At 39.3% G+C, this 57671-nt stretch carries 59 protein-coding genes (2 of these 59 cut by a window edge); 9 read left to right on the forward strand and 50 right to left on the reverse strand.

The annotated features are described in order from the left end of the window. The 8 genes from ftsH to OFN67_RS02605 form a co-directional block, all read right to left on the reverse strand. A protein-coding gene (ftsH, locus tag OFN67_RS02570; RefSeq protein WP_270868053.1) for an ATP-dependent zinc metalloprotease FtsH crosses the window boundary here: on the reverse strand, window positions 1-195 show its start. 1743 nt of this gene lie to the left of the window's left edge; only the first 195 of its 1938 coding nucleotides appear in the window; its start codon is at window positions 193-195; its stop codon lies beyond the left edge, outside the window. Beyond that, window positions 188-1024 carry a 50S ribosomal protein L11 methyltransferase gene (locus OFN67_RS02575; RefSeq protein ID WP_270868054.1) on the reverse strand — a complete coding sequence of 279 codons (837 nt, stop codon included), beginning with the start codon at window positions 1022-1024 and terminating at the stop codon, window positions 188-190. Before OFN67_RS02575 ends, ftsH begins: the two co-directional genes overlap by 8 nt. Before the next feature lie 27 nt (window positions 1025-1051). Continuing rightward, a complete protein-coding gene (hisA, locus tag OFN67_RS02580; protein WP_270864579.1) occupies window positions 1052-1759 on the reverse strand; it encodes a 1-(5-phosphoribosyl)-5-[(5-phosphoribosylamino)methylideneamino]imidazole-4-carboxamide isomerase in 708 nt (235 codons plus the stop codon). Continuing rightward, the gene (gene hisH / locus OFN67_RS02585) at window positions 1759-2370 is read right to left on the reverse strand and encodes an imidazole glycerol phosphate synthase subunit HisH (protein WP_270868055.1); all 612 of its coding nucleotides are present in this window, start codon (window positions 2368-2370) and stop codon (window positions 1759-1761) included. Before hisH ends, hisA begins: the two co-directional genes overlap by 1 nt. 2 nt (window positions 2371-2372) lie before the next feature. Continuing rightward, window positions 2373-4163: a polysaccharide biosynthesis protein gene (locus OFN67_RS02590; RefSeq protein ID WP_270868056.1), complete on the reverse strand. Its 1791-nt coding sequence runs from the start codon at window positions 4161-4163 to the stop codon at window positions 2373-2375. Beyond that, complete coding sequence (gene pglE / locus OFN67_RS02595) at window positions 4160-5254, reverse strand: UDP-N-acetylbacillosamine transaminase (RefSeq protein WP_270868057.1); 1095 nt, start codon at window positions 5252-5254, stop codon at window positions 4160-4162. The genes OFN67_RS02590 and pglE overlap by 4 nt, the downstream gene beginning before the upstream one ends. Window positions 5255-5590: 336 nt before the next feature. After that, window positions 5591-7729: a hypothetical protein gene (locus OFN67_RS02600; RefSeq protein WP_270868058.1), complete on the reverse strand. Its 2139-nt coding sequence runs from the start codon at window positions 7727-7729 to the stop codon at window positions 5591-5593. Next, on the reverse strand, window positions 7726-8388 hold the full coding sequence (locus tag OFN67_RS02605; RefSeq protein ID WP_270868059.1) for a hypothetical protein: 663 nt from the start codon (window positions 8386-8388) through the stop codon (window positions 7726-7728). The genes OFN67_RS02600 and OFN67_RS02605 overlap by 4 nt, the downstream gene beginning before the upstream one ends. A 153-nt stretch (window positions 8389-8541) precedes the next feature. On the opposite strand from OFN67_RS02605, the gene OFN67_RS02610 reads away from it, so the two are divergent. Then, window positions 8542-8730 carry a hypothetical protein gene (locus OFN67_RS02610; protein WP_270868060.1) on the forward strand — a complete coding sequence of 63 codons (189 nt, stop codon included), beginning with the start codon at window positions 8542-8544 and terminating at the stop codon, window positions 8728-8730. A gap of 206 nt (window positions 8731-8936) precedes the next feature. Here OFN67_RS02610 and OFN67_RS02615 read toward each other — a convergent pair whose 3' ends face one another. The 27 genes from OFN67_RS02615 to OFN67_RS02745 all read right to left on the reverse strand — a co-directional run bounded on the left by OFN67_RS02615 (window position 8937) and on the right by OFN67_RS02745 (window position 33740). Beyond that, window positions 8937-9524 (reverse strand): acetyltransferase, encoded by a 588-nt coding sequence (locus OFN67_RS02615; protein WP_270868061.1) that lies wholly within the window; start codon window positions 9522-9524, stop codon window positions 8937-8939. Next, on the reverse strand, window positions 9511-10116 hold the full coding sequence (gene pglC, locus OFN67_RS02620) for an undecaprenyl phosphate N,N'-diacetylbacillosamine 1-phosphate transferase (protein ID WP_270868062.1): 606 nt from the start codon (window positions 10114-10116) through the stop codon (window positions 9511-9513). The genes OFN67_RS02615 and pglC overlap by 14 nt, the downstream gene beginning before the upstream one ends. Then, on the reverse strand, window positions 10109-11236 hold the full coding sequence (locus OFN67_RS02625; protein WP_270868063.1) for a glycosyltransferase family 4 protein: 1128 nt from the start codon (window positions 11234-11236) through the stop codon (window positions 10109-10111). Before OFN67_RS02625 ends, pglC begins: the two co-directional genes overlap by 8 nt. Next, window positions 11237-11488, reverse strand: a complete 252-nt coding sequence (locus OFN67_RS02630; RefSeq protein ID WP_270866106.1) for a hypothetical protein — start codon at window positions 11486-11488, stop codon at window positions 11237-11239. It lies immediately after the preceding gene. 1 nt (window position 11489) lies between these two features. After that, on the reverse strand, window positions 11490-13661 hold the full coding sequence (locus OFN67_RS02635) for an STT3 domain-containing protein (protein WP_270868064.1): 2172 nt from the start codon (window positions 13659-13661) through the stop codon (window positions 11490-11492). After that, on the reverse strand, window positions 13654-14781 hold the full coding sequence (pglJ, locus tag OFN67_RS02640) for an N-acetylgalactosamine-N,N'-diacetylbacillosaminyl-diphospho-undecaprenol 4-alpha-N-acetylgalactosaminyltransferase (protein ID WP_270868065.1): 1128 nt from the start codon (window positions 14779-14781) through the stop codon (window positions 13654-13656). Before pglJ ends, OFN67_RS02635 begins: the two co-directional genes overlap by 8 nt. 9 nt (window positions 14782-14790) lie before the next feature. Then, the gene (locus OFN67_RS02645; RefSeq protein WP_270868066.1) at window positions 14791-15756 is read right to left on the reverse strand and encodes a glycosyltransferase family 2 protein; all 966 of its coding nucleotides are present in this window, start codon (window positions 15754-15756) and stop codon (window positions 14791-14793) included. After that, window positions 15753-16742, reverse strand: coding sequence for a glycosyltransferase (locus OFN67_RS02650; RefSeq protein ID WP_270868067.1), 990 nt, complete (start codon window positions 16740-16742; stop codon window positions 15753-15755). Before OFN67_RS02650 ends, OFN67_RS02645 begins: the two co-directional genes overlap by 4 nt. Continuing rightward, entirely contained in the window at window positions 16739-17806 is a 1068-nt protein-coding gene (locus OFN67_RS02655) for a glycosyltransferase family 4 protein (RefSeq protein WP_270868068.1), read from the reverse strand. The genes OFN67_RS02650 and OFN67_RS02655 overlap by 4 nt, the downstream gene beginning before the upstream one ends. Then, on the reverse strand, window positions 17803-18759 hold the full coding sequence (locus OFN67_RS02660; RefSeq protein WP_270868069.1) for a glycosyltransferase family 2 protein: 957 nt from the start codon (window positions 18757-18759) through the stop codon (window positions 17803-17805). The genes OFN67_RS02655 and OFN67_RS02660 overlap by 4 nt, the downstream gene beginning before the upstream one ends. After that, window positions 18759-19808, reverse strand: coding sequence for a polysaccharide pyruvyl transferase family protein (locus tag OFN67_RS02665; RefSeq protein WP_270868070.1), 1050 nt, complete (start codon window positions 19806-19808; stop codon window positions 18759-18761). Before OFN67_RS02665 ends, OFN67_RS02660 begins: the two co-directional genes overlap by 1 nt. Beyond that, complete coding sequence (locus tag OFN67_RS02670) at window positions 19805-21073, reverse strand: Coenzyme F420 hydrogenase/dehydrogenase, beta subunit C-terminal domain (RefSeq protein ID WP_270868071.1); 1269 nt, start codon at window positions 21071-21073, stop codon at window positions 19805-19807. The genes OFN67_RS02665 and OFN67_RS02670 overlap by 4 nt, the downstream gene beginning before the upstream one ends. After that, a complete protein-coding gene (locus tag OFN67_RS02675) occupies window positions 21070-22608 on the reverse strand; it encodes an oligosaccharide flippase family protein (protein WP_270868072.1) in 1539 nt (512 codons plus the stop codon). Before OFN67_RS02675 ends, OFN67_RS02670 begins: the two co-directional genes overlap by 4 nt. Then, complete coding sequence (locus tag OFN67_RS02680; RefSeq protein WP_270868073.1) at window positions 22602-23048, reverse strand: acyltransferase; 447 nt, start codon at window positions 23046-23048, stop codon at window positions 22602-22604. Before OFN67_RS02680 ends, OFN67_RS02675 begins: the two co-directional genes overlap by 7 nt. A 1-nt stretch (window position 23049) precedes the next feature. Next, the gene (galE, locus tag OFN67_RS02685) at window positions 23050-24039 is read right to left on the reverse strand and encodes a UDP-glucose 4-epimerase GalE (protein WP_270868074.1); all 990 of its coding nucleotides are present in this window, start codon (window positions 24037-24039) and stop codon (window positions 23050-23052) included. A 44-nt stretch (window positions 24040-24083) separates the two neighbouring features. Next, a complete protein-coding gene (locus tag OFN67_RS02690; RefSeq protein WP_270868075.1) occupies window positions 24084-24920 on the reverse strand; it encodes a DNA ligase in 837 nt (278 codons plus the stop codon). Then, window positions 24913-25893 (reverse strand): 3'-5' exonuclease, encoded by a 981-nt coding sequence (locus OFN67_RS02695; protein ID WP_270868076.1) that lies wholly within the window; start codon window positions 25891-25893, stop codon window positions 24913-24915. The genes OFN67_RS02690 and OFN67_RS02695 overlap by 8 nt, the downstream gene beginning before the upstream one ends. Window positions 25894-25946: 53 nt before the next feature. Next, window positions 25947-26765: an enoyl-ACP reductase FabI gene (gene fabI / locus OFN67_RS02700; protein WP_270859372.1), complete on the reverse strand. Its 819-nt coding sequence runs from the start codon at window positions 26763-26765 to the stop codon at window positions 25947-25949. Next, window positions 26762-27454, reverse strand: a complete 693-nt coding sequence (locus OFN67_RS02705) for a triose-phosphate isomerase (protein WP_270868077.1) — start codon at window positions 27452-27454, stop codon at window positions 26762-26764. Before OFN67_RS02705 ends, fabI begins: the two co-directional genes overlap by 4 nt. Continuing rightward, window positions 27451-28662 (reverse strand): phosphoglycerate kinase, encoded by a 1212-nt coding sequence (locus tag OFN67_RS02710; RefSeq protein WP_270864601.1) that lies wholly within the window; start codon window positions 28660-28662, stop codon window positions 27451-27453. The genes OFN67_RS02705 and OFN67_RS02710 overlap by 4 nt, the downstream gene beginning before the upstream one ends. 1 nt (window position 28663) lies before the next feature. Continuing rightward, window positions 28664-29668, reverse strand: a complete 1005-nt coding sequence (gene gap / locus OFN67_RS02715) for a type I glyceraldehyde-3-phosphate dehydrogenase (RefSeq protein WP_270859369.1) — start codon at window positions 29666-29668, stop codon at window positions 28664-28666. Between the two features lie 81 nt (window positions 29669-29749). Next, window positions 29750-30007, reverse strand: a complete 258-nt coding sequence (locus OFN67_RS02720; RefSeq protein ID WP_270861939.1) for a barstar family protein — start codon at window positions 30005-30007, stop codon at window positions 29750-29752. Continuing rightward, the gene (locus tag OFN67_RS02725; RefSeq protein ID WP_270868078.1) at window positions 30007-30456 is read right to left on the reverse strand and encodes a ribonuclease domain-containing protein; all 450 of its coding nucleotides are present in this window, start codon (window positions 30454-30456) and stop codon (window positions 30007-30009) included. The genes OFN67_RS02720 and OFN67_RS02725 overlap by 1 nt, the downstream gene beginning before the upstream one ends. Continuing rightward, window positions 30449-31021, reverse strand: coding sequence for a DedA family protein (locus tag OFN67_RS02730; protein WP_270859366.1), 573 nt, complete (start codon window positions 31019-31021; stop codon window positions 30449-30451). Before OFN67_RS02730 ends, OFN67_RS02725 begins: the two co-directional genes overlap by 8 nt. A 23-nt stretch (window positions 31022-31044) precedes the next feature. Beyond that, window positions 31045-31617: a lipid-binding SYLF domain-containing protein gene (locus tag OFN67_RS02735; protein WP_270873950.1), complete on the reverse strand. Its 573-nt coding sequence runs from the start codon at window positions 31615-31617 to the stop codon at window positions 31045-31047. Window positions 31618-31636: 19 nt separating this feature from the next. Continuing rightward, window positions 31637-33190, reverse strand: coding sequence for a ribonuclease Y (rny, locus tag OFN67_RS02740; RefSeq protein WP_270859364.1), 1554 nt, complete (start codon window positions 33188-33190; stop codon window positions 31637-31639). Beyond that, window positions 33123-33740: a 5-formyltetrahydrofolate cyclo-ligase gene (locus tag OFN67_RS02745; RefSeq protein ID WP_270873951.1), complete on the reverse strand. Its 618-nt coding sequence runs from the start codon at window positions 33738-33740 to the stop codon at window positions 33123-33125. The genes rny and OFN67_RS02745 overlap by 68 nt, the downstream gene beginning before the upstream one ends. An 81-nt stretch (window positions 33741-33821) precedes the next feature. Between OFN67_RS02745 and OFN67_RS02750 the strand changes: the two genes are divergently transcribed. From OFN67_RS02750 to OFN67_RS02760, 3 genes are all read left to right on the forward strand, one after another. Next, window positions 33822-34409, forward strand: a complete 588-nt coding sequence (locus OFN67_RS02750) for a TlpA family protein disulfide reductase (protein WP_270873952.1) — start codon at window positions 33822-33824, stop codon at window positions 34407-34409. Further along, window positions 34409-35272 carry a signal recognition particle-docking protein FtsY gene (gene ftsY / locus OFN67_RS02755; RefSeq protein WP_270868081.1) on the forward strand — a complete coding sequence of 288 codons (864 nt, stop codon included), beginning with the start codon at window positions 34409-34411 and terminating at the stop codon, window positions 35270-35272. Before OFN67_RS02750 ends, ftsY begins: the two co-directional genes overlap by 1 nt. A gap of 203 nt (window positions 35273-35475) precedes the next feature. Next, window positions 35476-36012, forward strand: a complete 537-nt coding sequence (locus OFN67_RS02760) for a hypothetical protein (RefSeq protein ID WP_270873953.1) — start codon at window positions 35476-35478, stop codon at window positions 36010-36012. A 159-nt stretch (window positions 36013-36171) separates the two neighbouring features. On the opposite strand, the gene rho is transcribed toward OFN67_RS02760, so the two are convergent. The 4 genes from rho to acpP all read right to left on the reverse strand — a co-directional run bounded on the left by rho (window position 36172) and on the right by acpP (window position 40004). Next, window positions 36172-37527 carry a transcription termination factor Rho gene (rho, locus tag OFN67_RS02765; RefSeq protein ID WP_270859359.1) on the reverse strand — a complete coding sequence of 452 codons (1356 nt, stop codon included), beginning with the start codon at window positions 37525-37527 and terminating at the stop codon, window positions 36172-36174. A gap of 64 nt (window positions 37528-37591) precedes the next feature. Beyond that, window positions 37592-38527: an acetyl-CoA carboxylase carboxyl transferase subunit alpha gene (gene accA / locus OFN67_RS02770; RefSeq protein ID WP_270870577.1), complete on the reverse strand. Its 936-nt coding sequence runs from the start codon at window positions 38525-38527 to the stop codon at window positions 37592-37594. Next, window positions 38527-39741, reverse strand: coding sequence for a beta-ketoacyl-ACP synthase II (locus tag OFN67_RS02775; protein WP_270864609.1), 1215 nt, complete (start codon window positions 39739-39741; stop codon window positions 38527-38529). The genes accA and OFN67_RS02775 overlap by 1 nt, the downstream gene beginning before the upstream one ends. A 29-nt stretch (window positions 39742-39770) precedes the next feature. Next, window positions 39771-40004: an acyl carrier protein gene (gene acpP, locus OFN67_RS02780; RefSeq protein ID WP_270859356.1), complete on the reverse strand. Its 234-nt coding sequence runs from the start codon at window positions 40002-40004 to the stop codon at window positions 39771-39773. A 117-nt stretch (window positions 40005-40121) separates the two neighbouring features. On the opposite strand from acpP, the gene OFN67_RS02785 reads away from it, so the two are divergent. Beyond that, complete coding sequence (locus OFN67_RS02785; protein ID WP_270873954.1) at window positions 40122-41102, forward strand: helix-turn-helix transcriptional regulator; 981 nt, start codon at window positions 40122-40124, stop codon at window positions 41100-41102. A gap of 474 nt (window positions 41103-41576) precedes the next feature. Here the strand turns inward: OFN67_RS02785 and OFN67_RS02790 are convergent, their stop codons facing one another. The 3 genes from OFN67_RS02790 to gpmI form a co-directional block, all read right to left on the reverse strand. Next, window positions 41577-42191, reverse strand: coding sequence for a hypothetical protein (locus tag OFN67_RS02790; RefSeq protein WP_270868087.1), 615 nt, complete (start codon window positions 42189-42191; stop codon window positions 41577-41579). 127 nt (window positions 42192-42318) lie between these two features. Further along, window positions 42319-43062 (reverse strand): 3-oxoacyl-ACP reductase FabG, encoded by a 744-nt coding sequence (fabG, locus tag OFN67_RS02795; protein WP_270868088.1) that lies wholly within the window; start codon window positions 43060-43062, stop codon window positions 42319-42321. A gap of 28 nt (window positions 43063-43090) precedes the next feature. Continuing rightward, window positions 43091-44557 (reverse strand): 2,3-bisphosphoglycerate-independent phosphoglycerate mutase, encoded by a 1467-nt coding sequence (gpmI, locus tag OFN67_RS02800; protein ID WP_270868089.1) that lies wholly within the window; start codon window positions 44555-44557, stop codon window positions 43091-43093. 147 nt (window positions 44558-44704) lie between these two features. Between gpmI and mraY the strand changes: the two genes are divergently transcribed. From mraY to OFN67_RS02815, 3 genes are all read left to right on the forward strand, one after another. Beyond that, entirely contained in the window at window positions 44705-45766 is a 1062-nt protein-coding gene (gene mraY, locus OFN67_RS02805; RefSeq protein WP_270868090.1) for a phospho-N-acetylmuramoyl-pentapeptide-transferase, read from the forward strand. A gap of 9 nt (window positions 45767-45775) precedes the next feature. After that, window positions 45776-46996 (forward strand): UDP-N-acetylmuramoyl-L-alanine--D-glutamate ligase, encoded by a 1221-nt coding sequence (murD, locus tag OFN67_RS02810; protein ID WP_270868091.1) that lies wholly within the window; start codon window positions 45776-45778, stop codon window positions 46994-46996. A 436-nt stretch (window positions 46997-47432) separates the two neighbouring features. Next, window positions 47433-48203: a hypothetical protein gene (locus tag OFN67_RS02815; protein WP_270868092.1), complete on the forward strand. Its 771-nt coding sequence runs from the start codon at window positions 47433-47435 to the stop codon at window positions 48201-48203. 112 nt (window positions 48204-48315) lie between these two features. Here OFN67_RS02815 and OFN67_RS02820 read toward each other — a convergent pair whose 3' ends face one another. Genes OFN67_RS02820 through OFN67_RS02845 form a run of 6 tightly spaced genes read right to left on the reverse strand, consistent with a single transcriptional unit; the run spans window position 48316 to window position 53980 of the window. Further along, on the reverse strand, window positions 48316-49701 hold the full coding sequence (locus tag OFN67_RS02820) for a murein hydrolase activator EnvC family protein (RefSeq protein WP_270868093.1): 1386 nt from the start codon (window positions 49699-49701) through the stop codon (window positions 48316-48318). Then, on the reverse strand, window positions 49698-50522 hold the full coding sequence (locus tag OFN67_RS02825; protein WP_270868094.1) for a hypothetical protein: 825 nt from the start codon (window positions 50520-50522) through the stop codon (window positions 49698-49700). Before OFN67_RS02825 ends, OFN67_RS02820 begins: the two co-directional genes overlap by 4 nt. Beyond that, a complete protein-coding gene (locus OFN67_RS02830) occupies window positions 50503-51189 on the reverse strand; it encodes a cell division ATP-binding protein FtsE (protein ID WP_270859346.1) in 687 nt (228 codons plus the stop codon). The genes OFN67_RS02825 and OFN67_RS02830 overlap by 20 nt, the downstream gene beginning before the upstream one ends. Beyond that, window positions 51177-52361, reverse strand: coding sequence for a tRNA (guanosine(46)-N7)-methyltransferase TrmB (gene trmB / locus OFN67_RS02835; protein ID WP_270868095.1), 1185 nt, complete (start codon window positions 52359-52361; stop codon window positions 51177-51179). Before trmB ends, OFN67_RS02830 begins: the two co-directional genes overlap by 13 nt. A 1-nt stretch (window position 52362) precedes the next feature. Continuing rightward, window positions 52363-53028 (reverse strand): hypothetical protein, encoded by a 666-nt coding sequence (locus tag OFN67_RS02840; protein ID WP_270861959.1) that lies wholly within the window; start codon window positions 53026-53028, stop codon window positions 52363-52365. Beyond that, window positions 52958-53980 (reverse strand): RluA family pseudouridine synthase, encoded by a 1023-nt coding sequence (locus OFN67_RS02845; protein WP_270868096.1) that lies wholly within the window; start codon window positions 53978-53980, stop codon window positions 52958-52960. The genes OFN67_RS02840 and OFN67_RS02845 overlap by 71 nt, the downstream gene beginning before the upstream one ends. Before the next feature lie 49 nt (window positions 53981-54029). On the opposite strand from OFN67_RS02845, the gene OFN67_RS02850 reads away from it, so the two are divergent. Continuing rightward, entirely contained in the window at window positions 54030-55133 is a 1104-nt protein-coding gene (locus tag OFN67_RS02850) for an FtsW/RodA/SpoVE family cell cycle protein (RefSeq protein WP_270861961.1), read from the forward strand. A 49-nt stretch (window positions 55134-55182) separates the two neighbouring features. Here the strand turns inward: OFN67_RS02850 and OFN67_RS02855 are convergent, their stop codons facing one another. Further along, the gene (locus OFN67_RS02855; protein WP_270868097.1) at window positions 55183-57264 is read right to left on the reverse strand and encodes an RNA degradosome polyphosphate kinase; all 2082 of its coding nucleotides are present in this window, start codon (window positions 57262-57264) and stop codon (window positions 55183-55185) included. Between the two features lie 76 nt (window positions 57265-57340). Beyond that, window positions 57341-57671, reverse strand: partial view of a YihY family inner membrane protein gene (locus tag OFN67_RS02860; protein WP_270861963.1) — the 3' end only. The gene runs 494 nt beyond the window's last position; the window shows 331 of its 825 coding nt (coding positions 495-825); its start codon lies off the right edge, out of view; it ends in the stop codon at window positions 57341-57343.

Genomic DNA, 57671 nt, shown 5'->3' on the forward strand with positions numbered 1-57671 from the left:
GTAGCTGACATTTCTAGTCTGTCCCACGCCCAAATTTCCAAGGGTCGCACCATCGCCAAAACCGCCACCATTTGGGCTAATTGCCCTAAAAATTACAATTAAAATCAGCGCAAAAACCACAAACATACCAATAGGATTTTTGTTGAAAAAATTTCCTCCGCCGTTTTGTTGATTTTTGTTATTTTGATTATTCATTTTCACCTTTCTCATAAACAAAGCTACACCACTCGTTTTTTTGCTCCATTTTCACGAAGCGCAAATCCGAAAATGCAGATTTTATTCTATCTTTGTAATTTTCTAAAATTCCAGAAAGCACGAGGTGTGCGCCCGGATTTAGTGCGTTTTTCAAATCGCTAGCTAGTATCAAAATCACATCAGCGATTATGTTTGCTACGACTAAATCGTATTTTTCACCCGCTCCTGCGATACTTCCTGTCCAAATTTTATCCAAGCTCACGCCGTTTTTTTGCGCATTTTGCACGCTAGCATCAGTGGCTTGCTCGTCAGTATCGCACGCGCTGACATTTGCGCCAAGCTTTTTCATCGCGATACTCAAAATTCCGCTTCCACAGCCCACATCAAGGGCTTTTGCGCCCTCTTTGGTAATCTCGCTTAAAATTTGCAAACACATATTTGTGCTCTCGTGGTGCCCTGAGCCAAAGGCAAGTGCCGGGTCAATTAAAATATCGATTAGCCCTGCTCTGCTCTCGCACCAACTAGGGCGGACATAAAATTTACCCACCTCAATCGGCTCAACGCCCTTTTTATACTCGTTTATCCAATCTTGATTTTTCTTTTGCGAAATTTCGATTTCTAGCGAAATTTGCGCCCCTGTGGATTTTTGCAAGGCTTCTTTAAATTCGATTAACGCGAATTTCACCATTTCTAGGCTATCCTCATCGCGCACGATAAACTCGCCCTCGCGCTCTTCAACGCACGAAATCCCAAGCTCAAAGACAAAATCTTTGAAAAATTCCAAGCCGTTTTGGCTCTTTACACTCATTTCATTATAAAATTCTTTCATCTCAAAACCTTAAAAGCCATTACGATATCACAAAATTTTAAACGCTTTTTCTAAATCTATACTGCCCTCGTAATATGCCTTGCCGACAATCACGCCCGCGATTTTGCCGCTGTTTTTGCACGCTAAAATATCGCTAATGTCCTTCACACCGCCACTTGCGATTGTATCAATCCCGCTAGCTTCGGCGATTGCTTCGGTAAATCCCACATTTACGCCACATAGCATACCATCTTTGCCGATATCCGTGCAGATTATCGCGCCCACTCCCGCTCCTGCGTAAAGCTTAGCCAAATCAGTCGCCTTGATGCTACTCACATCTGCCCAGCCCTCGGTTGCGACCATGCCACCAAGCGCGTCGATTCCTACGACGATATTGTATTTTGGCGACATTTCTTTGACAAAATTTGGATTTTTTAGCGCAACTGAGCCTAAAATAAATCTATAAACGCCCAAATTTTGGTAGTCTTTTATGCGCTTTTCATCGCGGATTCCACCGCCCACTTCGACCTTTAAATTTGTCGAATTTACGATTTTCTCAATCGTTTTGAAATTTATCGGCTCTCCTGCAAACGCTCCGTCTAAATCTACCAAATGCAGGTATTTCGCCCCCATGTCTTCGAATTTTTTAGCTAATTCCCAAGGGGTTTTTGAATAAATTTTAGCACTCCCCATTTCGCCCTTGCTAAGGCGCACAGCAAGGCCTTCTTTTAAATCAATCGCAGGTAAAATTTCCATTATAACTCCGTGAAATTTTTAATTATTTTTATACCATTTTCGTGGCTTTTTTCGGGGTGTGGCTGAAAGCCAAAGACATTTTCCTTGCAAACCGCGCTAGGAAATTCATACCCATACGCCGTCTTTGCTAGGATAAACTCTTCATCGCAAAGCGCGTGATAAGAATGCACGAAATACGCATAAACAGAGCTTTCAAGCCCCGAATTTATGGGCGTCTCGCGCGTAAATTCTAGTGTATTCCAGCCCATGTGCGGGATCTTTAAACTCTCGCTAAATTTGCTCTCATCAAATTTCACCACTTCGCCACTAATTATCCCAAGCCCAGCGCTTGAACCAAATTCTTCGCTTTTGTCAAAGAGAAGTTGCATACCAAGGCAAATTCCTAAAAAATACCGCCCACTTGCGACAAATTCTCTTATCGCTTCGTCTAAATTTGCGCTTTTTAGTTTAGCCATTGCTTCGCCAAACGCCCCAACGCCAGGAAGTAAAATTTTATCACATTTTAAAAGGTTTTCTGGCTCGCTCACTAGCTCAAATTTCGCCCCACAAAAGCTAAGGGCGTTTTTCACGCTTCGTATATTTCCAGCACCATAATCAACAATCCCTATCAAAATCAATCCTTATTCAATTTATGGTCAAATTCCGGCACAATCTCTTTGAGTTTGCTTGCAACTTCGCAGTTTTGCGCATTTACAAGCTCTGAAATTTGCAAATTTAGCTTTTCTAAATCGTATTTTGTAAAGCTTGAAACAAAGATTGATTGATACTTCGTGCTTTTGTCGTTTTCGTTGATCAAAAGCTCCTCGTAAAGCTTCTCGCCGGGACGAAGTCCTACAAATTTAATCCCAAGCTCCTCTTTTCCGGCTAACTGCAACATGCGTTTGGCAAGGTCTGCGATTTTGACAGGTTCGCCCATATCAAGCACGAAAAGCTCCCCACCTTTGGCGATTGAGGCTGCTTGAAGCACTAGCTGACAAGCTTCGCTCACTAGCATAAAATACCGCACGATATCAGGGTGTGTAACGGTGAGTGGCTCGTTTGCTTCGATTTGGCGTTTAAATTTCGGGATTACGCTTCCGCTACTTCCTAGCACATTTCCAAATCTCACAGCCACGATTTGAGTGGCTTCATCACTCGAATTTAGGCTATAAAGCTCGCAAATTCGCTTTGTCGTACCCATGATATTTGTAGGGCGCACGGCCTTATCAGTGGAGATCAAAACGACCTTTTTAACACCATGTTTTTTGGATAAATCCACGACATTTTTCGTGCCAAGGACATTGTTTTTCACCGCTAGATGCGGATTAAATTCGCAAAGTGGCACATGTTTATACGCTGCTGCATGCACCACGACATCAGGCTTAAATTCGGCAAAAATTTCATCGAATTCATCGCGATAAACGATATTTATCATTTTTAACTCGTTGCGAGAATCTGCGTTCGTGGCTTCGTTGATTTGATAAAGGTTAAATTCGCTATGCTCGACCATAATCAGCCGTTTTGCACCGAAATTCAAGCATTGTTTGCAAATCTCGCTTCCTATCGTGCCACCTGCGCCAGTTACTAAAACAACCTTGCCGTCGATGAAATTTTTAATCGCCTCTTTGTCCAAATCCTTTGGTTTGCGCGCGAGCAGGTCTTCGATCGAAATGTCGCGGATTTTTTTCTGCTCGTTTTCTAATAGCGAAAATAGCTTGATATCTTTTAGCCCATACGCGACTAGCTCGTCGTAGAGCTCTTTGAGATCTTCTGGGTGCAGCGAAAGTGCCACGATAGCGGTTTTGGCGCCACTTTCTTTTATCATTTCTGGGATTGTGCTTTTTGCACGCACGACGAAATTTTCACAATATGTGCCAACTAGCTCTTTTCTGCCATCGACAACGCCCACAGGATAGTAGTTTATGTGGTGTTGGCGCATACCTTTTAGCACATGCACAGTTTTGCTAGTCGCGCCCACGACGACGCATGGTTCATTGGCGTTAAAATTTGACTTTTCGTGGAGCAAAAACATGCGTTTTGCGATTCTTACGCCACTGATTAAAATAAAGCAAATCGCCGCATCTATGGCAATCACAGAGCGCGGGAAGGGGTTGAAAATATTCTCCATTAAAAAGAAAACCGCCAAAAATGTCAAAGCCGTGAAAATGTGCGTGTAGAAAATTTTGCGCGCTTCGTAAAGCCCGAAAAATCGCCACGGCACAAGGTAAATTTTCATAAACCACAAATACGCAATGCGAATAGCGGTAATTAGGGTCGCGCTTAGTAATAAGCCTTTGTAAAATTCATTTGGGATATCGCCACTAAAACGCAAAACAAAGGCGATTGCGACGCTAAAAATTGAGATTAAAATATCTAAAATCAGAAAAAATGCGAAGCGTTTGAGCTTGGTCGGTCTAAAAATCATAAGCTTTTCTTTACAATTTCGGCGACTTTTGCGACCTGCTCGTCGCTCATATCGCTTCCGCTTGGCAGACAAATTCCGCGACTAAATAGATCCTCGCTCGTGCCATCAACCACGCTTAATGCGCCTTTGAAAACTGGCTGCATGTGCATTGGCTTCCATAGCGGACGGCTTTCGATATCGGCTTTATTGAGTGCGTCGATTACGCGTAAGTGAGCATTTTTTTCTTTGAAAACTAAGGTTGTAAGCCACCTGTTTCCGCGTGAATTTTCGATTTCTGGCATAAACTCGGCGCAGTCTTTTAAAAGCTCACTATAAAGTGCGAAAATTTCTCTTTTTCGCTCTACGCGTTTTTCCAAAACTTCCATTTGTCCCACGCCAATCGCGCCTAAAACATTGCTTAATCGGTAGTTATAGCCATAATCCAAATGCTCATAATGCAAAAGTGGCTCTCTGGCTTGCGTGCTATAATACCTTGCTTTGGCGATTAAGGCTTCGTCGTTCGAAATTAGCATTCCGCCACCACTTGTGGTGATGATTTTGTTGCCATTAAAGCTTAGCGCGCCACACGCGCCAATCGTGCCAAGCGCCCTGCCCTTGTAAAATCCGCCAAGTGCCTCAGCTGCGTCTTCAATAACGGCGATATTTTCATTTTCGCAAATCTCCATTATCTCGTCCATTTTCGCAGCCTGTCCGTAAAGGTGGGTCGGGATTAGGGCTTTTGGTTTTTTGGGCGCTAGTTTGATTGCCTTTTTTAGAAGCTCGGGGCTTAGATTCCAGCCTTCGTCGCTGTCGATTAGCACAGGGACGCAACGCTCATAAAAGATTGGATTAAGGCTCGCCATAAAGGTAAAAGTCGATCCCAGCACCACATCGCCGTCTTTTATGCCTAGCGTTCGTAGGGCTAGATGAAGTGCGGCTGAGCCGGCATTTAGCGCGAGGGCTGATTTCGCGCCAGTGTAATCGCAAACTGATTTTTCAAATCTATTAACATACTCGCCAAGTGGCGCGATGTAGTTGCTTTCAAAAACTTTTTTTATGTATTCTAATTCGTTTCCGCCCATATTTGGGGGGCTTAAAAATATTCTTGCCATTTTCTCTCTTTCGATGAAATTTATAAATTTAGCCTAATTTTTAGGCAATTTGCAACCAAAAAATTGCAAATTTAAAAATTTAAAAGCCGTTATTTTACCACTTTTAAATAAATTTATGATTTTTATTTTTGCTGTTTTGTAAAATTTGCAAATTTATAAATTTTGCTTTTTTTAAACCGGCAATTTGTAAAAATTCTCTAAGAGTTAGCCGTATAGTGAGCCCTCGCCCACCAAATTTTTGCATTTATTAAATTTTAAATTTAATGAATAAAATAAGGATTAAATTTTACTTGTTTAACCATTAGGCGGGTAAGGATACCCAGCCTACGATACTTCTTAAAAATTAAATTGCCATGCAGGACCGTTTAATGATTCGTAAAATTCTCCTTGCGATAAAAACGAATTTATACTTTCGTCTTTATAAATTTGTTTGCAAATTTTCTCCTCATAATCTTTACCAAAATTTATAACCATAATCAAACCATCATATTCTGCTGTTACTACTTCAAAACAATCTTTACCATTTGTAAGAATTGAACCCAGCAAATTCCCATTCATAGTGTAACCAGTATAAGAAAATTTAAAATTTGTCATTTTATCTAACGAGTCGGCAAGTTCTTTATGCGTGTCATAATAAGCCTTAATATCGTTAAAAATTTTTTGAAACGAAACAACTATATCGTTTTCATTTATTTTTTTATTAGCTTTCATTGTTTTATTATTATTTCCCAAAATTTTTTGAATTTTATTATCTTCGTAATCACCTATTTTAGTAAAAGTAACTTTTTTTGTTTCATAACGCTTGTATCTATCACTATATTTAAATTCATCTTTCATTGAAAAATATCCACCCCATTCGTAATTTAAAACTTTATCTCCACCATGAGATAATGATGTCAAACCCATTCTCCAATCATTGCTATTTGGGGTTTTATATCTAATTGAAGTGCAAGTATATTCATCATCATAAAACTCACATTTTGTCGGCACAAATCTAATATTTTCTAGATTGTATTGCGTATTAGACTTATTAGCTTTAATCATACTAGTATCTTGCATAAAATAACAGTAATCATCGACACTTTTTGCTTTTGGAAATATGTCAAATTCATAAAATATAGATTCTTTTACTGGTTTTTCAAAATCAAAATTTGAAAAATTTAAGTCAGCTCTTAAATTTCCCCATATATCATAAACTTTACAATTAACAACATTATCTTCCAAAGAACATGTATAATTAGATAAACCACCATTTGCACCGTTATAGTAACATCCACGACTGCTAGAAGCAACTGGAAAAAGCATATTTATTAATTCAAACATTTTTTCATCATCTACCCAATCTTGTTGTTTGTAAATAATTTGTTCATTTTCATCAAATTTAGTTTTTGCCTTTTCTTTGTCTTTTTTAAAATTACTAAACGATCTATTTCTCGAGTCATAAACATTGATTTCTTTTATTTTTCCATCTTCAAATTTATTTTCCGATAAATAATCTCTATTCTCGTATCCATAATACGCATTTACATACTTTAAAACAGACACTTCTTTAACTCGTTTTGCTATATCTGTAAAATAAATTTCTCCATTATTTTTTCTTAAAAAATTACCCAATTCATCAAAATTTGTTTTATAAAATATTGTTCCTGCTATTTGATACCTATCTTTTGTAAAATAGCAAAGTATTTCATTGTTTTTCTCATAATCAAAACATTGCCATTCATCTGAATAAAATTTCTCTATCATTTCACTTTTATTATATTCTATGCAAAAAAATTTATCGCATCTTTTATGTATCTTTCCGTCCTCTTCATATAATTCATCTAGAATTATTACTTCATTTTCTGTTTTTTTAATACTCATTAAATTTCCATTTAAATAATAATTTTTATCTTCGGTTGAAGCACCTTGTTTAATCAATTCGCTTTGCAAATTTTTATTGTCATACCAATGTGTTTCTTTATACAAATCTTTACTGGTTATTTTTTCAAGCATTTTATTACCATTTTTGAAAAATTCCGTATCTGTTTTTTGTTCTAATGTTTTTTCGATATTTCTAGCCAATATTCCATTATCATAATATTCTTTATAAATAAATTCATCTTTTTCATTGGCAATACCCTCATATCTTATTGTTCCATCTAAAAAATATGCAATTTCATAACAAGGCTTGTCTATATCTCCGCTAAATTTACAACCTGTATATTTTTTGTGTTCTAAAATTTTTCCATTCAAATATATTATAGTTTCAACAGGGCTACCATGTTCAGCAATCATTTTCATGACTAACTCTCCATCTTCATCGTATGATTTTGAAATACCATGAGGTTTTCCATTTTTATCAACAGGCAATTCCATTTTTAACTTACCATTTTTGTGATATGATTTTACATAATCAGCCACATCGCTTGGTTGCCCGTCATCTCCGCAACCTATAAATATAAAAATTGTCAAAAAAATAAATATATTTCTCATTTTTCCAACTCCCTAATGAACTCTTTGTTATCTTTTAGAAAATTTTCAGTATTAGGATCTTTATAAAGCAATTTTAGAAAACCATAAACGGCATTATCTGGGATTTTAATCCACATTTTTATATTTTTTGTTTTGCATTTATCACAGAGCTTATTAGGATAACCAACAGTTGTATCATAAAGTCCTCTGGTATCCAAATCCCAACGAACCGCAATGATAAAATCTTCTTTTTCGGCAAAACTATTTTTTCCAAAAGCAACAACAAAATGGTTCAAATCAAAAATTTTTACAAATTTATTTTCTAAAAACAGCTCATGCTCATCGTCATCTTGCTTTACACTTTTGTATTTGTCAATAAGAATATTTTTTATATCTTCCCAATTATCATCATTTTCCAATAGTTTTAAAAAATCTTCGGCGAATTTATTTGATGGAAATTTAACCCATAGCCTACTAGGATTTTCGTAGCATGTGCAAGATTTACTAGGTGTTCCTATTTTTGCAGCTAAGTCATTTTTGCTTGTGTTTATTTTTTTCCAACACATAGCGTAAATTTCATTTTCACTAATATCGTCTATACCACTAGCGACTACAAATTGCCCATTATCAAACAATTTTGTTTTCTTATTATTTTTAAAAGGCCAATCTCTTACTCTCATCGTTCAATCCTTTTGTTTTTTTCATGTATTATACTAAATTTTTACTAAAAAACCTAATATTTATGCTTTTTAAAATAAAAATAGCTAAATGTTATGCTGTTAGATTTTAAAAACATTTTTTATAAGCTTTTTCACAAAAAAAGTAGGTGAAAAATGACGAAACGAGATATTGCAGGGTTTCTTGGTGTAAATGTGCAAACTTTGCGAAACTGGAAAAAGACTAGACCGAATTTATATCGCGTGATAATGCAAGGTTTGGCGATTGATGATATTATCGCTAAAAGCAAACAAAACCACGATGAACTCTGCAAAATAGCGAAAAAATTCGATAAAGAAAACTAAAATCTCACAAAATTTTACACTCGTTTGTATTTTTAAAATTGTCCTTTTTTGATAGAAAGTGTTTACGGTCATTAAGCCTTTGGTGCTTACTTAATCTCATTTCGTCCGCAATAAACTTCTCGCACAATTTATCCAAGTTATCACTATGAAATTTTTTGAAATAATAAATAGCAAATTTCACTTAATTTCATACGAAATTAAATTTATTAAATTCTTTTAATTATTCTCGCTGGGCTGCCGTAAGCTAGGCTAAATGGGGCGATATCTGAGATGATGACGCTTCCAGCCCCTATGTATGAGCCCTCGCCGATATTTATACCCTGAATCGCGCACGAGCCGATCCCAAGCCACACGCCACGCCCGATTTTGGTATTTCCAGCCACGCTCACGCGCGGGCAAATGTGGCTAAACTCGCCCACTACGCAATCATGCTCGATTACACAAGCTGAATTTAAAATCGCCCCGTCGCCGATAATCGCATCTGCATTTACCACGACATTTGGCATGATAACCACGCCACGCCCGATTTTAGCTGTGGGCGAAATCACGGCAGTTTCATGGATAAGTGTGGCTAGCTCAAATCCTGCTTCACTAACTTTTTTTTGCAAATTTGCTCTAATTTTATTATCGCCGATTGCGATTATAACGGGAAATTTCGGTAAATCAGGACTAAATTTTAACTCGCCGTTATCATCTAAAAAAATGATTTCTTTATAACCTGCGCTTTTTGCGACATCTGCTACGACCTTGCCATGACCGCTTGCGCCGTAAATATAAATTTTAGTTTTTTCCATTAAATTTCTCCGTTGTCGCCATGCCGTCTTTATTAACGCCGTCTTTTTTGATAACTTTTTTTATGGTTAAAAGTGCGATTTTCAAATCTAGCGCGAAACTTAAATTTTTAGCGTAAAAGCTGTCGAATTCAAACTTTTTCGCCCAGCTAATGGCATTTCGCCCATTTACTTGCGCCAACCCCGTTATGCCCGGTCGCACGCTGTGGCGAAGTTTTTGCTCTTCGTTGTAAAGCGGCAGGTATTCTACAAGCAAAGGTCTAGGTCCGATAAAACTCATATCGCCTTTTAGGACATTGAAAAGTTGTGGTAGTTCGTCCAAACTTAAAGCACGGATTTTTTTGCCGTATTCATTTAGGCGTAGTTCATCGCTTAAAAGTTTGCCGTTTGCGTCTCGCTCATCGCTCATAGTTTTAAATTTGTAAATTTTAAAAATTTTTTCGTCAAGCCCCGGCCTGGATTGCGTGAAAATCGCGCTTTTGCTTATGTTTTTGCGGATTAGACAATATGTTACAACCATAAGTGGCGAAGTCAAAATTATCAAAAAAAGTGCGCCAAAAAAGTCCAAAAATCGTTTGAAAAATGCCCTATACATCGATAAATTTCCTGTAAATTTCAATATATTTTTTCGCTATGATTTTCTCATCGTAGTTTTCGACCACCATTTTGCGCCCAGCTTGCCCCATTTTGCGCGCCAAACTCTCATTATCAAGTAGCATTTCAATCTTTCTAGCCAAGTCGCTCGCGTTTCTGGCCTTGCAGATTAGCCCATTTACGCCATCGCTCACAGCCTCGATACAGCCACTCACATCGCTTACCACGCAAGGCCTACTCATACTCATAGCCTCCAAAACGGTGCGCGGAAAGCCCTCTTTGTAGCTTGGAAGCACGAAAATATCGCACGCCTTATAAAGCGCCGCCACATCATCTCTCCACCCTAGCCAAACGACATTTCCAGAGCGCAAAAACGCCTCATCAGCCGAGCTTTTATTTCCCGCAAAAACATCGCCTGCGAAGACAAAACAAGCGTCTTTTCGCTCTTTTAAAATTTCAGCGGCTTTGTAAAATTCGGCAATTCCTTTATGCCACAGCGCACGACCGCTCATTAGCACGATTTTTTTGCCCTTTGTAATCTCAGGCAGGCTCGCGCGCTCGTGAGCGTTTTCGTCGAAAATTTCGCTATTTACGCCGACACTTTTAATGCGAAAAATTTTATTCTCGCTAATAAGTCCGTGAGAGAGCATATAATCAGGATCGGCGTCATTTACAAAAATACACCCATCACTTAACGCAAATGCCCTTTTATAGAGCATTTCAATGCTAAATTTGACCATGCGAGATTTAAGGTCAGTGTCGATATAAAAGCTTCCTAGCCCCTCGACTAAATTTAACACACGCGAAATTCCAGCCTTTTTGGCTGCAAATGTGCCAAAAACATTTGATTTGTGCGCCGAAGTTTGCAAAAAATCCAAATTTAACTCTTTTAAAATTCTAGCTAAATTTGCCGTATTTTGCGATACTTTGAGCGGATTTAGACTTGCTTTGTCTAAATCATAATTAACGCTAATAAATTCTTTTTCCAAATCCGCCGTATAATTTCCGCGTGGCGCTATCGCAAAAACCTCGTGACCAAGACGCTGTAACTCCCGCATAATGGGCGCTCTGAAAAAATAAATGCTCATATCAGAGTGTGAAAGGAAACCGAATTTCGCCATTTAATACGCCTTTAAATTTAAAGATAAATTTGCAAAACGATATGAGCCGTTGGCGAAGTTTGCAATTTCATAATTTTTAAAGAATTTTGCAATAGCGTAAAATTTAGTTACCAAAAACTTCGCCAACCCCCGCCTTGTCGCTGTGGCTACACCACAACGCGACTGCGGCGTTCGCTGCGGCTCGTCGCAAAGCAGTTTGCGACTTTTCGCCTTGCTCATATCAGAGTGTGATAAAAAACCAAATTTCGCCATTTTATTTCTTTAATCTATAAACTTTCACAGCTGGGCTTATGACCACAGGCTCGAAAAGATCGCTTTTATAGCGTTCGAGCACAAAAAGCTGAATATAGGTCGAATTTAGCATTTCTCTATCAAGCAACAAAAATCTACCATAATCCTTCATATAAATTATCGAAAATTGCGCCGAACTATCGACTTTGATCTCTTTGACTTCGAGTTTGCCACTAGCGTTGTGGCTGGTTTCAAAAAATGTATTTATCGGAAATTTATTGCCCTCAGCCTCTATGCTAAGCAAGTTATTTGCGATTTTGATACCATTATCCATAGTTATACCGCTCTCATCTTGCCAAAACCTCTCACTAGCAATGAAAATTTTATCTTTTTTCATTTTGCCTGTGGTTATGTCGATGTTTGAAAACTGCGACACGGTCGAGAGTATGCTCATCATGCGATCTGGTAAGACATAATAAATATCGCGCGTTTTGGCTGGTGTTTTGAAATCTGGCAGGCTTAAATTTAGCAAAAACGCATTGAAATCATCGAGCTTGTAATCAGCTAAAATTTGCTTTATTTTATTTGGAAATTTCTCGGTGAAATTTCGCTCTGTATATTCGACATCTACGCGCGCCATGTGCGCTGAGCTGTATTGATCAGCCAAAAGCGCGAAGCTTACCGGGTAGTTGTCGTTGCCTAGGTGCTTACCTCCGTCGATTAGGGTTTTGACATCGGAATAATACCTTATGACATAGCCATAATCCCACCACGCAAGCGCGTAATCCTCGCGATCGGCGATAGTTTTGAGCTTGTCTAAAACCTCAACCTCGCTTTTGAAAAAGACAGTTTCGACGGTGTATGCTTTGATGTGTTGCCACGCCGGATAAAGTGCCAAAATAGTTAAGGCTAGCAAGATAATACGACCGGCAAATTTTGGCAAATTTAGCCGTTTTACCGAAAAATACAAAATATACCCAAAGCTTAGCCCCATTACGCCCACAGCATAAATGGTAAATCTAAGCCCAGCTTTGTTTGCTGCAAAGCCCAAAAGCAAAAGTGGCAGTGAGAGCAAAAACTCTTTGTGCCTAAAACACAGCACCGCGTATCCCACGCACGCCACCACGAAGACAATCACGCTCGAACTGATTCGGCGCATGAAGACCTCTTTTGGCACCAGACCGCTTTCTTGGATAGTTTGATTGACATTAAAAAAGTGAAAAACCGTGTCAGGATTGTCCGCGAGTGAGCGGAAAATATAAAATTTAGCCTGGAAAATAATCGGATTTAATCCGCCGCAATAAACAAAAATCGCAAAAACTAAAATTCCCACGCCAAGCAAAATTCTAAAATTTACAAGCTCTTTTTTGTATGCAAAAAGATAAAAAATCGCCAAAAAAAGCAAAATTTTAGCATATAAATTGAACATACAAATCGCTAGCAAAAATATAATTATTGCTTCGTAATTCACCAAATTTTTGCGCGCAAAAATCAGCGTATAAAGCACTAGCGCGCCTAACATCATCGCATTTAGCGAAAAGCTAGATGGATACCACCACAGATAAAAAATCCCAAATGCGCCTGTAAAAAACAGCGCCCTAGCATCGCCTTTGGTGCAGACCCTAATAAACGCCCACAAGATAAACATCGGCAAGACGATATTTAGCATATCGGTATCATAATACCCAGCCATTGTGCGGTTGTAGTAGCTGTTTGCCACGCAAGCAACTAGCGCGCCGATAAATCCAGCCCTAAGGGCGCGGAATTCAGCCGAAATGAGCAAAATCGGCACGACGATAAGCGATGAAAAAACAACCGGCATATACAAAAATAGGCTTTCTAGCGAAAATGGCGTAATCTGCGCTAATAATGCAGTTAGCTTGGCTAAGGGAAAATCAATGTAGCTTAAATCATTTTGTTGATGAAATCCAGCCAAATAATCCCTTGTCCCCTCAGCAAACGCATATCCGTCGTTTGTGTTGATCATGATTTGATTATTCCACGAAAGTATGTGAGAGTATTCACTCGCCCAATACACCCAATACAGCCTAAAAATCACGCTCACGCCGTAAGCTAAAACAATCAAAATTAACAAATGTTTGGAGAGTTCAAAATTTTTAATAAATTTAAAAACGCCACCTTTTTGTTGTGGCAAATTTCCCCCGTTTTGCGTGTTTTGCGCGCTATTATTCACCCCTATATCCTTTGTCGATTTCTTCAATTTTTAAGATTAAATCTTTGCTTATCTTTTTTTTGTCAAAAAAAGCGGCTCTTATTTTAGCCTTTTTTTCATAAATTTTTACAAATTCAGGCTCATCGATCGCTTTTTGCATAGCTTTTATCGTGCCCTCTTCATCATTTACGCCGACTAAAACGCCCCACTCATCATCACCCAAAAGCTCTCTTGCGCCACTTTGATGATCGCTTGAAATAACGAGTTTTCCACACGCCAAAGCTTCGATTAGCGCATTTGAAAAGCCCTCAAAAAGGCTAACGAAAACGAAAGCATAGCATTTTGACATATATTTATAAGGATTGTTATCAAAACCGAGCAATTTTACGCGACTAGCTAAATTTAGCTCGTTTATTAAATTTTGTAAATGCTCTCTTAAAACGCCATCTCCTAAAATCAGCAAATCTTTATCACAATTTTTAAGCTTTGCATAAGCACGAATCAAAAGCTCGTGATTTTTTCCAGCATCAAGTCTGCCAACACTTAGGAAAAACGGCTTTTTTTGTTCTACCTGCTCACAGGCTTTTTGCGCGATTTCGTCTAAATTTAGCGCATTGTATAAAACACCCATTTTAGCGGGATTTATACCAAAATTATCACGCAAATCACACAAATTCCCAAACGAATTTGGATAGATAAAATCTGCTTTCGGATAGAGCCATTTAAGCAAAAATTTGCTGATTTTCGATTTGAAATTCGGCTCCTTATAAAGCATGCTTGGCGTAGAACACTCGTTAATGATGAGTGGTTTTTTATCCCCAAAAATTCGCGCAAAACCAGCCACATAACAAGGGCGATTCATCCAGACAAAGTGAATATCAATGCCTAATCTTTTGCATAAATTTTTATATTTTAGCCCTAAAAATGGTAGTTTGATTAGCTTTTTTAAGCCATTTTCAAAAGGGGCTGATTTTTCTATGAAATGCACCTGCACCGAATTTGGAATTTCATAAAAAATCCTATCGTTCATCAAAATCAAATGCACTTCGTAAGCCTTGCAAAGTTCTGGCAGAAGATTACTCACAACCCGCTCAGCCCCACCACCGGCCATAGAATAAATAAATACGCTTAGTTTTTTCATCGCTTCACCTTAAATCTTTTTATAAATTTTATAAACCACTTCAAACAGTTTTGGGTGAATATAGTATAAAATCAGTTTTTTCCCAAAATTGCCTTGTTTGAGTGCAAATTTAAGATTTAAATTTTGCCTTATAAATTTATAAAATTCTGCTATTTTAAATCTATATTTTTCATTTTCTGGTTGAAAAATTTTCTCTGTTGCAACTAACATTGTTAAACACATTTTATATTTTGCAAATCCTTTTAAATTTGGATATTTTTTTTCGAGTAAATCTGTAAATTTGGCTGTATTTTTGATAATAGAAAAAAATCTATCATTTAAAATTTGCGTTGTCGAATTTACATTTTTTCTATAAAAATAAATGCTTTTATTGCTTGTTGCTATTTTTTGCGTGTTATTAAAAATTTCAAACCAAATCGCCACATCTTCATGAATTTCACCAGCCGGAAAACGCAAATTTGCAAAAATATCTCTATGAAACAAACATCGCCAAACAGCAGTTATAAAATAACTATCCCCAATACAGCTTCCCATAAAAATATCTTCTTTATTTAAAATTTTCTCATTTTTATTTTCATCTTTGAAAGTTGAAATTTCAGCAATTTGAGTAAATTCTTTGTAATTAGCCATTGAAATTTTTGTATTGAATTTTTGTATCAAATCAAATAGCGAACTAATGTAATCGTCGATAATCAAATCATCACTATCTGCAAATGCAATATATTCGCCACTAGCAATATTTAGGGCGTTATTTCTAGCCACAGCTTGACCTGAGTTTTTTTGGTGCATTACCTTTATGCGACTATCACGCAGTGAGAATTCGTCGCAAATTTCGCCACTTTTATCTGTGCTTCCGTCATCGACTAAAATAATTTCTAAATTTGTATAAGTTTGCGAAATTACAGAATTTAAGCAATCATGCAAAAAATTTTCGACATTATAAACGGGGATTATTACTGAAATTAGTGGTTTCATCGCACAGCCTTGACTGCTTTATAAAACGCTTTTAAAAGCTTTGGCGAGATATAAAAAAGTATCATCATAACGATTTTATAAGCTTTATTTGGTATCAAAAAATATGTTAAATTTAAATTTTTTCGCACGAATTTATGAAGCTCGTCAATTTCGTTTTTAAATTCATCTGCTTTGTTTGCCCTAATGATATTAAAGGCTGTATTTAGGGCATTGTTGCACTGCGAAGCAATTGCTTTTTTAGCTAATTTTGGATAAGCCCTGGCTACACTATTTGTGTATTTTCTGACATTTTCAACTATGACTAAATGTTTTTTCGAAAAAGAATTAACAATAGAACCTTCTCTAACTCTATAAAAATATAAATTTTTATAAGTTACTGCCGTTGGCGAATAGTTAAAAATATCAAACCAAATTGCCACATCTTCGTAAATTTTTCCCATAGGAAAACGCAAATTCGCCCAAATTTCTTTTGAATACAGTGCTTTCCAAATTCCTATACCAAAAAATAAGTCTCTATTTAAATTTTTTTCAAAAATACTTTCTTGATTTAACTTTTCATCTTTTGAAATTTTTAAATTTGATTGCAAAATTTCTTCTATTTGTTCTTTTTTTGTAAAATTCTTATATCCACACATTGCAATAGCCGTATTATATTTATTTACTAAATCAAAAAGTATTTTTATAAAATCTTGATCAATAATATCATCGCTATCAACAAAACTTACATATCTACCTCTTGCTATATCAAGCCCAGCATTTCTAGCACTACTCAAACCTCCATTTTGTTTATGAATAACTTTTATACGATTATCTTGCGTGGCAAATTCATCGCAAATTTCGCCGCTTTTATCCGTGCTTCCGTCATCGACTAAAATAATTTCTAAATTTGTATAAGTTTGCGAAATTACAGAATTTAAGCAATCATGCAAAAAATTTTCGACATTATAAACGGGGATTATTACTGAAATTAATAGATTTTCGTTCATTTTTTCTCCAAAGTTAAATTAATAAAATCTACCCATTTTTTACAAATATTTTCAGCCAAAAAATCATTTCGTCTTAAATTCGCATTTTTTATAAATTCTTCTTGCAAATTTTCATCACGCATTAAAATTTCTAATTTTTCCGCCACGCCCTTTTCATCGCCCACTTCGCATAAAAAGCCGTCTTTGCCACTTTCTATAAGTTCGCTAGGACCCGCTATGCAGTCTGTGGAAATCCTAGCAATATCAAAATAAATGCTTTCCATTAAGATATTGCAAAATCCCTCTTGTGTGCTGGTTACCGCTATAATCTTTGCTTTTGCGTAGTATTCGTGCAGGTTGCTTACAAAGCCCACAAAATCGATATTTAAATTTAGCTCATTAGCTAAATTTTGTAAATTTTCTCTCTCACTTCCGTCCCCTGCAATGACGATTTTCCAGCCTTTTAAAAGCTTACTATCCACCAAATTTAGGGCTTTTAAAAATGTTTTAAAATCTTTATGCGGTATCAACCTGCCTGCACTTAAAATTAAATTTTCTTTTTTAAACCCAGAAATTTCTGGTATTTCAAACATAGGATTTGGCATAATGGTGCGATTTTTGACATAAGGGTATCGCTCATAATCATACTTCGTAAGCACCGTTAAGCCGTCCGCAAAAGGGTAAGTTAGTCGTCTTAGCACTCGCCAAAACCCTTGCAAAAAATTATAATTTATGTGTTCTGTTATGATGATTTTTTTACCAACGCCAAAATTTGCAAGTAGTGTTAAAATATTTGTATTATCCAAAAATGATATTACGATGTCTGCATCGCTGTTTTTAAGCTCATTTCTTAGGGCGAAAATTTTGCCAAATCGTTTTTTTATGTTGCCAAAAAATCCTAAATTTCCAACGCCTAGATTTAAATTTTTTATTTCGATTTTTTGCGAAAATTCATAAAACGGCTCATCGCTATCAAATTTTAAAATTTTAATTTCATAGTCTTTTACAAAATGATTTGCCAAAACCTGTAAAACTCGCTCAGCTCCGCCCTTACCAAGAGCCGAGATTACAAATAGTATTTTCATTTTTTGAATTTTTCCTTTATTTTGCTTCTTAAAGTCAAAAGACAACTTAAATTTGAGTGTAAAAATACAATAAGTTTAAACTTAAATGGTAGGCTTTTTTCTTTATAAACCAAGCTTTGCAGTTTTCTGAGCTCTCTTATATAAAGCTTGTTAAATTCTGCATTTTTTTTGTCGCTTCTAGAATAATAAATCAAATCTATAAGTCTTGCTGCCTTTGCTAACTGTGCATTTTGCACCAAATTTGGATTATTTTTTTTAACATAATCTATAAATCTATCGCAAACAAGCAAAAGCGAGTGATGTTTTTGGTTGAAATTGGAATGTATTACAGATGTGGTTGAAACGCGGTAATTGTAGCTGGCGTTTCCACCAAATACAACCTCTTTTGAGTTTAAAAACGCTTTCCACATAAAGCTAAAATCCTCTCCTACTTTCTCATCTGCTAAAAATCTAATATTTTTCACTATGTCGGTTTTAAAAATTTTATTCCAAATAGACCAACTAAAATAGCCACTTTTTGGAGTTCTGCGCTCCGTTAGGATATATTTTAGGGCATATTCGCCATTAAATTTAAATTCAGCCATTTTGCCGTTCATTGGCACACAAACAATATCGGTGTTGTCATTAAGTAAATTTACCATATTTGAAATATGATTTTTTTCGATAGTATCATCACTATCTACAAAGGCTATAAATTCACCACTTACAATGTTAAGAGCATTATTTCGTGCTACGCTTACGCCACCGTTTTTTTGATGAAGCACTTTGATACGACTATCTTGTGCGGCAAATTCGTCGCAAATTTCGCCACTTTTATCCGTGCTTCCGTCATCGACCAAGATGATTTCTAAATTTTTATAATTTTGATTTATAACTGAATTTAGACACTCATCTAAATACTGTTCGACATTATAAATGGGGATTATGACCGAGATTAATGGATTTTGGCTCATCATTTCTCCAAATTCGAAATTATAAAATTTTTAGAAAATTCTTTTTGTTCGAGTAAAATTTGATTTACTCGTTCATAGTCGATTTTTTTATCCAAATTTATATCTTCGCTCGAATTTATAATTCTATCTTTTAACTCAAACATTTCAAAAAGCGATTCAAGTCTAGCATTTCCACGCGCTTCATTAACAAAAGCAAAAAATGGTTTATTGAAAATTATCGAAAAAACGCACCCATGAAAGCTATCTGTGATGACAAATTTCGCTTTTGCGATAGAGCTTATCCACTTTTCTATACTTATGCGATTAGCCTTATCATTTACCTCACAAACACCCAAATTTTCACGCTCCGAAACTTCTCGTAAAATTTGGCTAGTTTTTTCATTACTATCTAAAATATAGGCAAAAATTTTATTTTCAGCTTCTGTTTGGCTAAGAAATTTTTCATAAATTTTTTTGTCTGCTAGAAGCGTGGGGTCTAACACCCATTTTGCTTCTACGCCAAAATGCTTTTTGCAAAGCTCCACACCACTTTTTTCACGCACAGATACGACCTTAAATTTATCAAAAACGCTTTTTAATTTTTCTAAATTTTCAGCTTGTTTTGAACCAAAACTTCCTGCGTAGATGATTTTTTTAAATTTATCATCGCATTGCAAAAGGCAGGTTTCGTAATCGTCAAAAGCCCAGTATCTAGGACGCAAAACCTGATCGCTACCTAGCACAATTGCGTCAAATTGCTCTTTTTCCAAGACATTGTTAAAATTTGAAAGCTCCAAAATATCGTCTGTAAGATTTAGATTGTTGCTGATAAATTTGGCGGTATCGGCTAGATAAACAGGTTGAAATTTGATATTTTTATATTTTTTAAATTTAATTATTTTTGCGGCTAAAAATTTACAAAATGCCATAGAAATGTATTTTCTACGATTTTTTAATCTAAAAATTTTCGCCTCATACCCAAAGCTTTTAAGTGCTTCTTGCATAGCATAGGCTTGCAAAATTCCACCGTAATTATTTATCAAAGGCAAAGTAAAAATCGCTATTTTCATTTGATTACCCCTAAAATTCGCAAAATTTTGCCCTTAATTCTACCAGGCAAACTAAAAATTTTAATTAACTTGCTGATTTTTTTCATTTTTGCTACGATGAATTCTTCGCAGTCATAATTTTCATTGCTGTATCGTTGAATTTCAAGTTTTGTGTTTAAAATTGTCTTTTTTATTGGATTTTGTGCGCCAAAATAGACTTCGTTTTTTGAATTTACTTGTGAAATTTGAGATTTATGAACCAAATTCGGTTCAATAAATTTACAAAATTCGCTAGAACTCTTAAAAATTTCATCAAGTTCTTCATTGCGAGTAATCACAAGCGAAGTGCCACGAAAATCTTTCATTTTATCACCAAGCCACGCATCCATTAGCACAGCGTCTGCACATTTTGCAAAAACATCAGTGCAAGCATTGCAAGCAAATGGCGTAAAAGCCCTACTGCCCCAATAATAAAATGGGCTTGTGCTTCTATCATCGTAAGCTACTGCGCCGTTTTCGTCTGTAAATTTGAAGCTAAATTGTATTGCATTTTTTCCTTCGATTTTTTCCCTGAAATTAACTCTTTTTAATTTTACATTTTTTCGTTCAAAGCTTAAATCAGCTAATTTTTTTGCGAAATTTGCGCTTTTACCCTGACCGCAAACAAGTCCGATTATAAATTTAACTCGTTTGCGAAGTTTTGGATTTTTTGCCATTGCAAGTCGCAGAGCCTTGGCAAAACACGGCAAAGCACTAATGGCAAATCTAGCGTCATTTTGCAAAATAAATTTAATCATACTTTCCAAATTTAGCGGATAATACGCACTGGATTTTGTCTTTTCTAGCTCATCGGCATTTTTTATAACTTCAAATTTAAAAAGTTCGTAATCCACGCTCACAGCGCAAATTGCGTAATCAATCAAATCTTTTTCAAATAGGTTTTTAAATATAAAATGTCCAGCACCGCCACTAGCTGAGCTTATGCGTTCTTTTTCATCAAGTTTATAAAATTCATACGAATTTAAAAATCTACCAAAATCTTGTTTAACGCTAGGCAAATTTGCAAAAATTTGTGAATTCAGCTCATTTTCGCCCAAATCCTTTTCATAAAAGGGGCAAACTTTCATACAAATATCGCATTTTGGATTACAGCCGTCTTTTTCAAAAGCTTGGTAATGTGCATTTGTGCCAAAATCCATATAAAGCACATTGCTTGGGCAAAGTCCAGCACAAACACCACAACCGATACAACGATCTTTTGCGACAACACCACTTATGATATTCAAAATTTACTCCTTATTTTTGCAAAAGCGTTCGAAAAAATAGCCTTTTCGTAATCGTTCATATTTAACTTAAATGCTACAATGGCGTAAATCGCCGTGTAAATTCCACCACAAACTAGCAAATACGCTACTCCATTTAAATTTAACTTCCAAATCAAAGGCAAAATTATAATCACAGGAATTAAAAATATCACAAACATTTTTAAAATATTTTTCCAAAATTTAACCATATTTAGACCGATTTTAAAATGATAGTAAAAATTCATTATAATTATATTTAAAACAATTAGCGAAAATGCCGTTCCTATCGCACTTCCGATACCCCCATACATTTTAGCTAACGGAATAGAAATGGCAATATTTACAAAAGTCATCAAAAATGCCACAACGGCACGAAATTTAAATTTATTTTTTGCTTGCAAAATCGCAAGACCTAAATTTTGCACCAAAGGCACACTAACTGGAATTACCAAAATAATAGCTATATAATACGAAATTTCATACTCACGCCCAGCCCAAAGCATAATAAATTCACGCCCAAAAAGAATTGTTAACGAACAGATAAAAAATATTATATAAAATTGAAGTCGCCCGACTTTTATAAATTCATTTGTAAGTTCATCGTTACTAGAATTTGCCGAAACCATTTTTGAAATTTTTGGAAGCATTACACCACTAATCGTGCCTGAAAGCGTTAAAAACATAGTATTTACTGAATTTGCCACAGCATAAAGTGATACTGCCGTCGTCCCTGCAACCACGCCTAAAATAAAATTATCCACATGCCAATTTACTTGATCTACAATCATCCCTAAAAATATAAAAAATGAGTATGCAAAAATCTCTTTTAGCGTGATTTTATCGAAATTTGCCACGCTAATTTCTGGATTTATTTTTTTCTTGCAAAAAATATAAATACTCAAAATAGCAAATAAATTTATAAGTGATAAAATCACCACAATTGAGATGGATTTATAGCCCAAAAGTAAAATAGGAATAGCTAAAATAGGTAACAAAAGCGTTTTTAAAATTCTCAAAATTTTTAAAAATATAAAATTTTCATAAGCTGTCAAAATAGATGAGTAAATACTAAAAGGAAAGCTTAAAACCAAATTAAAAGTAAGCAAGGCGAACATAATTTTAAGCTTTTTAATTTCTTCTAAATTTAACTTTTCGCCAAAAATTTGCGAAGCGAAAAATATCAAAACTAGCCCTACTATGAGGCTAATCGCACTCATCGCCAAATATATGCTAAAAATCGTTCCGTGAAGTTTTTTCTCTTTTTCTGTTTCGCCACTTGCGATATATTTTGCGGTATAAACCACAATCGCATTTCCAAAACCAAGATCCAATATCGCTAAATACCCAATCACGCTACTTGCAAGTGAAAAAAGTCCATATTCGCCCTGTCCTAACGCTCGTAAAAAAAACGGCGTATAGACAAACATTAAAATAGTTGAAATAAAAATATCGATATATGATAGCCCGACAGCAACTTTGCGTTGCGTAGCAGGAGGAGCATTAAAAAAATTTACCATTTATTTTTAATTTTAACTTTTTCCAAATACTCATCCAGCGTGCTCACCACACAAGCAGGACTACCAAATGCTAGCGAGTTTGAAGGGATATCTTTTGTTACAAGAGAACCAGCACCGATAACAACATTATCGCCAATGCTAACGCCTGGCATTATTAGACTTCTAGCGCCAATAAAAACTCTATTTCCAATCTTAACAGGTGCAGTTTTGGTTCGCCCTAAAAACATCTGTGTGCTAGCATCGTGAGCTAAAATATAAACCTGTGGAGCCAAAGTCACATTATCGCCAATCTCAATTAAATGGCAATGATGCGGATCTAAAACAACATTTGTTTGCCTGGCAAAATTTTTACCAACTTTCATACCACGAGAGATAAGCCAATCTGTGCTTACCTCACCACGCAAACGATTTATAAAATTTCTAATCTTTTTTAATATCAATTTAAATCTTCTTTTCCCAATTTAGCGCACTTTGGATTATCTCATCTAAATCCTCGTGGCATGGAACCCATGTTGTTTGGAAGCGAATTTTTGAAGCATTTGAGATTAGACAAGCTGGATCGCCCTCGCGGCGTGGCGCGATTTCAACCGCAAAATCCACTCCACTTACCTTTTTAGCCTCGCTGATGACCTCTTTGACGCTAAATCCAGTGCCATAGCCCACATTAAAGACATTGCTATCGTTGGTTTGCAAGTATTCTAGCACCGCTAAATGCGCACTCGCGAGATCCTCGACATGGATATAGTCCCTGATACAAGTGCCGTCTTTGGTGTCGTAATCATCGCCGAAAATATACATTTTATCGCGTTTGCCAGTGATTGTTTGGGTTGCAATTTTGATTAAGTGAGTGGCGTTTGGATAGTTTTGACCGATTAGTCCGTCGCTTGACGCGCCCGCGACATTGAAATAGCGCAAAATTCCAAATTTAAAATCCTTGTTCGCAGTGGCTGTATCTTTTAGTATCCACTCGACCATAAGCTTGCTTTTGCCATACGGATTTATCGGAGCTTGCGGGCTTTCCTCGGTTACTTTGCCGTTTTCTGGCTCGCCATAAGTCGCCGCTGTGGAGCTGAAAATGAAGTTTTTCACGCCGTATTTTTGGCAAAGCGCAATTAAATTTATCGCGTTTGCAGTGTTGTTTAGATAGTATTTTATCGGGTTTTTCACACTCTCGGCAACCTCGATAAATGCTGCGAAATGGATAATCGCGTCAAATTTTCCTTTTTTAAAAATTTCCTCGATTACCGGCAAATTTTCCAAATTTTCTTTGATAAATTCAAACTCACCCACGCTTTTAAGCGCGTCGATTGCCTTCATTGAGCCTTTGCAAAGATTATCGACAACCACGATTTCATGGCGATTTGATTCTAAAAGTTGCTTTAAAACATGTGAGCCGATGTATCCAGCGCCACCTGTAACTAAAATTTTCATATCATTTTCCTTTTAAAAAAATTTTTTGATTATACCCTAATTTGTTAAATTGCGGGTTTAAGGCGCAAAAATGTAGGAAATCTAGGCTTTTTTTCACTTGTTAAATTTTGGTATTGATAAGTGATGATAGTGCCTATTTTAGGGGGTTTTGCGCGCCACTCATCGCTCCAACCAGACCCTATTTTAAACTTCACTCCACTTTTTATATCCACGCAAGTTACCGAGCCCATTTTGCCCTTGTTTTTGCCATATCCTGGGTTTATGTGCGTGATTTTGCACTCGCTATCGCGCATTTTTTTGTATTTTAGGATATTTGCACTGCGCCCGCTCTCATACAGCGCGTATGGATTTCGGATCACCAGCCCCTCACCGCCACTATCAACGACCAAATTTAGCATTTCTTCGATTTGTTCGTGCGAACTAACCGGAGTTTGCGGGATTACGACTAAATTTTGCACGCCGTTTTTTTCGATGAAATTTGATAAAATTTTCATCTTTTCAAACAAATTTTTTCTCTCGTTTGGCAAATCAAAAATATAAAATTTAATCTCACTCCAACGCTCATCTGGCGTGGCTTTGCTCACAATCGAAGCGATTTTTTCAAACTCCCCTCGCCTGCTCCAAAGCTCGCCTTCTATCATAAAATCCGGAAATCCTTTTGTCCAAGATTCGGGGGCGTTTATGATTTTGCCCTTGCGTGATCGAAGCGTCTTGCCGTCCCATACGGCGCGGATTCCGTCGAGTTTTTCGCTTACGACCCAGCCTGAGATATCCATACCTTTTTTGTATTCTTTCAGTAGCATTGGGCGAAATTCATCGCCAAAAGCCAAATTTGCAAAAAATAAAAAAATACAAAAAAGCGTTTTTGCAAATTTATTCATTTTTAAATTTCTCAATCTCGCGCGCGATAAATTCGCAAAAAATCTCGCTATACCCCATATCGGCGCAGTGTTTTTGCAGATACTCGCTCATCAAATTTAGATTATCCAAATAATCATTTAGCAAAATTTTACCACGCAAAAGCTCATATTTTAGGAAAAGCCAGTATGTATTTAGCGTGTCGCTCTGGCAGTATTCGTCGATTTTATCGCCCTTTTCGTCATAAAACAGCTCCAAAACCTGATCGCCATGCACATCGTATTTGCCAGGCAGTCCCAAAGACGCGCACAAAAAGTCGAGTTTGAGCCCCCTAACAGAGCCAAAATCGCAAATATGATCGAGTAAATCTAGGTGAAAAACCCCGTCATATCGCGAGCGATAATTCGTCCATTTATCCTTGTTTGCAAGCTTATCATCGGTGCAAAAATACTCGCTGGCGCTGATATTATGCACCATTGCGCGCACCATAATCATCGGCAGATCAAAGCCACGCCCATTGAAGCTTACAAGGCGCGGATTGTGAGAGTTGATAAAATCAATAAATTTTTTGATTTTGCCCTTTTCATCGTCTGCTTGCAGGGTGCTTACACGCACAAATTTGCCAAATTCATCAGCCAAAACCGCGCTGATACTTACGACTTTGTGGAAATTTATGGGCAAAAACTCGCTTCCTGTTTTTTCCTTGAAATACGCCATTGCCGCGATTGAGAGTTTTTTGTAGTTTAAAATTTTGCTTTTATCATCATTAAAAATCGGCTCATCGCCGTAAATTTTAGGCAGAGTGTTTGAGACGCTATCGTTTTTGCTCTGAATTTTCGCATCAATTCCAGCAAGCAAAATTTTGGCATATTTTTTTTTGTCAAATTCATCATAGCACTCATCAATGATTTCTTTGTCTAAAATTCGAAGCAAAGCCGCAGTATCAGGCACAGTTTCGCAGTCAAAAACGCAAATATAAGATTGTTTTTTATTCATAAATTTTCCATAAAATCAAGCTAGTTTATCCGCCAAAACGGCGGATAAAAGGATTAGTTTTTATCAATCGCTAGGATTGTGTTGCCCTCATCATCGGTAGCGATGTCGCCCATGCCCATTATGTTATAACCACAATCGACATAGTGGATCTCGCCTGTAACTGCGCTGGCAAAGTCGCTAAGCAAATACGCGCCAGATTTGCCGACTTCAAAAATATCCACATTTCGTTTGAGTGGCGCATTTTTTTCGTTGTATTTTAGGATTAGGCGAAAATCACCGATACCACTAGCTGCGAGAGTTTTTATCGGACCCGCTGAAATCGCATTTACGCGAATTCCACGCTCACCCAAATCGTGCGCTAGGTAGCGAACTGAGCTCTCTAACGCTGCTTTTGCTACGCCCATGACATTGTAATGTGGGACAAATTTCACGCCACCAAGATAGCTTAATGTCAAAATCGCTCCGCCGTCATTTAATAGCGGTTCGACTGCGTTTGTAAGCGCAATCAGCGAATAAACCGAGGTTTGCATAGCAATATTAAAAGCTTCTTTTGTAGTGTCGATAAATTTTCCATCAAGTGCCTCGCGTGGGGCAAACGCCACAGCGTGGAGCACGAAGTCAAATTTGCCAAAATCTTTTTCTAAACTCGCGCGCAAATTCGCCAAATGCTCGTCGTTGTTGATATCTAGCTCATAAATTTTATCGCTTCCAAGCTCCGCTGCAATCGGCTCGACGCGCTTTTTAAGAGCGTCATTTAAAAATGTAAAAGCTAGCTCCGCCCCTTGCTCGTGGCAAATTTTCGCAATTCCATAAGCGATAGATTTGTTGTTTGCAACGCCGACGATTAGCCCTTTTTTGCCTTTTAGTATCATTTTGCTTCCTTGATTAGATTTATGAAATTTTCTGCTTCCCAACTAGCCGTTCCCACTAAAACGCCGTTGCAACTTGGAATTTGCGAAATTTCGGCGATATTTTTGAGATTTACGCTTCCGCCATAAAGCAAAGGCGCCTTTGTTTTATGGCGCAAAAAGCTTAAAATTTCATCAATTATCGCGCTCGTGGCTGTATTTCCCGTGCCAATCGCCCAAATCGGCTCGTAAGCGATAACCAAATTTTGGTAATCTAAATCGATTTTTTCTAGTTGCGAATTTAGAAATTCCTTGGTTTTGGCCTCTTTATACACAGCCTCGTTTTCGCCGATACAAAAGATGATTTTGTAGCCCTCTGCCTTTGCGAATTCAAATTTTCGCGCGATTAATTCGTCTGTTTCACCCAAAATTTCGCGCCTTTCGCTATGTCCGATTAAAACGCAGTTTATACCAAATTCGCCCAGCATTTCCTTGCCGATTTCGCCTGTGAAACTGCCGTTTTGGCATGGATAGAAATTTTGTGCGCCTTGGATAAATTTGTGATTTCCCAAATTTAAAGCCACACTTGGCGGAAATACCAAAATTTCGTGTTTTGATAAAATTTTATCGCCTAAATTTGCATTTAAAATTTCGCAATAGCGCTCGAAACTAGCCCTAGTGTGATTGCATTTTAAATTTGCGGCTAGTATCATTGCTCGCTATCCTCGATAGTTAGGACTTTCACGCCAGGAAGCTCTTTACCCTCGATTAGCTCCAAGCTAGCCCCACCACCTGTGGAGATAAATGTCATATCATCGGCGTTTCCGGCTCTTTCGACCACATCGGCTGTATCGCCACCGCCCACGACGGTCGTAGCGTCGCTATCGGCGATGAAGTGCGATATACGCATACTTCCGCGCGCAAATTTATCGATCTCAAACACGCCCATAGGGCCGTTCCACCAGATAGTTTGCGCATCATCAAGTGCCTCTTTGAAAAGCGCCACAGTCGCAGGTCCGATATCTAGCCCCATCCAGCCAGCTGGGATTTCTTGAACCGTTACACGCTTCATGACAGAATCTTGCGAGCAAGCAGGGGCTGCGATAGTATCGACTGGGATATAAATTTTAACGCCTAATTCCTTGCCTTTGCGCAAGATATTTTTGGCCTCTTCGATCAAATCCTCTTCTAAAAGCGAATTTCCGATATCGTATCCAACGGCCTTTAAAAATGTAAAAGCCATACCGCCACCGATGATGAGTTTATCGACTTTTGGAAGCAGATTATGCAAGGCTTGGAGCTTGCCACTGACCTTGCTACCGCCAGTTACAGCGACGAAAGGACGAGCTGGGCGTTTGATTAAATCGGCGGCAAATTTAATCTCTTTTTGTAGCAAAAATCCAGCCGCTTTGTGCTCGTTGTCGAAAAACTTCGTCACCGCCTCGACGCTTGCATGCGCTCTGTGGCATACGCCAAATGCGTCATTGACATAAAATTCAGCGTAGCTAGCTAATTTTTTGGCTAATTCAGTATCGTTTTTGGTTTCGCCCTTTTCGAAACGCAAATTATCTAGTAATAAAAGCTCACCTTTTTTTAGCTCGCTAACTGCCTTGCTAGCGCGCTCTCCTACGATATCATCGACAAATTTGACCTCGCGATCAAGCAATCTGCCAAGTCTTTTTGCCACAGGACGAAGGCTAAATTTCTCCTCGTAGCCGTTTTTTGGACGGCCAAGGTGACTTGCTAAAATCACGCAACCACCATTATCCAAACAATAGCGAATCGTAGGGATTGATGAGCGGATTCTGCGATCGTCTGTGATATTGCCAAACTCGTCCATAGGCACATTAAAATCGCATCTGATAAAAACTTTCGCGCCGTCTGTGAAATTCAAATCCTTAATATCTAAAATTTGGCTCATTTTAACCCCTTTTTGACGCTGCGAAAACCGCTAAATCAACCAATCTGTTACTATAACCCCACTCGTTATCATACCAGCTTAGCACTTTGATTAAATTTCCGCCAATCACCTGCGTGCAATCGCTCGCCACGGCTGTCGAAAATGTCGAAGTGCAAAAATCGCTTGATACGCGTTTGTCATCATCGACGACCAAAATTCCCTTCATTGCGCCATTAGCGTATTTTCTAAAAATTTCATTTAGCTCGTCAGCTGTGGTCTCTTTTTTGGTCGATACGGTCAAATCTACCATTGAAACATTTGCTACTGGCACGCGCACAGCTTGTCCGTGCATTTTGCCTTTAAGATGAGGCAAAATCAGGCTGATCGCCTTGGCTGCACCTGTCGTAGTCGGTATGATATTGCACGCTGCCGCACGGCTTCTGCGGAAATCACGGCTTTTGACATCGACTAGGCTTTGGCCGTTTGTATAAGCGTGGATTGTAGTCATCAAGCCCTTTTCGATACCTAGCTCATCGTCTAAAATTTTAGCCACAGGGCCAAGTCCGTTTGTGGTGCAACTAGCGTTTGAAATCACGCTCTCGCCTGCGTAGCTTTCGTGATTTACGCCGATTACATAAGTCGGGGTGTCGTCCTTAGCAGGGGCGCTCATAACGACAAGTTTAATGCCGTTATCCAAAAATGGTTTGCATTTTTCTGTGGTTAAAAATGCTCCCGTGCATTCTAGCACGACCTCGGCGCCAAGCCCCGCGAAATCGAGCTCGCTAGCGTCTCTGGTGCTATAAACTCTGATTTTTTTGCCATCTACTGCGATGTAATCATCGTTTATGATTTCAACTTTTTTATTAAATTCCCCATGAACTGTGTCGTATTGAAGCAAGTATCTAGTAAGGTCGCGTTTAGCGGTATCGTTGATAGCCACTAGCTCTACATCATCGCGATTTAGCGCGATTCTGGCTGCACATCTGCCGATGCGTCCAAAGCCGTTAATTGCAATTTTTGTTGCCATATTTTTTCCTTAAAATGAAATTTTAAAAATCTTATAATATTACAAAAATTTGGGTTAATTAACGGTAAAATGGATTAAAATTTAGCTGTTTTTGACGCTAAATTTCACGCCACTATCAATAAAAACACTTAGCAAAATTTCATAAAATTCGCCAAATTTATCTTTTAAAATTTGGCCGTTTTCTATGATAAATTCAGCGTCGTTTCTCTCGGTTAGCGCGTCATAAAGTGCGTCTAGGTTTGTAATGTAATCAGGCTCGAATTTTAGGCGTTTGGCGATAAATTTATAAAGCCCGGCTTTGCTTTTTACTTTGGCTGCGTCGATTGTGATTTGCTTCATTATTGCACCCTCTCAAAGCTCTTGTAATGGTCTTTTGTGTAAAAAATCAAGCCGTCGTTTGAAAATACTAGCCGTTTTTTGCCCCTAGCACCACCCTTATAATCAATATCAGCCTCTGTGTAAATTCTGCCCTTTTTAGCAGGAAGCGCGCGCTCGTAATTTCCAAACCTATCGCCACCGATCGATTTATCCTTCGCGTATGCGTGCAAATCGCCACCGCTCCAACCAAGGGTGTTTGCCTGCTTTTTAGTGATGAAATTTGAAGGCAGTTTTCCGTGCGCTTTGATATGCTCGCTCACGCACTCTTTGCTAATGCAAAGCTCACTTACTGGCGTTTGCGCGCCATTATCTTGCGCGCTTTGCGAAATAGAATTTTTGCCATAAAATAAAAATAAAGCAAGCGCTAAAACCCCGAAAATCAGGGCAAAATTTAGAAATTTTTTACTCACTTTTGATTCTTTTTTTGGTTGCAAATTTAAAATAGCAAATTATCGCTGCTACAACCAAAGCGAGGATTAGTGGCGCGATATAAGGTTTTTCTTTGATATGAGAGTAGATTTCTTGGACGAAATCCCCAGCATAAAAGCTCAAAAGTCCGATGATAAGTGCCCACACAAGCGAACTAACCGCGTTTAAAATGCTAAATTTCAAAAACGAGTATTTTGTGATACCAATGGCGATTGGCACGAGAGTTTTTAGCCCATAGATGAATTTTTGGATTAAAATTATCCTATCGCCGTATCGTTTGAATAAAATTTGCGACAAAGCCAAATTTCGGCGCTGTTTTTTTAGGTATGGCATGATATCTTTTTTGTTGTAGCGACTGACCCAAAACAGCCCCGTATCGCCCAAGAAATTCGACACGCAGGCTACGGCTATACAAACCCAAATATTAAGTTCGCCTGTAAAGCTTAAAATTCCAGCAGCCACCAAAGCGATAAATCCACCGCCCAAAGTGTATAAAAAAAGTAGTAAATATCCCCAAGTATGGAGGTTTTCAAACATAGAATCCATGAAATTTACCTGCTTAATCTAGCCTAAAAATTTCGCCCTAAAACCTGCATTAAAAGCCTGTATTCTTGTGTGGAAGTATCGAAAGCCACGCTATTTTTGGTCTCTATGACAGAGCCGCCTAGGCTAACACCAGCGAAAAATCCACCCTTGCTTGTGAAAACATACATATCTTTATTTATCATATCAAGTCTGCCAGAATCCGCGCTGTAATTGCCAACCACGGCTGTCGCGTCGCCTGAGAGGGTGATTTGAGATTTTCGCATTTTATTTATCATAGCCTCACTCATCACGAAAATTACCAAATAATTATCCTCATAGCCTATTTGTAGCCCGATACTAGCGTTTGAAATATCCACAGCGCTTACCTGACCGCCCTTATAGACGATGACGCCCTCGCCATACATTCCGCCTATGATAAAGCCTAGCTTTTTTACACTTGGGAAAATCAGCACAGCCTCGGCCTCATTAGCTAGATATTTATACGCAGAGTTGCTTTTCATCACAGACGAATATGCGCCCGCGCTATTTATCAAAAGCTCGTCCTCTCCAAAAAGTGCGCCCACAAAAAGCATAAGTGAAAGTATGATTTTTTTCATTTTTTATCCTTAGTCAAATTTATTTAGCGATTTCGACCGCGCGCAATTCGCGTATGACATTTACCTTGATTTCGCCCGGGAATTGCACCTTGTCTTGGATTTCTTCGGCGATCTCTTTTGCGATTAGCACAGCCTCATCATCATTGATTAATTTTGCATTGGCAATGACGCGAATTTCGCGTCCAGCGTTGATTGCATAAGCTTGTTTTACGCCGTTTTTACCAAGTGCGATTGTTTCTATATCATTAACCCTTTTTAAGAAACTCTCCAATACTTCGCGCCTTGCCCCAGGTCTAGCCGCACTTAATGCGTCAGCTGCGCACACAGCGGCACTTTCTACGCTTGTAGCTTCCTCGTGTCCGTGGTGAGCGAAAATCGCATTAATCACGACTGGGTGCTCTTTATATCTGCGACAAACCTCTGCGCCCAAATCCACATGCGAGCCCTCGTATTCGTGCGTAAGAGCCTTGCCGATATCGTGCAAAAGTCCGGCCCTTTTGGCTAGTTTTGGATCGCCACCTGTCTCAGCTGCGATAATTCCTGCTAAATGTGCCACTTCAAGCGAGTGCGCAAGGGCGTTTTGACCATAGCTTGCACGGAATTTTAACTTTCCAATAAGTTTTAAAATTTCTGGGTGCAGTTTGCCAATGCCTAGATCCATAACGATATTTTCGCCCTCTTCTAAAATGCTTGATTCAAACTCATCGCAAACTCTTTTATAAATATCCTCGATTCTAGCTGGCTGAATTCTGCCATCTTCAATCAAAAGCTCGATTACGCGCACAGCGATAGCCCTGCGGTAAAGATTGTGCGAGCTAACGATAATCGCATTTGGCGTATCATCGATGATGACATCTACGCCCAGCGTCATTTCTAAGCTTTTGATATTGCGACCCTCTTTACCGATAATTCGGCCTTTTAGCTCATCGTTTTTGATATTTACGACATTTATTAGGCGCTCAGCCGCAAACTCGCCAGCAAAACGCGAAGTCGCCTGAGCGATGATATAATTTGCCTTTTTTCTAGCCTCTTTTTTCGCCTCTTCCTCGTGTTTGCGCACGATATGAGCGATATCTATGCGTGATTGTTCTTCTACCTTACGCAAAATTTCATCTCTTGCCTCACTTTGCGTAAATCCAGCCACGCGCTCTAAAACTTTCAGTGATTCGGCTAGTTTTTCCTCGTAATTTTTCTTTAAATTTACACCCTCATCGTAGAGAAATTTAGCTTCATTTCTCGCATTTTCTACATCTGCTTTGCTGTTTTTAAGCACCTCTTGTTCGGTTAAAAGAGCCTGTTCTTTTTTGTTTAGTTCGTTGAATTTTTGGTTGTAATCTTTTTGGAGATGATTTGACTTTTCCTCGTATTTCTTTTTAGCCTCTAATTCAGCCTCTTGAACTGAAATTTTAGAATCCCTAAGCACGCCCTCGGCTTCGAATTCTATGGCTTTTGCCTTTGCTTTTGCTTGTTCAATCAATACATCGTAATTTGCGTTATTGATTTTTCTAGCTACCCCATACCCTATGCCAGCGCCCACCGCAAGAGCGCACAAGGCGATTAAGATCTCTATCATATTTTCCTCTTTTAAAGTAATTTTTGCTCGGAGTAATGTAAAAATCACCTACCACATCGTGGCTCAAAGATAAAATTTCATCTGTGAAACAATCCTCTAAGCTCACAAAAACCACGGCAGGTTTGTGTTTTAGACCTGAAAAAAACATATCATAATATCCTTTACCATGTCCTATTCTAGCGAGCCTTCCATCTACTCCAACCACTGGAATAACCGCTAGATCCACCTTGCCAAAATAGCCGTTTTGGGGCAGTGTTTCACGCAACCCAAAATGCGATTTGACAAAAGGAAGTCGCAATTTTACCATTTTTAAATTAATATCCGTTATACGCGGAAGATAAAATTCGCATTTTTTACCCATTAAATTTTTCAAAAACAAAATTTCGGGCTCGTATTTTAGTGGCAAAAAAATCAAAATTTTGCGCGCACCAAGAGCGCGGATTAAATTCGCAATGCGCCTAGAAATGATATACGAAGTGCATTTTGCTGAAATTTTGGCACGAAATTTAAGCCTAGATTTGCAAATTTTCCTAAATTCATTTTTTTCCACGATTTTAACTTTGTATTAAATTTTAACGGCTATTTTAGCAAGTTTAAGTATAATTCCACATCAAAATTTACAAGGCAACAAATGAAATTTAAAATTTTACTAGCTCTGCTTATGGGTTTTTTCGTCCTTGCTGGGTGCGAGAAAAAGGACGAGCAAAGCGCAAATAGCGAGCCAGAGATAACCCAAAGCGCCGAAAATGAAAATATCCCCACAGAAAGCACCATTGGCACCAATTACACTGCGCCGTTTTCGCTCACATTTACAAATAATCAAATTTTAAATATGCAAAAAAACAAAAATGGTTTTAGCATAGAAAATGGTGGCAAAACCACGCTTTTTGCCTTTTTTGCTTCGTGGTGCGATGCCTGCACGATTCAGGCAAGTGCGCTTAATGCACTCGTGGAAAAATACGGCGATAAGCTCGATGTAGTGGCTGTTTTGATAGCTGATGAGATTTCATTAGACGAGCTAAAAGAGTATGAAAAAAAGGTAAAAGCCAAATTTAAAATAGCCTACGGCGAGGCAAATGACTTTTTCACAGGCACGCTTGGAGGCATTTCAGAAATCCCGTATTTGGTGGTTTATGACAAAAAAGGCAAGTTTAGCGCTCAATATTTCGGCTTGATTCCCGAAGAAATTTTAACACTCGAAATGGAGAAAATTTTATAATGTTTAATTTTTTTAAAAAAGGTCTTAGCAAGACGATCGAGGCTATGAAGGAGGCCCGCGGCAAAAGCAAAATTTCAAAAGAAGTGCTTGAAGAAATGCTTTTAGAAGCCGATGTGGATTATGAAATCATCGAGGAAATTATATTTTATCTCCCGCCTAACGAATTCGTCGAAAAGGCCGATTTGAAGCGTGTAATGAAGACATATTTTATGTATGAACACGAAAATTTCACCCCTGCTAAACCTTATGTCGAGCTAATCCTTGGCGTAAATGGTGCAGGCAAGACAACCTCTGTCGCAAAGCTGGCAAATTTATACAAAAAAGCTGGAAATAGCGTGATTTTGGGCGCGTGCGATACATTTAGGGCGGGCGCAGTCGAGCAGATAAAACGCTGGTCGCAAATCATAAATGTCCCTATCATCGCTACCGCGCAAGGCCACGACCCTGCGGCTGTGGCTTACGATACCATTAGCTCAGCCGTCGCCAAAGGGCTAGATCGCGTGCTAATCGATACAGCCGGCAGGCTTCAAAACCAAAAAAACCTAGCAAACGAGCTAGAAAAAATCGTTCGTATCTCAGCCAGAGCCTGCGAGGGCGCGCCACATCGCAAAATCATCGTGCTTGACGCGACACAAGGAAACAACAGCGTAATCCAAGCCAAAGCTTTTAATGAAATCACCAAGCTTGATGGCATTATCATCACCAAACTCGACGGCACGCCAAAAGGTGGCGCGCTTTTTGGGATTGCGCGTGAGCTAGAAATCCCGATTTTGTATGTCGGCGTGGGCGAGAGTATGGACGATTTGATCAAATTTAACCCAGATGAGTTTGTCGATACCCTAGTCGATGGACTTTTTGAATAAGAAATTTCACTTTAAATTTGCAAATTTATAAAGCAAAAAATGCGAAATAAAAATTTATGGGCGAGTTTTACTCGTCCATAAAAATTTAATATAATTTTCCAAATTCCAAGTACTACGCGTAAAATTTATGTATTAAGCTTAAATTCAGCAAATTTTAACGGGGGGGGGCTATAATCACTCTTTATTTTTTCTAAGGAGTTTTTATGGCAGATGAAAAAATCATAGTTGTCAATCAAAGTGGTGGCAATGCGGCTGGAATTTTGGCTATCGTATTTGCTATTTTAGGAATTTTCTTTTTAGGAATTTTATTTGTTCCACTTGCTCTTGTTTGTGCGATTATCGCTACGATTAAGGCGGTTAAAGGAGTTGCTTCAAAATTAGTTGCGATTATTTCTTGGATATTAATCATTATCGCCTTTGCTACTTCACCAATGCTACTAGGTATGCTTAGCATTGGGATGACTAGACAAGAAGTAAAAACAACACCAATTGGACTTGCTTACTCGCAAGAGTTTGAAACTGCACTAAAACAGATAAGAGATGATTTTTCTTTGCGTGGAGAATTTAGGGATTTACAATCTATGACCACGGTTAGACATTTTAAAAATGAAGCATTAAAACAAAAACTTGAAGTAGGCAAACCAATAGAATATAGTGTAGGCTTGAAATCAAAGGAGCAAATAGAATTTTGCGCTCAGATGGTTTTGAAGGAAAGTGGCAGTAAATACATTATAGAGTAAATACATTATAGAAACAAAAAATATAAATGAAAATAAAGACATTTGCAGAGAACTACATAATGCCGAACTCTATAAAAAACTAAAAACTTTTGAAATAAATTAAAATTGTAGAAGATAAAATAAAAATTTTGCTTTTGCATAGAAGCAAAAGCAAAATTTCTACTGCTCGTTCATAATCGATAAAAGTTCTGCGTTGTTTTTGGTTTTTAGGATTTTTGGGTATAAAAATTTCAGTGCCTCGACATCGTCCATCGTAGAAACCACAGAGCGAATAGCCCAAATTTTCTGCAAATTTTGCGCACCTTGGAGCAACTCTTCTTTTCTCGTGCCTGATTTTGTGATATTAATCGCTGGGTAAATTCGGCGATCGCTGATATTTCTATCTAGGATAATCTCGCTGTTTCCAGTGCCTTTAAATTCCTCAAAAATCACATCGTCCATACGAGATCCCGTCTCGATTAGCGCAGTCGCCACGATAGTAAGCGATCCGCCGTTTTCGATATTTCGCGCCGCTCCAAAAAAGCGTTTTGGCTTGTGAAGCGCGTTGGCATCGACACCACCGCTTAGCACCTTACCGCTAGCTGGAGTTACGGTGTTGTAAGCGCGTGCAAGGCGAGTAATGCTATCGAGCAAAATCACCACATCTTTGCCAATTTCGACGGCGCGTTTTGCCTTTTCGATCACGAGCTCAGCCACGCGCACATGGTTAAACGCAGGCTGATCGAAAGTCGAGCTAAACACCTCTCCACGCACACTGCGCTCCATATCAGTAACCTCTTCTGGTCTTTCATCTACCAAAAGCACCAAAAGCTCGACCTCTGGGTGATTTCTCGTAATTCCGTTCGCTAGCTCCTTCATAAGCTCGGTTTTACCTGTACGAGGCGGAGCCGTGATAAGCGCTCTTTGACCCTTGCCAATCGGCGTAAAAAGGTCTAGCACACGACCAGTTAGCTTCATTGGATCGTATTCGAGCTGTAATTTTTCAGTCGGAAAAAGCGGAGTTAGGTTATCAAAAAGTGGTCTTTCTCTGGCTTCTTGGATTGATTTGTAATTAATCGCTTCGATTTTTAAAAGCGCGTAATATTTCTCTTGATCTTTTGGTTCTCTGACCTGTCCTGTAACGATATCGCCTACACGAAGGGCAAATTTGCGAATTTGACTTAGGCTGACATAGGCGTCATTTGCGCTGTCGCTAAGGTTTGAGTCGATTCCTCGCAAAAAGCCGTATCCCTCAGGTGTAACCTCTAAAATTCCGGTAAATAAAATAAATCCGCCCTGTTTTGTCTGCATGCGAAGTATCTCAAACACGAGCTCTTGGCGGCGAAATTCGCGAGAATTTTCCACACCTAGCTCATCAGCGATTGCGACAAGGTTTTCTAAATCCATAGCGCGAAGCTCTTCGATTTGATATCCCTCTACTGGGACATGAGTTTTAGCATGAACTTTTTTCGTGTGATTTGGTGCTTGTGGGGCGGTTTGGGTTTGTTGGGTTGAATTTTCCTTAGTGTTTTCCATTGTTCCTCTTTGAAATTTGAAGATTTAAAATTTGGCGGTAAAAGGTGTCTGTAATTATAAAATTTTATTCCTTAAACGCACCAAATTTTAGAATTTTTTGTTGTCTGCGAGTGATAATCTCATCAATTGAGAGATTTGCTAGCTTGTCAAGCTCGGCTAAAACATAGTTTCCTAGCAGTTTCGCTGTACCGTCTCTGTCTCTGTGAGCGCCCATTTTAGGCTCTTCGATGACATCGTCGATTAGATCAAGCTCTTTTAACTCCTCAGCGGTAATCTTTAACGCCTTTGTCGCTGCTTCGCTTTTTTCTGGATCGTTCCACAAAATCGCCGCACAGCCCTCCGGCGAAATAACCGAAAAGATTGAGTTTTGTAGCATTGCTAATTTATCAGCTACGCCGATAGCTAGCGCGCCACCGCTTCCGCCCTCGCCGATAACTACGGCGATTGTTGGAGTGCGTAGATTGCTAAGCTCATATAAATTTCGTGCGATTGCCTCGCTTTGTCCGCGCTCTTCGGCGCCGATTCCAGGATATGCACCCGGAGTGTCGATTAAAAATAAAATAGGCAGATTAAATTTTTCGGCTAATTTCGCCACTCTTAGAGCCTTGCGATAACCTTCTGGGTGAGGCATACCGAAATTTCGCTTTAATTTGTTTTTTGTGCCACGACCCTTTTGTTCTGCGATTACGACGATTTTGCGTGTGCCGATGATACCTAGGTAGCACACAATCGACGCGTCATCGCGATACGCACGATCGCCGTGGATTTCGTGAGCGTCTTTTAAAAGCGCTCTAATATAATCAATCGCATAAGGACGATCTGGGTGGCGGGCTAGTTGCAAGCGTTGGTATTCGCTAAGATTTTTGTAAATTTTAGCGACCTCTTTTTCTAAATTTTTGTTTAAAATCTCAACCGCGTCCTCATCGCCACGAATTTTTGCGTTGGCGATATCATCATCTATTTGTTTAATAGATTTTTCAAAATCAAGATAACTTGCCATTATTTCACTCTTTTGAAGATTACAGATCCGTTTGTGCCGCCAAAGCCGAAATTGTTGCTCATAACGCAATCAATCTGTGCTTTGCGCGCAGTATTTGGGACATAGTCCAAATCACACTCTGGATCTTTTGAAATTTGATTGATTGTAGGAGGGATAATTCCACTTTCCATAGCTAGTAGGGCAACCGCTGCCTCGATCGCACCAGCTGCGCCAAGACAATGTCCGATTTGACCCTTTGTCGAGCTTACAGCTGGGACATTTGCGCCAAATAGCTCTTTTAGAGCTGCTGTTTCGTTTCTGTCATTTACCGCAGTAGATGTGCCGTGAGCGTTGATATAATCAACCTTTGGCTCGCCAGCCATTTTATAGGCCTTTTTCATAGCGCGAAGCGGACCATCAAGCGTAGGCGAAGTGATATGATACGCATCACCGCTAGAACCATATCCGATAAGCTCGCCATAAATTTTAGCCCCTCTTGCAACTGCGTCCTCGTAAGTCTCCAAAACAAGCGCAGCCGCGCCCTCTCCCATAACAAAGCCATTTCTCTCCCCGTCAAACGGTCTGCTTGCATGCTCAGGATCGTCATTTCTGGTAGAAAGTGCCTTCATAGCGGCAAATCCACCGATACCGACAGGGCAAATCGCAGCCTCAGCGCCAACGACTAACATTTTTTTCGCTTCACCGACTTGGATAGTTTTCGCTGCCTCGATGATAGCGTGAGTAGATGCCGCACAAGCTGTAACACTGGCTAAATTTGGACCTTTGAGATTGTGATAAATAGAAATAAATCCGCCTAGCATATTTACTAGTGCAGATGGGATAAAAAATGGAGAAATTCTCCTAGGACCACGCTGCAAACAGACATTTGAGTTGATCTCAATATTCGGCAAACCACCGATTCCAGCGGCTGAACTGATACCAAACTCATCAGCGTCAAATTCGCTAAATTTGGCATCCTGCATAGCCTCTGTGGCAGCTTTTAGTCCTAGTTGAATAAATCTATCCATTTTCTTGATCTCTTTGCCGTCTTCGACAACCACGCTAGGATCGAAATCCTTAACTTCGGCTGCTATGCTAACTGGAAATTCGCTCGCATCAAAAAGTGTAATCTTGCCTACTCCGGTTTTTCCGCTGCAAATGTTTTCGAAACTACTTTTTTTATCAAGGCCAAGGGCTGTAATCATGCCAATTCCGGTTACTACGACTCTTTTCAAGATCAATTCCTTAAAATTTAAAATTTAAATTATTTATTTAAGCTTTCTACATAGCTTACGACATCGCCGATTGTTACTAATTTCTCTGATTCGCTATCTGGAATTTCGATGCCAAATTTCTCTTCCAAAGCCATTACTAGCTCAACTACATCTAATGAATCAGCGCCCAAATCTTCGATAATTTTTGCTTCTGGTTTTACTTGATCAGGTGCAACGCTAAGTTGCTCCACAACTACATCTCTTACATCTTCAAATGCTGCCATTTGGAACTCCTTTAAAAAAATAACTCGTTATATTATAATAAGTTTGCTTAAAGTATCGAAATTTAAACATTTTTACTATAATACGCGCCCTGACATTATAAAATTTGGAGTTAAATTTTGAGTAAAGATAGCTCGGTCAAACGCGTGATCGAAATCATATATGATTTGCAAAAAGGCAGTGTGCTAAATCTGGCGAATTTAGCGGATAAATACAGCGTCAGCGAGCGCACGCTAAGGCGAGATTTGGAGGTCATCAAAGAAATTTTTGGCGATATTTTCGTGCATTTAGAGGGCGGAAATTACCAAAGCTCGCAAAAGGCAATTTTTGAAAATATGCTAAATTCTAGCGAATTTTTTATGCTTAAAGAAATCATAAAACTCTCTCACAAATCCAGCCTAGAAATTTCGAAAAATTTAAGCAAATCCATGCAAGATAAAATTTTAAAAAACCTAGATGAGAGCCCATATATCTTTAAACACAAGCCTTACGAGGAAATTTTTGCTAGGCGGGAAGTGTTTAAAATTTTAGAGCGCGCGATAACTTATAAAAAAGAAATTTCGTTTAAATACACAAACGCGGGCAAAATTTCGCACTTTACAATCCAGCCGTATAAAATAATGTTTATGGAGCAAAATTTCTACCTCGCAGGACTGCAAAAACGCCCGCACAAGCACGCGCATGTGATTTTTCGAATCGCAATGATGAGCGAGGTCAAATTTAGCGGAAAAGAGTTCAAGCGCGACCAAAATTACCTAGATTTTTTGCATTTCATAAACTCGCCATGGGCAAGCTATTCGCCGAATTTCAGGGCAAATTTAATCAAAGTAATTTTGCAAATCCCGCAAGAACACGCCAAGTATTTTAGGCTCAAAAAATTCTACCCCACCCAAGAAATCATTTGCGAAAACGATGACGGGAGCATAAATGTCGAATTTAGCGTAACAAATTTCGCCGAAATTTTAAACATCATCAAGCAGTGGCTTCCGCGCATAAAAGTCCTAGCCCCGCGCAAACTAAAAGGTATCGTAAAGGGCATAGCTAGGGAATTTTACGCAAACACGCACGGAAAACTCCCGCCACAAAAGGCGGAATTCTAGCCGAATTTAAAAGCTAAAATTCCGCCAAAATTCCCTACGCAAATAGGCGAAATTCTGTTTCATTTCTGCCCCCCAAACTACCGCCCTAGCGAGCATATCAGCCTAGTCCAAACAAGCAAGATCAAGGAAAAAACTTATAAAACCTTACCTAGGATTTTAAATAACTTTAAGGCGCGCAAAACTAGCACGCATCATAAAATTTTAACTTTGCGAAAACTAAATTTGAAATTTAATTTTTGCATTTTAAACTATAAATTTTGCACTTTAAGCGGCTCAGGCAACAAGCCTGATTCTGGTTATGAGCCAGATGAGATACACAGTCTCTAAAAGATTTAGCAGATCTTTATAGTTTGTTAGCGCGCCGTTTTTTGCCAAGTGGCGCTTTCTTGGTCTCCTTTTTCGCTCGTTTTCGATATGCTCGCTAGGGCGGTATCAAATCTCAAATTTCGCCCTATTTCGCAAACCTGCGCGAGGTTAGATTTCAATCATCGTTTTGGCGTTGATTTCGGACAGGCTCAAATCAATCTCGCTTAAAAGCGTGACTAGCTCGTCTTTTTGCGCAATCGCTTTTTCCAAAGTAAGTGGCGAGATAATCTCGATTTTATAGGCATCGCGGAAGCTTTTTAGAGTTTGTTCGATCGTATCTTTTGGCAAGGTGTTTTTGGCTGTGCCATAGATAGATTCTAGCGTTTTTTGCGCCTTTTCCTCGGTTTTGGCTTCCTCTTTTTCCTTGATTTTCGCCGCCTCATCAAGGTAAGCAATCATCATAGATAATTCATCGATCCAGGCGCTCACAATGCCCTTGTATTCGATAGCCTCGATGATAGATAGCTCTTCTTTGCCGATTTTAATGGTGTTTTGCACATTTGCCTTGGCAACTGCGCCTTTTAGCGCGCGTTTTTTCTTGCGCAAATCCGCCCTGCTATCCAGCACGCCATTGGCGTATTTTAAGAAATCTTGCGGAGTTTGGTTGCTAGCATTTACCAAAACGCCGTTTATCGCGACTTTGGCTAGTTTGTAATCCCCGCCTTGCAACTTTTTATCAATCAACTTAATCTGGGCCAACGCTCTTGTGATTGAAATTTCCATTTTTTGCTCCTTGTTTTTGATTTGGAGCAATTTTACATGGATTTTTTGTCATATTGTGTCAAAAAATAACAATGTAGAATTTTAAGAAGAAAATTTAAAATTTTGCCGAAAATTCGGCAAAATTTGGTTACATATAAAGTCCGCCGTTGATTTTGAGCACATCGCCGGTGATATAGCTAGCATAATCGCTAAGCAAAAACGCCACGCCGTGCGCCACATCTTGCGCGCTTCCGAAGCGTTTAAGCGGGATATTTGCCTCGTAGTTCGCTCTGACCTCATCGCTTAGAGCGTCTGTCATATCAGTAGCGATAAAGCCCGGTGTCACGCAGTTAAAGCGCACTCCGCGACTCGCACCCTCTTTGGCGAAACTCTTGCTCATCGCTATCATACCGCCCTTGCTCGCGCTGTAATTCACCTGCCCTGCGTTGCCCATTTCGCCGACGATTGAGGCGATATTTACAACTGCGCCGAAGCGTTTTTTGCTCATCACTTTTAGCGCCTCGCGTGAGCCGATGAAAGCCGAAGTGAGATTTGCGTCGATTACGCTCGTAAAATCCTCGGTTTTCATGCGAAGTGCAAGTTTGTCGTTTGTGATACCTGCGTTATTGACGAGGTAGCTTAGCTCGCCGTCGCTCTGAACTATCGCATTTATCGCCTCGATAAATTCCGCCTCGTTTGTCGCGTCAAATTTCACCACAGCGCCCTCGCCGCCATTTGCTCGAATTTCTTCTAAAAGCGCGTCGGCTAGCTCAGGCTTTGAGCGGTAATTGATCCACACTTTAAGCCCCATACTAGCTAGCACTCTGGCGATATCTGCGCCGATTCCTCTACTTGCGCCTGTGATTAAGACATTTTTTCCACTAAATTTCATTTTTTATCCTTTCTTTGAATTTCAAATTTTAAAACAGCGCCTCGTCCATTTGCGCTGGAATTTCAAGCCCCATTAGCTTTAAGATAGTTGGTGCGACATTGCTAAGCCCAAAATCCCTCTTTAACTCACTCACGCCCTGTGCGCTCACGAAGCAAAACACATCAAAAGTCGTGTGGTTTGTGAGAAGCTCGCCCTGCGCCCCTCGCATTTGCTCGCAGTTGCCGTGATCTGAAATTTGCACATAAGCGTAATCAAATTCCTTTGCCTTAGCGTAAATTTTACCCAGACACTCATCTACCGCCTCGACTGCTTTAACCGCAGCGTCGAAGTTGCCCGTGTGGCCGACCATATCGCCGTTAGCGAAATTTACCACGATAAAATCCTCGCCCCCTTCAATACCCTTTATCACAGCCTCGCACACAGCGTGAGCGCTCATAGCTGGGCACAAATCATAGGTTGCAACCTTTGGGCTGTCGATTAAAATGCGGGTTTCGTTCTGCACGCACTCTTCGCTGCCGCCGTTGAAAAAAAATGTAACATGGGCGTATTTTTCGGTCTCGGCAGTGTGAAGCTGTCTAAGTCCCGCGTCCGCGATGACCTCGGCAAGAGTATTTTGCAAAATGTCCTTTTTGACGATGATTGGAAATGGAAATTTCGCGTCGTATTCTGTCATGGTGATTAAATTTCGCACGCAAAATTTACGCTCAAAGCCCGCGAAATCCTCAATACTCAAAGCTTGGCAAATCTCACGCGCCCTATCATTTCGGAAATTTACAAAAATAATTCCGTCATTTTCTTTAATCCCGTCAAATTCTCCAAAAATCGCTGGCTCGATAAATTCGTCCGTAATGCCCTTCTCATAGCTTTTGCGAGCATACTCGCTTGGGGAGATTTTTTGCTTCTCGCCCTCGCCCATTAGCGCAGCATAGGCCTTTTGCACCCTTTCCCAGCGATTGTCCCTATCCATAGCATAAAACCGCCCACAAACGCTTCCTACGCTAAATTTCGCCTCCAAAGCCTGCAAAAACCCTGCCCCGCTTGTGGGACTTACATCGCGTCCGTCAGTGATAGCGTGGGCAAAAACCTGCGCGCCAGCGTCTTTTGCTATCTGGCAAAGCGCGTCGAAATGGCGCATGTGCGAATGCACGCCACCGTCGCTGTATAGCCCTATGACATGCACCCTAGGGCAAATTTTTAGCAAATTTACGATTTCAGGCGCAGTTTTTAGGGTGTCATTTTCGATCATTTTATCAATTTTGACTAGATTTTGATACAGCACGCGACCGCTTCCAATCGTCATGTGCCCGACCTCAGAATTTCCCATTTGTCCCTCAGGCAAGCCCACCGCAAGCCCAGATGTGCGAAGTAGCGTGTTTGGCACGGAGGCGAAAAGCATATCGTAAGTCGGCTTTTTGGCAACGGCGAAGGCGTTAAATTCGGCACTTTGATTGCAACCTATGCCGTCAGTTATCACAAGAATTGTTTTTTGTTTCATATTTTTCTCCTAAATTCAATGCGGACATTGAAATTTCGCATTATACTTTTTTTTAGCAAATATCACAAAATTTAAAATTTAAAAGCTAAATTTTACAAAGAAAGTATTAAAATAATCGGTTTTAAAATAAAATTTAAAAGGCAAATTTTGTTATATTATATCTACCAAATCACAAATATAAATTTCTTTCAATACACCACAGCGCGCGCTGGAATCGCGTTTTTCATAGCTTTTATTTTAAGCGTGTATCTAATGCCACGATTCATATCTTGGGCCAGAGCCAAAAACGCCTCCCAGCCTATCTACGACCTAGCCCCGCAAACGCACCAAAAAAAGTCCAAAACCCCCACAATGGGCGGACTTGTCTTTGTTTTCTCAGCGATTGTGGCGAGTGCTTTGTGCGTGAAATTTAGCATTTTCACAATCTGCGGTTTAATCACGCTAGCTGGGTTTTGCGCGATAGGATTTAAGGACGATTTGTCTAAAATTTTGGGTGCCTCTAACCACGCAGGGCTTAGCCCGCAAACCAAACTTTTGCTCCAAAATGCCCTAGCTTTGGGGATTTCATTTACGCTGTATATTTTCAGTCCGCTTGGTGGCGAGCTGTATTTGCCCTTTGTAAAAAACCACATAATAAATTTAGAATTTTTCGCCATTGTATTTTGGATGATAGTTTTCAGCGCAAGCTCAAACGCTGTAAATTTAACCGACGGCCTTGACGGGCTAGCCACAATTCCCTCTGTTTTTTCGCTAGCTAGCCTTGGTATTTTTGCGTATTTGTGCGGACACGCGATTTATGCGCAATACCTATTTTTGCCAAAAATCGCAGGTGTGGGCGAGCTAAGTATCATCATCGCAGCCCTTATCGGCGCACTTTTTGGGTTTTTGTGGTTTAATTGCTACCCAGCCGAAGTTTTCATGGGCGATAGCGGAAGCCTGAGCGTGGGGGCGTTTTTGGGATACTGCGCGATTGTGACAAAAAACGAATTTTTGCTAATTATAATCGGATTTGTCTTTGTAATGGAGACACTAAGCGTGATTTTGCAGGTGGGAAGCTTTAAAATGTTTAAAAGGCGAATTTTCCTTATGGCGCCTATTCATCACCATTTCGAGCTGAAAGGTTGGAGCGAAAATAAAATCATAATTCGCTTTTGGATAATCGCGCTAATGGCAAATTTAATCGCGCTAACTTCGATAAAACTAAGATAAGGAAAAAAAATGAAAAAATCACTCTTTGGACACGGCACCACTACAAAAGCATTAGCAAAAAGCGGTGGTTGGGATATTTATGATGATAATTTCAAAGCTGATGAAACTAAATTTGACGAATTTGGCAATGCGCTTTTGGCCCCTTGCCATTTTGACCCCGCAAAAAGCGAGCTAGAAATCCCAAGCCCAGGATTTCCCAAAGAGCATAATCTAGTAAAAACCGCTAAAAATTTAATCAGCGAGTATGATTATTTCGCAAATACTGCGCCTTTTAAAATTTGGATTAGCGGGACAAATGGCAAAACCACAACCACGCAGATGACACAGCACCTACTAGCCCGCCACGGCTCGCTTATGGGCGGAAATGTGGGCACGCCACTTGCGCTTTTGGACAAGAGTGCGAAAATTTGGATATTAGAGACTAGCTCATTTACGATTCACTACACACGCACCGCGCACCCTGGGATTTACGCACTTTTGCCAATCACGCCAGATCATCTTAGCTGGCATGGCAGTTTCGCTGAATACGAGCGCGTCAAACTCTCGCCACTTCTAGCTATGAGCGAGGGCTCAGTAGCGCTAATCCCAGCCGTGTATGCCAGTAGCGAGGCTGTGAAAAACTCGCGCGCAAGGGTGATTTGCTACGAAGACGAAAATGATTTGGCAGCTAAATTTGAAATCGAAATTGAAAAAATTTCATTTAAAACGCCGTTTTTGCTAGACGCACTTCTTGCGCTTTGTATCGAAAAAATCCTAACCGATAAAGCTAGTGTGGAGCTTTTGAACGAATTTGTAATCGAGGCAAACAAACTAGAAGAATTTTTTGATGTAAAAAATCGCATGTGGGTAAATGACACAAAAGCCACAAATATCGATGCTTGCGCGCAAGCTCTTAAACGCTACAAGGACAAAAAAATACACCTGATTTTGGGTGGCGATGATAAGGGCGTGGATTTGGAGCCACTATTTGTGAGTTTTGCGCCGTATGATTTGCAAATTTATGCGATTGGCTCAAACACCGATAAACTCGTAAATTTATGCGAAAAATTTAAAATTCCGTGCATTAGGTGCGAATTTTTGAAAAACGCAGTCGCCAAAATAGATGAAAATTTCTCTGATGCGGGCGAAGTCGCGCTCCTAAGCCCAGCCTGCGCTAGCCTAGATCAGTTCAAAAGCTACGCCCAGAGGGGAAATTTATTCAAAGAGTGCGTGGCAAATTTAGCCCTTTAAACACTGCGCCGAAATTTTTGCAAATTTAGAAATTTTAAATTTCTTACTCGTAGATTGCTTCGTCGCTTCACGCCTCGCAATGACAAATTATTAGGCAAAATTTACGCCGGGTTTGTCATTGCGAGAATTTTGCGTTAGCAAAATTCGTGGCAATCTACGACTTTAAAATTTAAATTTTGCAAATTTGCTGTCATTGCGAGCGAGTGCAACGAACGAAACAATCCAGTAAAATTTAGAGAAAATTTAAAATTCAACAAAATTCATTTGTGGATTAAAATTTATCGGAATTTCTCTGGATTGCTTCGAGTTTTTCAAACTCTCGCAATGACAACGAAATTTACAAAATCATAAATTTAAAAACAGAACTTCGTATCGTGGCTAAACGATACGACCTGAATTTAAATTTGCAAAGAAATTTTTATAAAAGGAAATAAAAGTGAAAAATTTATTTAAAAAATTGTTCGATACCAAATTTAAAAAAATAAGTTGGTTTGTTGCAATTATAACGATTATTTTATGTCTTGGTTTTATTAGAACTGTGCCGAATTATTCTAAAAAATACGGCTTTGAAATAGTAAGCAAAGAAAATTATAGAAAATACCAACAAGGTTATTGTTTGAGTGAAAAAAAATATTTAAGAAATTTAAATATCTCGGATATACACAAAGCAATTTGGCAATTTTTAGATGAAAATTTAAAAGAAGAAATACTATATAACAAACTAATCTGCGAACAAGATAGTCAAGGTTGCTATAAAGACGAAATAGGATATTACGAAATAGAAAATATTACATTAGAGAATTGGTATGAAGCGTTTTATAAAGAATTTAAAAAAGGTAAGAGAATTGATGATATTGTTAAAAATATGAAATTACAAAAAGTAAATCCGAAAGATTATTTAATTATTGACGAAATTACTAACACTGCTGGTTTTAGTAAGCCAATAATATTTAAAAAAAGATACACAAGCATATTATTAGACTATGATTTTTTTTACGATAGACATCAACATATTATCATGCTTAATCATATTAAAACTGGTGATAATATTGAAATGTATAAAAAACAATACTATTTTGGCAGAGAGATACAAATATATCCAAAACCAATAAAATTTGATAATTGTGGAAATATAGATTACGACGCAGAAAAACAGGCAAAAGAAGATGCAAAAAGATATTTTGATTTTGTAAAAAATGGCGGATAAGTATAAGAAATTCAATTTTTAATAAAAAATTTTAACACAGCTTTATTTTTTGTTACAGCTTCGATTTTTTATAAAATTCTTGCAATGCCAAATTTAGACATTGCAAGAAAATTTATTTAAGCGAAATCAAATCCAGTGGGTTTATGTGGTAGTTTTGTTGCGTTACTTCAAATGTTAGATCCGAGCTAATTCTGCCGATTGTGTAGCCCTTTTTGACCGAAGAGCCCACGCGCACAGTGTTTGGGATCTGATTTAAATGCGCATAAATCGTGTGGATTCCGCCCGTATGCTCGATGATGACGACCTTATCTAGCACGGCTGTTTCTTTGGCGAATACGACCTTGCCAGCTAGCACCGCTTTTACCTGCGTGTCGCCACTTTTCGAGCCTAGCACGATATTTTCGTTAAAAAGCTTGATATTATAAACAGGATCGCTGTAATTGCCAAATTTACGCTTCACATACGCCCCGTCAAGCGGCGCAGAGGTTTTCGCGCCGGTGTATTTTTTCACGCGAGAGGATTGGTAGCTAGACCCGTATTGTTTGACCTTGGTGTTGATTTTGCTAACTCTCTCATCAGCTGGCTCGCTAGGCTCTGATTCAGGTTCAGGCTCAAATTTAGGCGCAGGCGGAGCTTCTTTGCCAGCTTTTTTGGCGGCAGCTTTTTGCTTTTCATACTCTTTTTTCTTGGCTTCAAGCTCTTTTTGTTTGGCTTCTTTTTCTTTTTTCTTTTGCGCTTCTAGTTTGGCTATGCGTTCCTTTTCCGCTTTTTCAGCCTTTTCGCGCTCCTCTTTATCATCAATGATTTTAAGCTCAGCCAAGGTTTTTGCAATCGCGTCTTGCTCGGCGTTTAGCTTTTCGAGCTGGGCGATATAGCTATCTTTGTTTTTTTGCAGGCTAGCTACTTTTTCTTTTTGTGCGTTTTGCTTTTCGCTCAAATTTATCTTTTTTTGGCTGTAACTTTCCATATTTTCGTTGATTTGAGCGATTTTTTTGTTTTGTTCGTCGATGAAATTTTTATTATTTTCATAATCCTTCATTAGCTTATTTAGCTCGCTATTCATCACGCTCTCTAATCCACCCAAAACCTCGCTAGCCACGATAGAATCAGGCGTAACGCTGGAATTTGTGTCGCTGATGAGATCAAATGAGAGCTCTTGGGAGATGATTTGGACGATTTTATTTTCTAGCTCGCTTTGCACGCTAAGCAAGGTTGCGTTTTGCTTTTTGAGATTTTCTAGCTCTTGCTCTTCGTTTGCGTATTTTTCTTTTAGCTCCTCGATATTTTGGCTAAGCTCTTTTATCTCATTTTCACGCTTTTTAAAATCGTTTTGTTCTTGCACGATTAAATCAGCGATTTCATCGATTTTTTTAGACAGCCTCATCTCCTCTTGTTTAGAGGTTTTTAGCTCTTTGTTGCTTTGGGCGATTTTTTCCTTCGTAGTCGGTGCGCCGTATGCGAAAAACGCAAGCGCGCACAGTATCATCAAACGCTTCATTGTGATTTTTTACCACTTACTTCTAGCATTACAAATGTAACTGCGATAACTGTCAGCCCCACAGCGATACCAAACAAAATGAGCGGTTCATACGGCAAAACAATCGTCTCACTTAAATTTGTGATTTGACTCACGGTTTGCATGAAAATCGGCCAATTTGGAAGCGCTAGATAAAACGCCACCACAATTAGCGTAGCTAGCACGCTATCGGCTAGTGCCATGCGGTATAGCCTGCCACTTTTTATCATAAAACTAGCGCCGAATAGCTCCATAATCTCGATTCGCTCTTTGTGTTCATAGACCCAAATTCGCATTTGGCGATGAATTAGCATAAGGCCTAAAACCACGATTAAAAGCGCAAATCCATAAACCAAACTTTTAATTAGTAGCAAAATTTTAAAAATATCATCGTGGGTTTTTTTGAAAATTTCAACCCTGCTAAGCGAACCCATGCTTTTTAGCGCGCTTTCTATGTCCTCTAAACGCGCGCTGTCTGGGAAGTTTTCGAGCTTAATGCTGTAAAATTTAGGCAAATTTTTGCTAAGCTCGCCAAAGGCTGCTTCTGAAATTTTACCCTTTAATCTATCTGTGATATTATCAGCTGGGATTTCGATGATTTGGCTGATATCGCTGACCTTATCTTGCACCTCTTCTAGGCTTAGCGCCTTTTTTGAGACAAGGACGATGTTGTATTCGTTTTGGATAGATTTTTCGTAACTTTTGGCTAAATTATTTACAAAAATTCCAAACTGCACCGAAAACAAAAGCGCCACAAGCGAAAAAATAACCCCAAAATGCGTTTTAATCGATCTCAGTGACATGGGAGTCCTTTATCTCGAAATGTCTATGCGCAAAACGCAAAGTGCTAGGCATTTTGTGCGTTACGATAACCACACAAGCGTTCCACGCCTCGCAAGCTGAGCGCAATAAATTCCAAATAATATCGCTTGAATAATCGTCCAAGTTTCCAGTAGGCTCGTCGCAAAGTAGCAAGCGCGGATTGTGCGCCATAGCGCGCGCTAGGGCGACGCGTTGCTGTTCGCCACCGCTTAGTTCTAGCGGGTATTTGCCCATTTTGTGTCCAAGCTCGATATGGCGGAGCAGTTTTTTGGCCTGATCTTGGCAAACTTGCTCGTTATAGCCCATTATCATCAGCGGTAGCATGATATTTCGCTCGATCGTCCATTCATTAATCAGCCTATAATCTTGAAAAATTATGCCGATTCTTTGGCGCAGTGTGCGCAAATCGCTACGACTAATGCCGTTTAAATCGCACAGACAAACATTAAGTTCGCCGCTTTTGATATCCATATCGCCGTAAAATGACTTCAAAAGCGTGCTTTTGCCGCTTCCGCTTTTACCAGTAATTACGACAAAATCCCTTGCGCCTATGCCAAAACTAGCATTTTTTATGACCTCACCGCTATCATATCCCAGTGTAAGCCCCTCGGCGGTGATTATGTTATTATCAGCTCCTATGCCTGCCATAACTCAAAAATCTCCATTATTTTTTTGTGTGCTTTGTAATTTTCGCTTGTGGCTAGCGGAGTTTTTAAAAAATACTCCGTCTTTGCCCCGATGCGAATAAAGCATTGTTGCGGGAAGTCAAACGCCCCAAACGAGGTCAAAATCAAAACCTCATCGCTATCATCAAATTTATAAATTCTCTCAAAATGGACAAAATATCCCTCGCCTTTGATAGTCAAATTTTTGAAATTTGCCTCTATTTTTTGCGGGTTAAAATTTGAAAAATTCATATCAAATTTCGCCGGTTCTTCGCCGTTTTCATCGCTATTAGTAAAAATCAAATCAAAGATATTTTTATCCATTTTGCGCCAGCGATCCTCGTATTTCGAGCTAACGCTTAAATCTCTGTTTTTAAAGTGCTCTATCACGCCACGCCCTGCATTTTGCGCTACGCCAAATTTATCCAGCGCATATTCAAAATACATATCGCTATCTGTGCGAAGCTCGAATTTCGCCCCTTTTTTGAGAGTTCGCACGCATTGATGAACAAACTCATTGCTAATGACTCTGCGGTGCGGGGCATCGTCCCAAGGAACAGGAAAGTGCAAAAATATGCGAGAGAGCAAATTCGCTGGCATTAGCGAGAGCAAAATTCGCGCGTCAGTGTTTATCAAAGCGACATTTTCCAAACCCTCTTTAATCGCTAGTTTTGCGACCTGCTCGATACTAGGCTTGTAAATTTCGATTCCAATTACTAGCGTTTGCGGATTTGTGCGAGCCTGATATAGCAGATGTCTGCCCGAACCAAAGCCGATTTCGACGAAAATTTGGCTAAATTTCGTGGTTTTGAGTAAATTTAGCATTTCATCTTCATCTAACACGAGCGGAGTTTTTTGGGTTAGGGATTTGCTTTTAAAGGCAAATGCGCTAAAAATCACGCCGCTTGCGAATTCTCTCTCGTAAATTTCAAGTGCGCGTTGCAAAATACCAATTTTGGCTGGTTTGGTGGTTTTTTCGCCTTTGACTACGACTTTGTCTTTGGCGTATTTGAGAGTGACGAAAAATTCGTTATCAAAGCACCTTGTGCGCACGAGAGTGCAACTCTCATCACTAGCAGACTCCAAAAGCTCCACGCCCTCCTTGCTAAATGGAAGGCGCGGTAGTTCTACGCTTTTTGCAATAAAATTTGGCAATTTATTCCGCCATTTGACTTACTTGGATTGGTGCGCTTGGGATTGAGAGCATGCCTGTTTGCGATTTTGCGATTATGCGGTATTCGTATCCTGCGGTGTAATTTACATAATCAATATACTCTGCGCTAAGTCTGCCCGCGATATCTTTAACGCCACTCCACGAATCAGCGCCTTTTACCCTGCGCTCGATAGTGTAGCTTGCCACGCGCAAATCAGGGTGCGGACGCCAGATAATTTTCACGCGATCTGGCAGTGCGTAAGCCTGCGCAAACGGCACAGAATCAATCGTCTTTGTCGTGCTTACAATCGCAGCAGGCGAGCTCTCTCCCACGCCATTTATGCCATAAGCGCGCACGGTGTATTTATACGATGTGTTTGGCTCCAAGCGAGTATCGGCAAAGTGCGTAGTGTATGGATCGGCTAGGGTTGCGATTTTTTTGGCTTCGCCACCGCCCATATCAGCGCGATAAACCACAAATCCTAAAAGGTTAGGATATGAGCCGTAATTTGGCCACTCTAAGCCGATTTCGTTCGTGCCAGAGATACTTTTAATCCCCTCGACGCGTGGCAAGCTTGCATCATTTCCGCCCGGCACACTATGAGAGGAGCAACCAGCCGCTAGTATCGCTAAACTCGCGCAAAATGCTACTTGGTAAAATTTTTTCATAAATTTCATCCTTTTTATCGTGATTTTGTATCAAATTCTCAAACTCCACCGGCAAAGGCGCCGTAATCTGCATACGCTCGCCACTTCGTGGGTGCGTGAAATACAGCACATAAGCGTGAAGTAAAATTCTTGCTATTTTATCTTTTTCGCTCTTAAATCCGTATAAATAATCGCCGATAATATGGCGATTAATCGAGCTCAAATGCACGCGGATTTGGTGCGTGCGCCCAGTAAAAAGCTTGGCTGCGATTAGGTTGATTTTGCCAAATTTGTCGCTGCCGCTCTGGCTAAATTTCGCCTGCCCCCAATCATCGCTAAAAATCGTATAAAACGCGCTTTTTGCCTCGCGTCCGCCCGGAATTATCGCCTTTTTTAGGCGGTTGTTTGGGTTGCGATCAATCGGGCGATCTATCACGCAAGGCTCTTTTAGGGGCAAATCTGTTAAAGCTAAATAAATTCGCCCCATGCTTTTGTCGCTTAATTGCGCGCTTAGAGCTTGGTGAGTGGCGTTGTTTTTAGCCACGACCAAAGCCCCGCTAGTGCCCTTATCTAGGCGATGAACGATACCTGCGCGGATTTGACCATTTATCGTGGAGAGCATGAAGCCTTTTTGGCGTAGCCACTCTACAATCGTGGCTTCTTTGACGCTTGGGGCTGGATGAACGACCACGCCAGCGGGCTTATTTAGCACTAGCAAATCATCATCTTCGTATAAAATTTCAATCTCGCCCTCAAAGCTAAATTTCGCCTCATCGCTATGAGTAGGCGCAGGGTAATTTACACAAATTTCATCTCCCAAATTTAGCTTTTGCGATGATTTGGTTATGATTTTTTGGTTTATAAAAACACTGCCTGATTTGATTAAATTCGAAATTTGATTGCGCGAAATGCCCAATTTTTCGCTTAAAAAAACATCGATTCTCGCCACGCAATCTGCTGTAAAATTATCCAAATTTATACCTTTTTTTGTTATTATCGCCCAAAATTTATTAGGACTTACTTTGAAATTTGACAAAAAGATTTTATCATATTTTGATTATATTCAACCTTTGCTGATTTTGCCGATTATTATTTTTTCATACCTTTTAATCAGCGAGGCAAACACCACACTTGGCAACAAACAGCTTGTTTATTTTGGGGTTGGTTTTGTTGTTTTTATGGTCTTTTTTTTGTTTCCAATTCGCAAATTTTTGTATTTGATTCCGCTGTTTTACTGGGTAAATATCGCCCTGCTTTTAAGCGTGGAATTTTTCGGCATTAGCAAGCTTGGCGCGAAGCGTTGGTTGGAGCTGCCGTTCGTGCATTTTACCCTGCAACCAAGCGAGATTATGAAACCAGCGTGCATGCTAATGCTAATGTATCTAATCCACAAAAATCCGCCACCGCCCGAGGGTTATGGCGTGAAGGATTTCGCTAAATTTAGCTTTTATATACTTTTGCCATTTGCGCTAATCGCCAAAGAACCAGACCTCGGAACCGCGCTAATTCTTTTTTTAATGGGATTTGCGACGCTTTTTATCATCGGCGTGAATAAAAAAATTTGGATTGCGCTGGTGCTAGCTTTTAGCGTTAGCTCGCCCGTGCTTTATAACAACCTGCACGATTATCAAAAAAAGCGCATTACGGATTTTTTGAGCGAAGAGCACAACTATCAGGTCAAACAAGCCGTCATCGCTATCGGAAATGGCGGAATTTACGGCAAAAATTTAGAAGAAGCTACCCAAACTCACTTTAAATTTTTGCCAATTGCCACGAGCGATTTTATCTTTGCCTATATGGTCGAGCGCTTCGGATTTGTCGGCGCACTCGCGCTCATCGGCTTTTACGCGCTTTTAATCATGCACCTGCTTAGCCTAAATTACGACTTTGGCAGCGATTATCTCATACGGGTTTTTACCTCGGCTCTGGCGACGCTGATTTTTATCTACGCTGGGGTTAATATCTCCATGGTCATCGGATTTGCCCCTGTCGTGGGCGTGCCGCTGCCGTTTTTTAGCTATGGTGGAAGTAGTTTTATCACATTTATGATTTTGTTTGGAATTTTGCAAAATTTGCTGACTTTTAGAAACAAAGACAATTACAAAACGATAAGTATCAGGCTGTGAATTTTGAAATTTGGGCTAAATTTAGCGTGTAAATTTAGCCCAGATAAATTTAACTCTCTTTTAGAAGTTTCGTCGCTAAAATCGCGCCGTCATCGTGTTTGCGTGCAGATTTGTAAATTTTGTTAAAGAAAATTTCCAAATACTCATGGTTATTAATGCGCTCTGCTTCGTTTGCCACGCTAATTGCGCTATATTCGCCGTCGCTTCCAAGCTCGTAAGCAAGCTCGGTATCGCTAAGCTGTAATTTCAAAATTTCTTTTAATTTATTTTGCAAAGCCTCGCTATAAATCGGCGTCATAAGCTCGAGTCTTCGCTCTAAATTTCGTGGCATCCAATCCGCGCTTGCGATATATAGGCATGGTTCTGCGTGTTTGAAATAAAAAATCCTTGCGTGTTCTAGGTATTTGCCGATGATTGAGCGGACTTTGATATTTTCACTTAGTCCCGCCACACCTGGGCGCAAACAGCAAATTCCACGGATTATGAGATCGATCTTAACCCCAGCTTGGCTCGCTTTGTAAAGCGCCTTTATCATATCGCTATCGACGAGGGCGTTCATTTTAGCGATGATTCTGCCGTCACTTCCCTTGCTCTCTTCGACCTTGATCATCTTTAAAATTCTCTCTTTTATCTGCATTGGCGACATTGAAAGGTTACCTAATTTGCGGTTTTTGTTATAACCTGAGAGTATGTGGAAAAAATTTGTCGTATCCTTATCAAAAGTATCCCCACAAGTAAAAAAGCTCACATCGGTGTAGATTTTCGCACTGCTTCCGTTGTAATTGCCCGTGCCTAGGTGGATATAAAATTTAAGCTTGCCGTCTTCTTTTTTGATGATTTGAGTGACTTTTGCATGGACCTTAAAACCTGCGATTCCATAAATCACATGCGCGCCAGCGTCTTCTAGTGCCTTTGCCCAGTGCAGGTTGTTTTCCTCATCAAACCTAGCTTTTAACTCGACCATTACGGTTACTTGTTTGCCATCGCTTGCAGCCTCGATTAGGCTTTGGACGATTGGCGAGTTTTTCTCCACGCGGTATAGCGTCATACGGATTGAGATAACTTTGGGGTCTTTGCTAGCTTCTTTGATGAGTTTTTGAACTGGATCGAAGCTCTCATAAGGGTGAAAAATCAAAATATCATCTTTTTCCATTGCACTCATTACTGAGGTGTTTTCGTTAAAGGGAGGCAGTGTTTTTGGCAGATACTGTGGGTGGGCTAGATAGGAAAAATCCTTGTTGCCAGCTATCTCCCAAAGCCCGTCAAGTGTGAGCGGGATCGAGCACTCGAAAATGTCTTTGTAGAAAATTTTAAGATGTTCGTTTAAGAAATTTAGCAAATCAGGGTCTGCGTTTTTGGCGATTTGAAGTCGCACGAAAGCCCCTTTGCGGCGCAGTTTAAGACCGGCTTCGAGTATCATCATAAAATCATCTGCTTCCTCTTCTTCGATTACGATATCAGCGTTTCTTGTAACCCTAAACGCAGCCGAGCTGATTAGCTTATAGCCAGGGAAAATCTCCTCGGCGTGGCGATTTACGATTGAATCAATCGTTACATAGGTGTTTTTTGCGACCTGCACAAATCTAGGAAGCACGCGTGGGATCCTAATCATACCAAAATGAATAGCCTCTGGCGCATTTGCGTCGCAGAGTTTGACTGCAATCGAAAAGCTAAGGTTGTTTAGGTGCGGAAACGGGTGCGTCGCATCTACGGCGATTGGGATAATTACTGGCATGATTTGGTTGAAGAAAAACTCATCGGCACTTAGCTTTAAATCAGGGGTTAGCTCGTCGTAGTTTTTGATAAAAAGGCCATTTTTGCTAAGCTCCTCTTTGATAGCGATATAGTGCGCTTCTAGCTCGTTTTGCTCGTGTTTGAGATATGAGCGGATCTCGCGCAACTGCTCTAATGGCGTCATCTCATCATCACCGCTAGCTGTTACGCCAGCTGTGAAAAGCTGTTTAAGCCCAGCCACACGAATCATATAAAACTCATCTAAATTTGTGCTATAAATCGCTACAAATTTCAATTTTTCAATCGGCGGAATTTGCTTTTGACACTGAGTTAAAACGCGCGAATTAAAGCGAAGCCAACTCAACTCTCTATTTAAAAATTTGCTTTGTTGCTCCATTTTATTTCCTTTTTTTTGGATTAAAAATTTTAAGATTATAACTCAAAAAAGATTAAAATGTGTTTTTTAATGAAATTTAATTGCGCTTTAAATTTTTAAAGCAATTATCCAAATAAACGCAAAATTTCACGCCATTTAGATAAAAAATCCAGCTTATGTAAATCCACAAAAAGAAAAACAGCGCCACCGAAAACGAACCATAAATGCTAAGATAGGTTTTGTTATAAAACACATACTGCGCGAAAATAATCTTAGAAATCCACCATAATGTGGAGGCTACGAGAGAGGATATAAGCACGGCTTTGGGACGAATTTCGCGGTTTATCGCCGTAGCGTAAGTGATAGCAAAAATAGCCCAAATGATAACAAATGGCAAAACCGAGAGCAAATTTATCCACCTAGAAAAT

This window comes from Campylobacter sp. JMF_11 EL3, from assembly GCF_027736965.1.
GTDB lineage: Bacteria > Campylobacterota > Campylobacteria > Campylobacterales > Campylobacteraceae > Campylobacter_B.

Coding starts and splice junctions, on each gene's coding strand:
- OFN67_RS02660 (WP_270868069.1), bottom strand. CDS start 18,759: ATGAGCCAAAATCCATTAATCTCGGTCATAATCCCCATTTATAATGTC.
- OFN67_RS02590 (WP_270868056.1), bottom strand. CDS start 4,163: ATGATTTTTAGACCGACCAAGCTCAAACGCTTCGCATTTTTTCTGATT.
- acpP (WP_270859356.1), bottom strand. CDS start 40,004: ATGGCAGCATTTGAAGATGTAAGAGATGTAGTTGTGGAGCAACTTAGC.
- pglE (WP_270868057.1), bottom strand. CDS start 5,254: ATGGCAAGAATATTTTTAAGCCCCCCAAATATGGGCGGAAACGAATTA.
- OFN67_RS02825 (WP_270868094.1), bottom strand. CDS start 50,522: ATGTCACTGAGATCGATTAAAACGCATTTTGGGGTTATTTTTTCGCTT.
- OFN67_RS02665 (WP_270868070.1), bottom strand. CDS start 19,808: ATGAAAATAGCGATTTTTACTTTGCCTTTGATAAATAATTACGGTGGA.
- OFN67_RS02720 (WP_270861939.1), bottom strand. CDS start 30,007: ATGAAGCAAATCACAATCGACGCAGCCAAAGTAAAAAGCAAAGCCGGG.
- murD (WP_270868091.1), top strand. CDS start 45,776: ATGAAAAAATCACTCTTTGGACACGGCACCACTACAAAAGCATTAGCA.
- pglJ (WP_270868065.1), bottom strand. CDS start 14,781: ATGAAAAAACTAAGCGTATTTATTTATTCTATGGCCGGTGGTGGGGCT.
- OFN67_RS02790 (WP_270868087.1), bottom strand. CDS start 42,191: ATGGAAATTTCAATCACAAGAGCGTTGGCCCAGATTAAGTTGATTGAT.
- OFN67_RS02830 (WP_270859346.1), bottom strand. CDS start 51,189: ATGGCAGGCATAGGAGCTGATAATAACATAATCACCGCCGAGGGGCTT.
- OFN67_RS02575 (WP_270868054.1), bottom strand. CDS start 1,024: ATGAAAGAATTTTATAATGAAATGAGTGTAAAGAGCCAAAACGGCTTG.
- galE (WP_270868074.1), bottom strand. CDS start 24,039: ATGAAAATTTTAGTTACAGGTGGCGCTGGATACATCGGCTCACATGTT.
- OFN67_RS02625 (WP_270868063.1), bottom strand. CDS start 11,236: ATGGCGAAATTCGGTTTCCTTTCACACTCTGATATGAGCATTTATTTT.
- OFN67_RS02750 (WP_270873952.1), top strand. CDS start 33,822: ATGAAATTTAAAATTTTACTAGCTCTGCTTATGGGTTTTTTCGTCCTT.
- hisA (WP_270864579.1), bottom strand. CDS start 1,759: ATGGAAATTTTACCTGCGATTGATTTAAAAGAAGGCCTTGCTGTGCGC.
- OFN67_RS02610 (WP_270868060.1), top strand. CDS start 8,542: ATGACGAAACGAGATATTGCAGGGTTTCTTGGTGTAAATGTGCAAACT.
- OFN67_RS02600 (WP_270868058.1), bottom strand. CDS start 7,729: ATGAGAAATATATTTATTTTTTTGACAATTTTTATATTTATAGGTTGC.
- fabI (WP_270859372.1), bottom strand. CDS start 26,765: ATGATACTAAAAGGCAAAAAAGGGCTAATCGTCGGCGTTGCAAACAAC.
- OFN67_RS02675 (WP_270868072.1), bottom strand. CDS start 22,608: ATGGTAAATTTTTTTAATGCTCCTCCTGCTACGCAACGCAAAGTTGCT.
- rho (WP_270859359.1), bottom strand. CDS start 37,527: ATGGAAAACACTAAGGAAAATTCAACCCAACAAACCCAAACCGCCCCA.
- OFN67_RS02605 (WP_270868059.1), bottom strand. CDS start 8,388: ATGAGAGTAAGAGATTGGCCTTTTAAAAATAATAAGAAAACAAAATTG.
- OFN67_RS02615 (WP_270868061.1), bottom strand. CDS start 9,524: ATGGAAAAAACTAAAATTTATATTTACGGCGCAAGCGGTCATGGCAAG.
- OFN67_RS02760 (WP_270873953.1), top strand. CDS start 35,476: ATGGCAGATGAAAAAATCATAGTTGTCAATCAAAGTGGTGGCAATGCG.
- pglC (WP_270868062.1), bottom strand. CDS start 10,116: ATGTATAGGGCATTTTTCAAACGATTTTTGGACTTTTTTGGCGCACTT.
- fabG (WP_270868088.1), bottom strand. CDS start 43,062: ATGAAATTTAGTGGAAAAAATGTCTTAATCACAGGCGCAAGTAGAGGA.
- OFN67_RS02710 (WP_270864601.1), bottom strand. CDS start 28,662: ATGAGCCAAATTTTAGATATTAAGGATTTGAATTTCACAGACGGCGCG.
- OFN67_RS02690 (WP_270868075.1), bottom strand. CDS start 24,920: ATGAATAAATTTGCAAAAACGCTTTTTTGTATTTTTTTATTTTTTGCA.
- OFN67_RS02645 (WP_270868066.1), bottom strand. CDS start 15,756: ATGAAACCACTAATTTCAGTAATAATCCCCGTTTATAATGTCGAAAAT.
- gpmI (WP_270868089.1), bottom strand. CDS start 44,557: ATGAAACAAAAAACAATTCTTGTGATAACTGACGGCATAGGTTGCAAT.
- OFN67_RS02855 (WP_270868097.1), bottom strand. CDS start 57,264: ATGGAGCAACAAAGCAAATTTTTAAATAGAGAGTTGAGTTGGCTTCGC.
- OFN67_RS02650 (WP_270868067.1), bottom strand. CDS start 16,742: ATGAACGAAAATCTATTAATTTCAGTAATAATCCCCGTTTATAATGTC.
- OFN67_RS02735 (WP_270873950.1), bottom strand. CDS start 31,617: ATGAAAAAAATCATACTTTCACTTATGCTTTTTGTGGGCGCACTTTTT.
- ftsY (WP_270868081.1), top strand. CDS start 34,409: ATGTTTAATTTTTTTAAAAAAGGTCTTAGCAAGACGATCGAGGCTATG.
- OFN67_RS02820 (WP_270868093.1), bottom strand. CDS start 49,701: ATGAAGCGTTTGATGATACTGTGCGCGCTTGCGTTTTTCGCATACGGC.
- OFN67_RS02730 (WP_270859366.1), bottom strand. CDS start 31,021: ATGGATTCTATGTTTGAAAACCTCCATACTTGGGGATATTTACTACTT.
- rny (WP_270859364.1), bottom strand. CDS start 33,190: ATGATAGAGATCTTAATCGCCTTGTGCGCTCTTGCGGTGGGCGCTGGC.
- accA (WP_270870577.1), bottom strand. CDS start 38,527: ATGGCAAGTTATCTTGATTTTGAAAAATCTATTAAACAAATAGATGAT.
- OFN67_RS02840 (WP_270861959.1), bottom strand. CDS start 53,028: ATGAAAAAATTTTACCAAGTAGCATTTTGCGCGAGTTTAGCGATACTA.
- OFN67_RS02655 (WP_270868068.1), bottom strand. CDS start 17,806: ATGAAAATACTATTTGTAATCTCGGCTCTTGGTAAGGGCGGAGCTGAG.
- OFN67_RS02695 (WP_270868076.1), bottom strand. CDS start 25,893: ATGAATAAAAAACAATCTTATATTTGCGTTTTTGACTGCGAAACTGTG.
- OFN67_RS02630 (WP_270866106.1), bottom strand. CDS start 11,488: ATGGCGAAATTTGGTTTTTTATCACACTCTGATATGAGCAAGGCGAAA.
- OFN67_RS02705 (WP_270868077.1), bottom strand. CDS start 27,454: ATGATACTAGCCGCAAATTTAAAATGCAATCACACTAGGGCTAGTTTC.
- gap (WP_270859369.1), bottom strand. CDS start 29,668: ATGGCAACAAAAATTGCAATTAACGGCTTTGGACGCATCGGCAGATGT.